This window comes from Aeromonas sp. 600724, assembly GCF_049175135.1.
Lineage (GTDB): Bacteria > Pseudomonadota > Gammaproteobacteria > Enterobacterales > Aeromonadaceae > Aeromonas > Aeromonas veronii_A.
Window position 1 is genome coordinate 1 of record NZ_JAAKUM010000026.1, and the last position, 45,985, is coordinate 45,985.

At 60.4% G+C, this 45,985-nt stretch carries 47 protein-coding genes, 1 tRNA gene and 1 pseudogene; 27 read left to right on the plus strand and 22 right to left on the minus strand.

The window, feature by feature from the left end:
* Positions 1-77: transfer RNA gene (locus tag G5168_RS19500), tRNA-Asp, on the plus strand.
* 265 nt (positions 78-342) lie between these two features.
* Here G5168_RS19500 and G5168_RS19505 read toward each other — a convergent pair.
* Together G5168_RS19505 and G5168_RS19510 are read right to left on the minus strand one after the other, a co-directional pair.
* On the minus strand, positions 343-2,925 hold the full coding sequence (locus tag G5168_RS19505; protein WP_421250006.1) for a GNAT family N-acetyltransferase: 2,583 nt from the start codon (positions 2,923-2,925) through the stop codon (positions 343-345).
* Positions 2,926-2,998: 73 nt separating this feature from the next.
* Positions 2,999-3,190 (minus strand): hypothetical protein, encoded by a 192-nt coding sequence (locus tag G5168_RS19510; protein WP_124930448.1) that lies wholly within the window; start codon positions 3,188-3,190, stop codon positions 2,999-3,001.
* 179 nt (positions 3,191-3,369) lie between these two features.
* Between G5168_RS19510 and G5168_RS19515 the strand changes: the two are divergent.
* Positions 3,370-4,227, plus strand: a pseudogene (locus G5168_RS19515) (hypothetical protein); the annotation flags it as partial.
* On the opposite strand, the gene ilvY reads toward G5168_RS19515, so the two are convergent.
* On the minus strand, positions 4,219-5,112 hold the full coding sequence (gene ilvY, locus G5168_RS19520) for an HTH-type transcriptional activator IlvY (protein WP_005342097.1): 894 nt from the start codon (positions 5,110-5,112) through the stop codon (positions 4,219-4,221). The pseudogene G5168_RS19515 and the gene ilvY overlap by 9 nt on opposite strands.
* 221 nt (positions 5,113-5,333) lie before the next feature.
* Here ilvY and ilvC point away from each other — a divergent pair, with 221 nt between their 5' ends.
* Positions 5,334-6,815: a ketol-acid reductoisomerase gene (gene ilvC / locus G5168_RS19525; RefSeq protein WP_421252604.1), complete on the plus strand. Its 1,482-nt coding sequence runs from the start codon at positions 5,334-5,336 to the stop codon at positions 6,813-6,815.
* Here ilvC and G5168_RS19530 read toward each other — a convergent pair.
* The 6 genes from G5168_RS19530 to coaBC all read right to left on the minus strand — a co-directional run bounded on the left by G5168_RS19530 (position 6,812) and on the right by coaBC (position 12,391).
* On the minus strand, positions 6,812-6,997 hold the full coding sequence (locus G5168_RS19530; protein ID WP_378006418.1) for a hypothetical protein: 186 nt from the start codon (positions 6,995-6,997) through the stop codon (positions 6,812-6,814). The genes ilvC and G5168_RS19530 overlap by 4 nt on opposite strands.
* The gene (pgi, locus tag G5168_RS19535) at positions 6,985-8,634 is read right to left on the minus strand and encodes a glucose-6-phosphate isomerase (protein WP_021231531.1); all 1,650 of its coding nucleotides are present in this window, start codon (positions 8,632-8,634) and stop codon (positions 6,985-6,987) included. The genes G5168_RS19530 and pgi overlap by 13 nt, the downstream gene beginning before the upstream one ends.
* Positions 8,635-8,981: 347 nt before the next feature.
* Complete coding sequence (locus tag G5168_RS19540; RefSeq protein WP_005339493.1) at positions 8,982-9,818, minus strand: mechanosensitive ion channel domain-containing protein; 837 nt, start codon at positions 9,816-9,818, stop codon at positions 8,982-8,984.
* A gap of 165 nt (positions 9,819-9,983) precedes the next feature.
* Positions 9,984-10,580, minus strand: a complete 597-nt coding sequence (slmA, locus tag G5168_RS19545; protein ID WP_421252605.1) for a nucleoid occlusion factor SlmA — start codon at positions 10,578-10,580, stop codon at positions 9,984-9,986.
* 69 nt (positions 10,581-10,649) lie between these two features.
* A complete protein-coding gene (gene dut / locus G5168_RS19550; protein WP_005339498.1) occupies positions 10,650-11,108 on the minus strand; it encodes a dUTP diphosphatase in 459 nt (152 codons plus the stop codon).
* 80 nt (positions 11,109-11,188) lie between these two features.
* Positions 11,189-12,391: a bifunctional phosphopantothenoylcysteine decarboxylase/phosphopantothenate--cysteine ligase CoaBC gene (gene coaBC / locus G5168_RS19555; RefSeq protein ID WP_005357385.1), complete on the minus strand. Its 1,203-nt coding sequence runs from the start codon at positions 12,389-12,391 to the stop codon at positions 11,189-11,191.
* Between the two features lie 148 nt (positions 12,392-12,539).
* On the opposite strand from coaBC, the gene radC reads away from it, so the two are divergent.
* From radC to G5168_RS19585, 6 genes are all read left to right on the plus strand, one after another.
* Positions 12,540-13,214 (plus strand): RadC family protein, encoded by a 675-nt coding sequence (gene radC, locus G5168_RS19560; protein ID WP_033113596.1) that lies wholly within the window; start codon positions 12,540-12,542, stop codon positions 13,212-13,214.
* 136 nt (positions 13,215-13,350) lie between these two features.
* Complete coding sequence (rpmB, locus tag G5168_RS19565; protein ID WP_005307492.1) at positions 13,351-13,587, plus strand: 50S ribosomal protein L28; 237 nt, start codon at positions 13,351-13,353, stop codon at positions 13,585-13,587.
* An 11-nt stretch (positions 13,588-13,598) separates the two neighbouring features.
* On the plus strand, positions 13,599-13,766 hold the full coding sequence (rpmG, locus tag G5168_RS19570; protein ID WP_005307500.1) for a 50S ribosomal protein L33: 168 nt from the start codon (positions 13,599-13,601) through the stop codon (positions 13,764-13,766).
* Between the two features lie 93 nt (positions 13,767-13,859).
* Entirely contained in the window at positions 13,860-14,315 is a 456-nt protein-coding gene (locus tag G5168_RS19575) for a hypothetical protein (RefSeq protein ID WP_216952392.1), read from the plus strand.
* A gap of 24 nt (positions 14,316-14,339) precedes the next feature.
* Positions 14,340-15,152: a bifunctional DNA-formamidopyrimidine glycosylase/DNA-(apurinic or apyrimidinic site) lyase gene (mutM, locus tag G5168_RS19580; RefSeq protein ID WP_005357390.1), complete on the plus strand. Its 813-nt coding sequence runs from the start codon at positions 14,340-14,342 to the stop codon at positions 15,150-15,152.
* Positions 15,153-15,329: 177 nt separating this feature from the next.
* On the plus strand, positions 15,330-16,202 hold the full coding sequence (locus G5168_RS19585) for a VirK/YbjX family protein (RefSeq protein ID WP_216952390.1): 873 nt from the start codon (positions 15,330-15,332) through the stop codon (positions 16,200-16,202).
* A 106-nt stretch (positions 16,203-16,308) separates the two neighbouring features.
* Here the strand turns inward: G5168_RS19585 and coaD are convergent, their stop codons facing one another.
* A complete protein-coding gene (coaD, locus tag G5168_RS19590) occupies positions 16,309-16,791 on the minus strand; it encodes a pantetheine-phosphate adenylyltransferase (RefSeq protein WP_040069411.1) in 483 nt (160 codons plus the stop codon).
* Between the two features lie 134 nt (positions 16,792-16,925).
* Between coaD and G5168_RS19595 the strand changes: the two genes are divergently transcribed.
* Positions 16,926-17,963, plus strand: a complete 1,038-nt coding sequence (locus tag G5168_RS19595) for a glycosyltransferase family 9 protein (RefSeq protein WP_227341724.1) — start codon at positions 16,926-16,928, stop codon at positions 17,961-17,963.
* A gap of 51 nt (positions 17,964-18,014) precedes the next feature.
* Here the strand turns inward: G5168_RS19595 and G5168_RS19600 are convergent, their stop codons facing one another.
* The gene (locus G5168_RS19600; protein ID WP_227341725.1) at positions 18,015-18,791 is read right to left on the minus strand and encodes a glycosyltransferase family 2 protein; all 777 of its coding nucleotides are present in this window, start codon (positions 18,789-18,791) and stop codon (positions 18,015-18,017) included.
* Positions 18,792-19,067: 276 nt separating this feature from the next.
* Here G5168_RS19600 and waaF point away from each other — a divergent pair, with 276 nt between their 5' ends.
* The gene (gene waaF / locus G5168_RS19605; protein ID WP_227341726.1) at positions 19,068-20,102 is read left to right on the plus strand and encodes a lipopolysaccharide heptosyltransferase II; all 1,035 of its coding nucleotides are present in this window, start codon (positions 19,068-19,070) and stop codon (positions 20,100-20,102) included.
* Position 20,103: 1 nt separating this feature from the next.
* The gene (gene waaA / locus G5168_RS19610; protein ID WP_227341727.1) at positions 20,104-21,369 is read left to right on the plus strand and encodes a lipid IV(A) 3-deoxy-D-manno-octulosonic acid transferase; all 1,266 of its coding nucleotides are present in this window, start codon (positions 20,104-20,106) and stop codon (positions 21,367-21,369) included.
* A 78-nt stretch (positions 21,370-21,447) separates the two neighbouring features.
* Here waaA and G5168_RS19615 read toward each other — a convergent pair whose 3' ends face one another.
* The 3 genes from G5168_RS19615 to G5168_RS19625 are packed head-to-tail and all read right to left on the minus strand — an operon-like array spanning position 21,448 to position 23,525.
* Positions 21,448-22,707: a PTS ascorbate transporter subunit IIC gene (locus G5168_RS19615; RefSeq protein ID WP_421252606.1), complete on the minus strand. Its 1,260-nt coding sequence runs from the start codon at positions 22,705-22,707 to the stop codon at positions 21,448-21,450.
* A gap of 51 nt (positions 22,708-22,758) precedes the next feature.
* Entirely contained in the window at positions 22,759-23,046 is a 288-nt protein-coding gene (locus G5168_RS19620) for a PTS sugar transporter subunit IIB (RefSeq protein ID WP_227341728.1), read from the minus strand.
* Between the two features lie 35 nt (positions 23,047-23,081).
* On the minus strand, positions 23,082-23,525 hold the full coding sequence (locus G5168_RS19625) for a PTS sugar transporter subunit IIA (RefSeq protein ID WP_005356016.1): 444 nt from the start codon (positions 23,523-23,525) through the stop codon (positions 23,082-23,084).
* 251 nt (positions 23,526-23,776) lie between these two features.
* Here G5168_RS19625 and G5168_RS19630 point away from each other — a divergent pair, with 251 nt between their 5' ends.
* The 4 genes from G5168_RS19630 to G5168_RS19645 all read left to right on the plus strand — a co-directional run bounded on the left by G5168_RS19630 (position 23,777) and on the right by G5168_RS19645 (position 26,494).
* The gene (locus tag G5168_RS19630) at positions 23,777-24,799 is read left to right on the plus strand and encodes a LacI family DNA-binding transcriptional regulator (protein WP_101531026.1); all 1,023 of its coding nucleotides are present in this window, start codon (positions 23,777-23,779) and stop codon (positions 24,797-24,799) included.
* A gap of 32 nt (positions 24,800-24,831) precedes the next feature.
* Positions 24,832-25,812, plus strand: coding sequence for an MDR family oxidoreductase (locus tag G5168_RS19635; RefSeq protein WP_216949851.1), 981 nt, complete (start codon positions 24,832-24,834; stop codon positions 25,810-25,812).
* Between the two features lie 74 nt (positions 25,813-25,886).
* Positions 25,887-26,024 carry a hypothetical protein gene (locus G5168_RS19640; protein WP_216952376.1) on the plus strand — a complete coding sequence of 46 codons (138 nt, stop codon included), beginning with the start codon at positions 25,887-25,889 and terminating at the stop codon, positions 26,022-26,024.
* Between the two features lie 137 nt (positions 26,025-26,161).
* Positions 26,162-26,494, plus strand: a complete 333-nt coding sequence (locus tag G5168_RS19645; protein WP_216952374.1) for a DUF2799 domain-containing protein — start codon at positions 26,162-26,164, stop codon at positions 26,492-26,494.
* An 18-nt stretch (positions 26,495-26,512) separates the two neighbouring features.
* Here G5168_RS19645 and G5168_RS19650 read toward each other — a convergent pair whose 3' ends face one another.
* Positions 26,513-26,677 carry a hypothetical protein gene (locus tag G5168_RS19650; protein WP_098971330.1) on the minus strand — a complete coding sequence of 55 codons (165 nt, stop codon included), beginning with the start codon at positions 26,675-26,677 and terminating at the stop codon, positions 26,513-26,515.
* Between the two features lie 112 nt (positions 26,678-26,789).
* Positions 26,790-27,230: a flagellar basal body-associated FliL family protein gene (locus G5168_RS19655; protein WP_216952370.1), complete on the minus strand. Its 441-nt coding sequence runs from the start codon at positions 27,228-27,230 to the stop codon at positions 26,790-26,792.
* 145 nt (positions 27,231-27,375) lie between these two features.
* Here G5168_RS19655 and G5168_RS19660 point away from each other — a divergent pair, with 145 nt between their 5' ends.
* Together G5168_RS19660 and ubiA are read left to right on the plus strand one after the other, a co-directional pair.
* Complete coding sequence (locus G5168_RS19660; RefSeq protein ID WP_005339534.1) at positions 27,376-27,912, plus strand: chorismate--pyruvate lyase family protein; 537 nt, start codon at positions 27,376-27,378, stop codon at positions 27,910-27,912.
* A complete protein-coding gene (gene ubiA, locus G5168_RS19665; RefSeq protein ID WP_216952367.1) occupies positions 27,909-28,778 on the plus strand; it encodes a 4-hydroxybenzoate octaprenyltransferase in 870 nt (289 codons plus the stop codon). The genes G5168_RS19660 and ubiA overlap by 4 nt, the downstream gene beginning before the upstream one ends.
* Positions 28,779-28,847: 69 nt before the next feature.
* Here ubiA and plsB read toward each other — a convergent pair whose 3' ends face one another.
* Positions 28,848-31,271 (minus strand): glycerol-3-phosphate 1-O-acyltransferase PlsB, encoded by a 2,424-nt coding sequence (gene plsB, locus G5168_RS19670; RefSeq protein ID WP_421223719.1) that lies wholly within the window; start codon positions 31,269-31,271, stop codon positions 28,848-28,850.
* 204 nt (positions 31,272-31,475) lie between these two features.
* Here plsB and lexA point away from each other — a divergent pair, with 204 nt between their 5' ends.
* From lexA to dinF, 4 genes are all read left to right on the plus strand, one after another.
* A complete protein-coding gene (lexA, locus tag G5168_RS19675; RefSeq protein WP_005339540.1) occupies positions 31,476-32,099 on the plus strand; it encodes a transcriptional repressor LexA in 624 nt (207 codons plus the stop codon).
* A gap of 484 nt (positions 32,100-32,583) precedes the next feature.
* Positions 32,584-32,799 carry a hypothetical protein gene (locus G5168_RS19680; RefSeq protein ID WP_019446524.1) on the plus strand — a complete coding sequence of 72 codons (216 nt, stop codon included), beginning with the start codon at positions 32,584-32,586 and terminating at the stop codon, positions 32,797-32,799.
* A gap of 210 nt (positions 32,800-33,009) precedes the next feature.
* Complete coding sequence (locus G5168_RS19685; protein ID WP_158114375.1) at positions 33,010-33,636, plus strand: SCO family protein; 627 nt, start codon at positions 33,010-33,012, stop codon at positions 33,634-33,636.
* A gap of 2 nt (positions 33,637-33,638) precedes the next feature.
* On the plus strand, positions 33,639-35,000 hold the full coding sequence (dinF, locus tag G5168_RS19690) for an MATE family efflux transporter DinF (protein ID WP_227341730.1): 1,362 nt from the start codon (positions 33,639-33,641) through the stop codon (positions 34,998-35,000).
* A gap of 13 nt (positions 35,001-35,013) precedes the next feature.
* On the opposite strand, the gene trmL is transcribed toward dinF, so the two are convergent.
* The 3 genes from trmL to G5168_RS19705 form a co-directional block, all read right to left on the minus strand.
* Positions 35,014-35,478: a tRNA (uridine(34)/cytosine(34)/5-carboxymethylaminomethyluridine(34)-2'-O)-methyltransferase TrmL gene (gene trmL, locus G5168_RS19695; RefSeq protein ID WP_181270096.1), complete on the minus strand. Its 465-nt coding sequence runs from the start codon at positions 35,476-35,478 to the stop codon at positions 35,014-35,016.
* A 74-nt stretch (positions 35,479-35,552) separates the two neighbouring features.
* Entirely contained in the window at positions 35,553-36,923 is a 1,371-nt protein-coding gene (locus tag G5168_RS19700; RefSeq protein ID WP_408082979.1) for an ATP-binding protein, read from the minus strand.
* On the minus strand, positions 36,905-37,600 hold the full coding sequence (locus tag G5168_RS19705; protein WP_227341731.1) for a response regulator: 696 nt from the start codon (positions 37,598-37,600) through the stop codon (positions 36,905-36,907). The genes G5168_RS19700 and G5168_RS19705 overlap by 19 nt, the downstream gene beginning before the upstream one ends.
* A gap of 85 nt (positions 37,601-37,685) precedes the next feature.
* Here G5168_RS19705 and G5168_RS19710 point away from each other — a divergent pair, with 85 nt between their 5' ends.
* From G5168_RS19710 to G5168_RS19725, 4 genes are all read left to right on the plus strand, one after another.
* Positions 37,686-38,597, plus strand: a complete 912-nt coding sequence (locus tag G5168_RS19710) for a cation diffusion facilitator family transporter (protein ID WP_227341732.1) — start codon at positions 37,686-37,688, stop codon at positions 38,595-38,597.
* A gap of 8 nt (positions 38,598-38,605) precedes the next feature.
* The gene (gene cysE, locus G5168_RS19715; RefSeq protein WP_005339552.1) at positions 38,606-39,385 is read left to right on the plus strand and encodes a serine O-acetyltransferase; all 780 of its coding nucleotides are present in this window, start codon (positions 38,606-38,608) and stop codon (positions 39,383-39,385) included.
* A gap of 20 nt (positions 39,386-39,405) precedes the next feature.
* Positions 39,406-40,686, plus strand: a complete 1,281-nt coding sequence (locus tag G5168_RS19720) for a hypothetical protein (protein ID WP_227341733.1) — start codon at positions 39,406-39,408, stop codon at positions 40,684-40,686.
* A 246-nt stretch (positions 40,687-40,932) separates the two neighbouring features.
* Complete coding sequence (locus G5168_RS19725; protein WP_005342050.1) at positions 40,933-41,142, plus strand: cell division protein ZapB; 210 nt, start codon at positions 40,933-40,935, stop codon at positions 41,140-41,142.
* 77 nt (positions 41,143-41,219) lie between these two features.
* Here G5168_RS19725 and elbB read toward each other — a convergent pair whose 3' ends face one another.
* Complete coding sequence (gene elbB / locus G5168_RS19730) at positions 41,220-41,870, minus strand: isoprenoid biosynthesis glyoxalase ElbB (RefSeq protein WP_227341734.1); 651 nt, start codon at positions 41,868-41,870, stop codon at positions 41,220-41,222.
* Positions 41,871-42,270: 400 nt separating this feature from the next.
* On the opposite strand from elbB, the gene polA reads away from it, so the two are divergent.
* On the plus strand, positions 42,271-45,036 hold the full coding sequence (gene polA / locus G5168_RS19735) for a DNA polymerase I (RefSeq protein ID WP_421173177.1): 2,766 nt from the start codon (positions 42,271-42,273) through the stop codon (positions 45,034-45,036).
* A 90-nt stretch (positions 45,037-45,126) separates the two neighbouring features.
* Here polA and G5168_RS19740 read toward each other — a convergent pair whose 3' ends face one another.
* On the minus strand, positions 45,127-45,666 hold the full coding sequence (locus tag G5168_RS19740) for a gamma carbonic anhydrase family protein (protein WP_227341736.1): 540 nt from the start codon (positions 45,664-45,666) through the stop codon (positions 45,127-45,129).
* Between the last annotated feature and the right edge of the window lie 319 nt (positions 45,667-45,985).

The following is a 45,985-nucleotide window of genomic DNA, read 5'->3' on the forward strand; positions in this document are numbered from 1 at the left end:
GGAGCGGTAGTTCAGTCGGTTAGAATACCGGCCTGTCACGCCGGGGGTCGCGGGTTCGAGTCCCGTCCGCTCCGCCAATAATTTGAAGGCCTTCCCGATTGGGAAGGCCTTTTTGCTATGGGCGATTTTGTCCATAAGACCCACAGATTTGCACACCAGAATCGACACAAAGCCCGGCTTCATAACCGGGGTTTTGTATTTTTAGCGTGTTAAACAGCCAACGTTTGGTTTTTACCTGCCAAAAGAGAGCCAGATAGCCGTTTATTTCCACCATTTTCTGGCTATATCTGAGCCTTATCAGTTTCATTCACAGCCATTTGAACAGCTCTACAGATGGTCAAATCAGCCTTCTGCTGCCTGCTGACTACAGGGAAGTTCCATATTGACCACCCCCTCTTCCATCTGCACGTCGATCTTGAAGCCAAGTCGCTTGGCGAGGTTGACCATGCCACGATTGCTGGGCATGGTCATGCCGGATAGCTGGCCAATCCCCTGTTCTTTGGCGTAGCGGATGATCTTCTCCATCATCAATTTGCCGAGCCCCACCCCTTTCAAGTCCGATCGCACCAGAATGGCAAACTCGGCATCGCTCTGGTCCGGGGTCGAAATAGCGCGTACCACGCCGAGGATTTGATCCTGCAGCTCGCCACCTTGCCCCACCGCTACGAAGGCCATCTCCCGGTCGTAATCGATCTGGGTCATGCGAGCCAGCTCTTCATGCCCCAGCTCGCCCACATCGGCAAAGAAGCGTTTGTATCTGTCTTCATCGGAGACCTGCAGCACGAACTGCTTGTGAGCCGGTTCATCTTCCGGCCGGATCGGGCGCAGCAGGATATGGCGCTGATCCTTAAGCCAGGCACCCTCCTCCAGTTCGGTAGGATAGGGACGGATCGCCAGTCGGTTGCTGGCCGGGAGGGTGGGGTCAGCCAGCATGAGGCTGGCATCCAGTACCACCATCTCGGTACCGCACGCTTGTAGCGGGTGCAGATCCAGCTCCTGAATTTCCGGAAAGGCGAGCAGCAGCTCGGAGAGTTGGCAGAGCACCTGACCGAGGGCATCGATATCCAGTCGTTCCGGCGTGGCTTGTTCGCGGATCTTACGGCTCTTGAGTGCGCCGATGATTTGGTAACGAGCCAGCGCCTGATTGAGCGGTGGCAAGGCAGCTACCATCTCCTGCGGCTCCGCACCAGATTCACCCAGCAGAATGACGGGGCCAAAGATGGCGTCTTGCTGGATACGTACCCGCAGCTCGAGGCCACCGCTGCGGCGAGCCATGCGTTGCACCAGCAAGCCTTCGATGCGAGCGCCCGGATCATGCTGTTTGACCCTGTCCAGAATGGCATCTGCGGCTTGCGCAACTTCGGCCGAGGTGCGCAGATTGAGCACTACCCCATGTACGGCAGACTTGTGCAGGATATCGGGCGAGCGCAGTTTTACCGCCACCGGATAGCCGATCTGCTCGGCGGTCAGGGTCGCCTCGATGGCATCGGTAACGATCCAGGTTGGTAGAGTCGAGAGACCGGCGGCTTGCAAAATCGGGTGTACCAGATGGGTATCCAGCCTCAGTTGCTTGCGCTCCTGCGCCTGGCGGATCAGCTGCTGGCAGAGCTCGATATTGAGCTGGTTGCCGTTCAGGGAGGCGGGGGTCTCCATCAGCTGTTTCTGGTTGCGGCGGTACTCCACCATATGCATGAAAGCGGCCATGGCGCTTTCCGGGGTACGGTAGGTCGGGATGCCCGCTTCGGTAAAGAGTTTGCGCCCCTCCTGCGCCGAGTACTCGCCTGCCCAGTTGGTGAGGATATTGAAACGGCGCGCTCTGGGATGCTGCTTCAGATGGGCGATAAGATGGCTGGCCAGCGGCGCGCTCGGTGCCGTGAGCGAGGGGGCGTGGATGATCAGGATGGCGTCGATGCCATCTTCCTGCAACACGTTGTCCAGCGCCTCCTGATAGGTGGTGATGGTGGCATCGCTGCCGATATCGAGCGGCGGACGAGCCAGCTTGCCGCCCCGCTCTAGCAGTACATCCACTGCCATATTAGCCAGCCCGCGACCGTTGGAGATGATGGCAAGCCGCTCCCCCTTGAGGGTCATGGAGTGGCTGAGGGTTTCCACCGCGGCAAACAGTTCGTGGGTATCCCGTACCCGCAGCATGCCAGCACGGCGGATGGCCGCATCATAGACATTGTCGAGACCGTGGGCCGGATCGTGGCGCCCGCTTTTCAGTACCAGGATCGGCTTGTTGCGCGAGGCTGCTCGCGCTGCCGAGAGAAAGTGGCGGGCGTCGTGCAACTTGTCCATGTAGATCAAAATGGCGCGGGTGACGCTATCGCGGGAGAGTTGATCCAGCAGCTGGCCGAAGTCGATGTCGCAGTGATCACCAAGGGAGATGAAGGCGGAAAAGCCCAGTTCATGCTGCTTGGCCCAATCCAGGATGGTGGTGCTGACGGCGGCGGATTGCGACAGAAAGGCGACCTGCCCCGGCTTGGCGGCAGTGGGGGAAAAGCTGGCGTTGATCCCCTGGCCGGGCAGCAGCATTCCCATGCTGTTGGGACCGAGCAGGCGAATTCCGTATTGTTGGCAGACCCGTTTCAGCTCCAGCCGCTCCTCGGGGGAAAAGTCGGCGGCCAGTATGATGGCTGCACCAGAGCCCTTCTGGCCGAGCGCTTCCAATAGTGGCAAGACTCGTTCCCGTCTGGTGCAGATGATGGCGAGATCCGGGATCAGCGGCAGGCTGGCAATATCGGGATAGGCCAGCACGCCGGCGATGGCCTTGTTGCGCGGAGTGACGGGTAGGATGGGCCCTTTGAATTGGCCCGCCAGCAGGTGACGCACAATCACATGACCCGCCTTGAGCGGGTCGGTCGAGGCGCCGATCACGGCGATTGAGTGGGGTTTGAACAGCCGATCCAGACCGCTTGCTTTCATGGGCACTCCCGACAAAAGGGGGAAGATACCAGTCTAATACGCCTTTGCTGCGGGTTCTGTGACCGGATCCTGATCACCGTTTGTTCAGGGCATTGGCACGCAGATAAAAGCGCAGTTCGCCCTGCACCCGGCGAATGGCTCCCAGGTGGCGTTCCTGAAGATAGATATCCTGCTCCCGATCTAGCGCCGTGCTGGGCACGCCCATGCTTTGCAGATACTCCTCAAACAGGGTTGAACCCTTGATCTCTACCAGATGCTGTTTCATGGCTCTCCTCCCTGCGCCTTGGCGTGTGTTGATGAACGCCCAGTCTGCGATGACCTGCCGGGTTTGCTATTGTCACTTTTGACACGAGAGCGCTCACACATCTTTCAGAGAGGGCGCCGTTGAGGCGCTGGCTGGCGTTATAGTATGGCGAGGAGCACGAGGCACGGATGGTGCACAGGATGATCAGAGTCTGGTGGTGGTGCATGGCACTGTGGACGGTTGGCGTATCGGCAGCCGAGCAGCCTATCCGCGCCTGGAATCTGCTGCTGGATCATCCCAACCCCGCCGTCGTCCAGTTGCTGCGCCTCTCCCTCGACCTTACCGTGCCCGAATATGGCCCCTACCAGCTGGTTTCCAGCCCGCAAATGGAGCAGGGGCGGGCGGTGAAGGAGCTGCGCAGCGGTGAGCTGGTTCAGGTCGGTGTCTTTGCCCCGGATGGTGAGCGAGAACGGGAGTTGCTGGCAATCCACATTCCGCTGGCCAAGGGGCTGCTGGGATGGCGGGTGTGTCTGGTTCGGCAGGGGGATGAGGGGCGTTTTGCCGCGATCAGATCGTTGGCGGACTGGCATCGCGCCGGGCTCTCCATCGGTCAGCACAGATCCTGGCCAGACACCCAGTTGCTGCGGGCTAACGGCCTCAAGGTGACGGTGGGCAATCTTTATGAGGCGCTCTTCAATATGCTGCGCAAGAAGCGCTTTGACTGCTTCCTGCGATCGGTCATCGAGGTCGAGGATGAGCTAAGGCAGCATCCGGATCTCGTCATCGAGCCCCGTCTGGTGTTTCGCTATCCGCTGGCGCTGCTCTTCTTTGTCTCGCCAAAATATCCGGAGCTGGCCCAGCGCATCGAGCTTGGCCTGCGGCGGGCGCGGCAGTCTGGTGCTTTTGACCGGGTCTTTGAAGAGGGATTTGGCAGCACCATTCGGCGGTTGAAACTGGATGAGCGGGTGCGTCTCGAGCTGCACAACCCCGACTTGCCGCTGCCTAGCCGCATCATGATGGCCGATCCGGCCCTTATCTATAAACCGGTGTCAGCGCAGAGAGCCCTGATTCTGCGCGGTATCCCAGAAGGCGCGGATCAGCGGCTCTTCCAGCCGCTTCTTGAGCACCCCAATCCCCACATCAAATGGCTTGAAGGCGGGTTTGAGGTCGATGATCCGCACCTTGTCGCCGAGCGGGCTGTGGTCGATCACTGCTGCCGGCACCAATCCTACGCCACAACCAAGTGCCACCATGGCGACAATTCCCTCGTTACCCGCCACTTCGGCATAGATGTTGGGCGCTATCCCCTTGTTGCGAAACCACTGATCGCTGCGTTTGCGGGCCAAGCCCTGCTCGGAGAGGATGACTGGCAGCTGCTCCCAGTCCGGCTCGCCCTGACGGAACCACTGGTTCAGCTGGGGGGCATTGCGCGGCGCGATAAAGACCAGCGGCACCAGCTGCAGGCTGGCGAATTCCAGCTTGGCGGGCAGAGCGTCGGGACGGGCGGCGATGGCGAGATCGGCTTCATCGGCCAGGATCTTGTCCACCGCCAGCGCCGGGTCGCCGGTCTCCAGCTTGATCTCCAGCTGGGGATAGCGGCGGCGAAAGCGCTCCAGCACCTCGGGCAGCAGAAAGTAACTGGCAGTGACCGAGCAGAATACCCGCAGCCGTCCCTGCAGCGGTTCATCGCTGCGTTTGAGCTCCTGCTTGAGCTGACGCCACTCCTGCAACAGGCCGCCGCCGAATTCGCGCAGCTTCTCGCCGGCGGGGGTGAGCCGTACCGAGCGGTTGTCCCGCTCGAACAGGATGCAGCCGGTCTCCTGTTCCAGTCGCTGGATGGCGCGGCTCAGGGTGGAGGGGCTGACCGCCATGGCATCGGCACTCTTGCCGAAATGAAGGGAGTCGGCGAGGTGGAGAAACAGCTCGAGATTGCGAAGGTCCATCTTTCAGCTCCTGGCGCGGCTTGTGTGCCCGATACCCAGCGGTTGGTGGCTTGTTTCTGCCATCTCGCGGTACATTCAGCAGGCAATTATGAAGGGTGAGTCTTTCAGTTATTGCAACGTACTGTTTCGAATATATCAGTTCAGGCAATAAGTGTCCCGCGCTATAGTGGTTCAGACAACGCCGCTATCCGGCATGGAATCAATCGAACGGAGCAATCACCATGGCTAACTATTTCAACACCTTGAACCTGCGTCAGCAGTTGGCCCAGCTGGGCAAGTGTCGTTTCATGCAGCGCGAAGAATTCGCGGACGGCTGCAACGTGCTGAAGGGCAAGAAGGTGGTGATTGTGGGCTGTGGTGCCCAGGGTCTGAACCAGGGTCTGAACATGCGTGACTCCGGGCTGGATATCTCCTACGCCCTGCGCAAGGCCGCCATCACCGAGAAGCGTGCCTCCTGGCAGAAAGCTACCGATAACGGCTTCGCGGTCGGCACCTATGAAGAGTTGATCCCGACCGCAGATCTGGTGCTGAACCTGACTCCGGACAAGCAGCACTCCGACGTGGTGAAAACCGTGATGCCGCTGATGAAGCAGGGCGCTGCGCTGGGTTACTCCCACGGCTTCAACGTGGTGGAAGAGGGTCAGCAGATCCGCTCCGACATCACGGTCGTGATGGTGGCGCCCAAGTGCCCGGGTACCGAAGTGCGTGAAGAGTACAAGCGCGGTTTCGGCGTACCGACCCTGATCGCCGTTCACCCGGAAAATGACCCGAAAGGCGAAGGCATGGCCATCGCCAAGGCGTGGGCCTCTGCCACCGGCGGTGACCGTGCCGGGGTGCTGGAGTCCTCCTTCGTGGCGGAAGTGAAATCTGACCTGATGGGCGAGCAGACCATCCTCTGCGGCATGCTGCAGGCCGGTTCCCTGCTCTGCTACGACAAGCTGGTTGCCGAAGGCTCCGACCCGGCCTACGCCGGCAAGCTGATCCAGTTCGGTTGGGAGACCATCACCGAAGCTCTGAAGCAGGGTGGTATCAGTCTGATGATGGACCGCCTCTCCAACCCGGCCAAGCTGCGCGCCTTCGAGCTTTCCGAGCAGCTCAAGACCCTGATGCGCCCGCTGTTCGAGAAGCATATGGACGACATCATCGCCGGTGAGTTCTCCCGCGGCATGATGGCCGACTGGGCCGAAGACGATGCCAAGCTGTTCGGCTGGCGCGAAGAGACCGGCAAATCTGCCTTCGAAAATGCGCCGGCGTTCGCAGGCAAGATTGCCGAGCAGGAGTACTTCGACAATGGCGTGGTGATGGTGGCCATGGTCAAGGCGGGTGTCGAGCTGGCGTTCGAGACCATGGTGGCCTCCGGTATCTACGAGGAGTCTGCCTACTACGAATCCCTGCACGAGCTGCCGCTGATCGCCAACACCGTTGCTCGCAAGCGTCTGTACGAGATGAACGTAGTTATTTCCGACACCGCCGAGTACGGTAACTACCTGTTCGCCAATGCTGCTGTGCCCTTGCTGCGCGAGCACTTCATGCCGACCCTGAAAGCGGGCGATCTGGGTGCCAGCAAGGCGGAAGGGCAGAGCGTGGATAACCTGGCGCTGCTGGCGGCCAACGAAGCGACTCGCAACCACCCGATCGAGAAAATCGGTCAGGTACTGCGTGGTTATATGAAGGACATGAAGCGCATCGCCGTTGGTGGTTAAGCCAGCATCGGGCTGGATGATGAAGGGGCGGAGATGACGATCCCCGTCGCCGGTCGGGCTGGACACCCGACCGGCCAGCCAGAAAAATCAGCCTGACAGTCATAAAAGATGGTCATAAAAAAGCCCCGCTCATCGAGCGGGGCTTTTGCATTCAGGAAGGCCGGATAAATCAGGCTTTCCACGCTTTCCAGGTGTTGATCAGACCGTTGGTGGAGCAGTCGTGGCTGGTGACAGCCTCGTTGTTGCCCAGCTCCGGCAGGATCTTGTTGGCCAGCTGTTTGCCCAGCTCCACACCCCACTGGTCGAAGGAGAAGATGTTCCAGATTGCGCCCTGTACGAAGATCTTGTGCTCGTACATGGCGATCAGGGCACCCAGGGTTTTCGGGGTCAGGCTCTTGAACAGGATGGAGTTGGTCGGGCGGTTGCCTTCGAACACCTTGAACGGCACCAGATCCTTGACCTGCTCCAGCGTTTTGCCAGCAGCCAGGAACTCGGCTTCGACCTCTTCCTTGCTCTTGCCGAAGGCCAGCGCCTCGGTCTGGGCGAAGAAGTTGGCCAGCAGTTTCGGGTGGTGGTCACCGATCGGGTTGTGGCTGATGGCCGGCGCCAGGAAGTCACAGGGGATCAGCTTGGTGCCCTGGTGGATCAGCTGGTAGAAGGCGTGCTGGCCGTTGGTGCCCGGCTCACCCCAGATGATGGGGCCAGTCTGGTAGTCAACCGGCTTGCCGTTGCGATCCACGTACTTGCCGTTGGACTCCATGTTGCCCTGCTGGAAGTAGGCAGGGAAGCGGTGCATGTACTGGTCGTACGGCAGGATGGCTTCGGATTCGGCACCGTAGAAGTTGTTGTACCACAGGCCAATCAGCGCCAGCAGCACCGGCACGTTCTGCTCATAGGAGGCAGTGGCGAAGTGCATGTCCATCTCGAAGGCGCCTTGCAGCAGGGCTTCGAAGTTCTCGAAACCGACAGACAGGGCGATGGGCATGCCGATGGCAGACCAAGAGGAGTAGCGGCCGCCAACCCAGTCCCAGAACTCGAACATGTTGTTGGTGTCGATGCCGAACTCGGCCACGGCCTTGCCGTTGGTGGAGAGCGCGGCGAAGTGCTTGGCAACGTGGGCCTTGTCACCGGCGATGTTGATGAACCAGTCGCGGGCGGTCAGGGCGTTGGTCATGGTCTCCTGGGTGGTGAAGGTCTTGGAGGCCACCAGGAACAGGGTGGTTTCCGGATCGATCTTCTTCAGGGTCTCGGCGATGTGGGTGCCATCGACGTTGGAGACGAAGTGCATCTGCAGGTGGTTTTTGTAGGGACGCAGTGCCTCGGTGATCATCACCGGGCCGAGATCGGAACCACCGATACCGATGTTGACCACGTGCTGGATCGCTTTGCCGGTGTAGCCTTTCCACTCGCCTCCGATTACCTTCTCGCAGAAGCCTTTCATCTTGGCCAGTACGGCGTTCACTTCCGGCATCACGTCCTTGCCGTCGCACTCGATGGGGCGGTCGGAGCGGTTGCGCAGGGCCACGTGCAGTACGGAGCGGCCTTCGGTCATGTTGATCTTGTCGCCATTGAACATGGCATCGATCGCGCTGCGAAGATCGGTCTCTTTGGCCAGATCAACCAGCAACTTGAGGGTTTCTTCGGTGATCAGGTTCTTCGAGTAATCAACCAGGATGTCGCCGCCGAAGGTGAGGGAAAACTTGTCAAAGCGCTTCGGGTCCTGCGCGAACAGATCCTTGAGTCGGGTCTCTTTGTTTGCTGCAAAGTGGGCTTCCAGTGCCTGCCAGGCCTGGGTTTGGGTTGGATTGATATTTTTCATAGGATTCCTGAAATGCCAAGTTGTGTTTGAACCTTGCAGGCAAGGTCCCGCCAAACCTTATTATCCGAGCATTATAGCGAGCCGATCGGGCGGCCCGTGTAACAGATTTTTACCGATTGTCTTTTACCGCAATGGGTCACTGTCGGGAGCATACAACCAGAACATTGGGATTATGTGTCACGAAAGCAAGGCGGATCTTGCGCTTGCTCATGATTGGGGCCACCCCGATAGCCTGAAATTGTTTTCATCCGGTTGGCGTGGTTATGCACCGACATGGCCATGGGCTGGGGCCAGAAACGACAATGCCAGCCCGAAGGCTGGCATTGTCTGTTGCAGCAGAACCGCGATCACGCCTGCGGTTTTTGCATGTGCATCACCATCTGCGGGAAGGGGATCTCGATGCCTTCGGCATCAAAGGTCAGTTTCACCTTCTCGTGGAAGTCGAACCAGACACCCCAGTAGTCAGCGGTTTTCACCCAGGGGCGCACCACGATATTGACCGAGGAGTCGGCCAGCGCGGCGACGGCGATGGTGGCTGCTGGATCTTTCAGGATGCGCGGCTCTTCGCTTACCAGACGCTCCAGGATCTGTTTGGCCTTGCGCAGGTCAGAACCGTAGCCGATGCCAAAGGTCATATCGACGCGGCGGGTATCCATACGCGAGTAGTTGACGATGGTGCCGTTGAGGATGGCGGAGTTCGGTACTACCACCATCTTGTTGTCACCTGAGGTGAGGGTAGTGGTAAAGAGCTGAACGGACTGCACCACACCCGCGGTGCCCGCCACTTCGATAAACTCGCCCGCCTTGATGGGGCGGAAGATGATCAGCAGGAAGCCGGCAGCGAAGTTGGAGAGCGAGCCCTGCAGCGCCAGACCGATGGCCAGACCGGCGGCACCGATAATGGCGACGAAGGAGGCTGTCTGCACGCCGACACGGCCCAGCGCGGCGATCACCACGAACACCAGAATGGCGTACTTGAGGATGCTGCCGACGAAGTGGGTGACTGTGGTGTCCAGCTTGCGGGCCTGCATCACCTTGACCACGCCACCGCTGATGAGGTTGGCGGCGATATAGCCGACCAGCAGGGTCAGCAGGGCGGCGGCGATATTGACGCCGTATTCGATCAGCAGTCCCTGATTATTGACCAGCCAGGTCTGCGCTTCGGTAATGATTTCGGGTTCCATAGGATGTCCTGTCAGGTTCTAAAAGGTTTATGGTGGATAAATCTAACACCGCAGCGCGACAGTACGGGTCGCATCTGGTACTTCTTTTCTGCCATAAAAACCTGCCATAAAAAAGAAGGGAGGCCAAAGCCTCCCTTCTTTTTGCTGAATGACGCGAAAAAACCATCAGCTCTGCAGCAGTTGGCTGCGGATAAATTGCCACTGATCTTCGAAACCGGCGGTCGGCTTGAGCTTGAACTCGGAACGGACAAACTGGCTGATACGGCCTTCGGTGTAGGCCAGCAGCAGATTGGCCAGCATGGTCTCGTCGAGCTGGAAGCCTTGACCCTCGCGCAGCCGCTTCTCGCGCAGCACCTGCTTGATCTGGGTCTCCAGCTTGTCAAACAGGATGCTGATGCGATCCCGCAGCCGGTCGTGCTCGCCCAACAGGGCATCGCCGTTGAGGATGCGGGTGATGCCGGGATTGCGCTCGGCGAACACCAGCAGCAGCTGCAGGATGTGGTGGCAGCGCGCCATGGTGTCTTTCTCTTCCGCCATGATCAGATTGACCCGTGACAGCAGGGAATCCTCGATAAAGTCGATCAGCCCCTCGAACATCCGCGCCTTGCTTGGAAAGTGTCGATAGAGGGCTGCTTCAGAGACGCCGACCTCGGCCGCCAGACGGGCCGTGGTGATGCGCTGACCCGGACTGGTTTCCAGCATATGGGCGAGCGCCTGCAGGATCTGATCGCGCCGACTCTGTTTGTGATTACTGCTTGCCATGGATTCCCCTAAAAAAAACAATGGCTTGATTCTGTTATTAGGCACCGCCCATCGGGCTGGTGTGGTCTGTTATTGGCGACCAGAAGAACCAAAACCGCCTTCACCCCGTTCGCTCTGATTGAACTCATCGACCAGTTGGAAGCTGGCCTGAACCACCGGCATGATCACCAGCTGGGCGATGCGCTCGCCGGGTTGCATGGTGAACTCATCCTTGCCACGGTTCCAGACCGAGACCATCAGCTGACCCTGGTAATCGGAATCGATCAGTCCGACCAGGTTGCCCAGCACGATGCCGTGCTTATGGCCGAGGCCGGAGCGGGGCAGAATGGTGGCACACAGACCCGGATCCTGGATGTGGATGGCCAGACCGGTCGGCACCAGAGTGGTATCGCCCGGAGCCAGAGTCAGCGGCGCATCCAGCAGGGCGCGCAGATCCATGCCGGCAGAGCCGGGAGTGGCGTAGGCGGGCAGCGGGTACTCGGTACCGATACGGGCATCCAGAATCTTCAGTTCAATTTGTGTAGTCATGAATCGCTTTTTCAGTTGGATCTTGTATTGGCGCCCCTCTTGGCAGGCGGGGCGCCGTGAGTCTTGTTCTTTCGGGACGCTCAGTGCCGGTAGTGGCGTGCAATCAGGGCGATCAGGTGACGGGCCAGCGTCAGCTTGTCGGCCAGCGGCAGCGGGGCCTGGCCCCCTTGCCAGAACACGGTCAGGGCGTTGTCATCGGCGTTGAAGCCTTGCCCCTCACGGGACACATCGTTGGCGGCGATCATGTCCAGCCGCTTACGCTGCAACTTGTCGAGGGCGTATTGTTCCACATCCACGGTTTCGGCGGCAAATCCGACGGTGAAGGGTTTGTCTGAAAGGGCACCAACGGCCGCGATGATGTCGGGATTTTTCACCAGCTTCACCACCATCTGGTCGTTGTCGCCGGTTTTCTTGATCTTCTGGCTGGCCACCTGCTCAGGACGATAGTCGGCTACCGCCGCGCAGCCGATGAAGAGGTCGCACTCGCCGACCCGGCTCATCACCGCCTGATGCATCTGCTCGGCGCTCTCGACATCGACGCGGGTAACACCTGCTGGCGTAGCCAGCGTCACCGGGCCGCTCACCAGCGTCACCTCTGCGCCTGCTTCACGGGCGGCGCGAGCGATGGCGTAGCCCATCTTGCCGGAGCTGTGGTTGCTGATGTAGCGCACCGGATCCAGCGCCTCGCGGGTTGGCCCTGCGGTCAGCAGCAGTTTGACGCCTGCCAGCAAGGGCTCGGCGGCCAGTTGCTGACAGCAGCGATCCACCAGTTCGAGGGGGTCCAGCATCCGCCCCGGGCCCACATCGCCACAGGCCTGGCTGCCGGCATCCGGCCCCCACAGCAGAATGCCGCGGCTGGCCAGGGTCTTGAGGTTGGCCTGGGTCGCTGCGTTGAGATACATCTGCTGGTTCATGGCGGGCGCCAGCGCGATGGGCGCCGGCGTGGCCAGACAGAGGGTGGTCAGCAGTTCGTCGGCCATGCCTGCAGCCATCCGCGCCATCAGGTTGGCGCTGGCGGGGGCGATCAGTACCAGATCGGCCCACTTGGCCAGCTCGATATGGCCCATGCCCGCTTCGGCAGAGGGGTCCAGCAGGCTGTAGGCCACCGGATGACCGGAGACCGCCTGCAGGGTCAGCGGGGTGATGAACTCCTTGGCGGAGCGGGTCATCACCACCCGCACCTCGGCACCCTGATCTTTCAGACGGCGTACCAGCTCGGCACTCTTGTAGGCGGCGATCCCGCCGCTGACACCCAACAGGATGCGTTTATCGGCCAATCTCATCTGCTGTTTCTCTATCCGGCTCACTTTGACTGGTCGGCTAAGATACCACAGGCAGGGGATGACGACAGGGGTTGGCATCAAGGGGTTGTGGCGGGGAACACGCAAATATTTGCTATGTTTTTCCTCAACAGGGAGAGAGGAGAGACAAATGAGCATCAAGGAGTGGCCGGAAGATGAACGCCCCAGAGAGAAGCTGCTGCGACAGGGGCCGACGGTGCTCAGCGATGCCGAGCTGCTCGCCATCTTCCTGCGCACCGGCGTCAATGGCCTGAGTGCGGTCGATCTCTCCCGTAACCTGTTGAATCAGTTCGGATCGCTGCGCAATCTGCTAGGCGCGGATCAGCGCGCTTTCTGCGAGGCACACGGTCTTGGCCCAGCCAAATATGCCCAGTTGCAGGCGGTGCTGGAGATGGCCAAACGCCATCTGGCGCAGCAGCTGCAGCGGGGCGATGCCCTCACCTCACCCCAGCTGACCCGCGACTATCTGCAGGCCCAGCTGCGGGATCGGCCGCGCGAAGTGTTTGCCCTGCTGCTGCTCGACAATCAGCACAGAGTCATTCAATTTGTTGAGCTTTTTTACGGCACAATCGATTCGGCGAGCGTCTGGCCAAGAGAAATCGTGCAGATCGCGCTCAAACATAATGCAGCCGCGGTGATTCTGGCGCATAATCACCCGTCCGGCGTCGCCGAGCCCAGTAGGGCCGACCGCCAGATCACGGATCGGATCACGGCCGCTTTGGCCCTGATCGATATCAGAGTGCTGGATCACTTGGTGATCGGTGACGGCATCACGGTTTCTTTTGCCGAGCGCGGTTGGCTATAACTGTGCTCTGGCACCGTATTAGTTGATCTTTGATCACGGATGCTGTATAAAATGCCGCCTTCTGTTTGCCCCGCAATCGAAGGCCAGCGGGGCAGATATTTGCTCGAGCAATGAAGTAAGATTTGGAGAGACTGACATGTCTAGAGTATGCCAAGTAACCGGCAAGCGCCCGGCAGTTGGTAACAACCGTTCGCACGCTAACAACGCTACCAAGCGTCGTTTCCTGCCGAACCTGCACACTCACCGTTTCTGGGTTGAGAGTGAAAAACGCTTCGTAAGCCTGCGCGTATCCGCAAAAGGCATGCGTATCATCGACAAGCGTGGCGTTGAAGTGGTTCTGGCTGAACTGCGCGCCAGCGGTGTTAAGGTATAAGGAATTAGATCATGGCTAAAGGTATTCGCGAGAAAATTCGCCTGAACTCCAGCGCCGGTACTGGTCACTTCTATACCACTACCAAAAACAAGCGCACCATGCCCGAAAAAATGGAGATCAAAAAGTTTGATCCCGTTGTTCGTCAGCATGTGATCTACAAGGAAGGCAAAATCAAGTAATTACTTGATGCTGCATTCCCAAAAACCCGGCTTCGTGCCGGGTTTTTTTATGCGTCGAATTCAGTACACTGCCGGTTCAAAGGGAGACTTGCCATGTTCAAATTGAGCCGCAAAGGCTGGAATAACGTGATCATCGTGGTGGTGCTGATCGTGATCACCCTGTTGCATCGTATGGAGTTGGCCCAGCAGGAGAATAGCGCCAAGCGGGCTCGCCCCTTGCTGCCTGATGCGGCTGTGGTGCTCACCTGGCAGGGGCCGAGCTGGCAGATTGAGCGGATCGGTCAGGGCTGGCGCAGCGGGCCGGATCTGGGGCTCGACAGCGCGCAGCTGGATGCCCGTCTGGCACGTTGGCAGGGCTGGTTGTTACCCCCCGGTGAAGCGGTACGCGGTGCGCCGGTGACCATCAAGGTGTGGATTGCCGGCCAGAACGATCCGGTCGAGATCGGCCTCTATCAGAATAGCGGTCAGTATGGTGCCCAGCTGCCCTCCGGTCTCTGGCTCGCCCTCACAGCCGAGCAGTATCGCGATCTGCTGCGCCCTGCCCCCTGAGTTCCTTTTCCTTGTGAGGTACCCATGCCTGAATTGCCAGAAGTTGAAGTCAGCCGTCAGGGGATCTCCCCCTGGCTTACCGGTATCAAGGTGACGCGCGTGGTGGTGCGGGATGGCCGCCTGCGCTGGCCGATCCCCGGTGAGATTCAGGAGCTGGTGGACCTCACCATCCATCGGGTGCGCCGCCGTGCCAAATACCTGCTGCTGGAGACCGATTTCGGCACCGCCATCCTCCATCTGGGGATGTCCGGCAGCCTGCGGGTACTGGATATCGGCACCCCGGCCGAGAAGCACGACCATGTGGATATCGAGCTGGAGAATGGCAAGCTGCTGCGGCTAAACGATCCGCGCCGCTTCGGCGCCCTGCTCTGGACCAGGGAACCGGCCGAAGCCCACGCGCTGCTCGCCAAGCTGGGGCCCGAGCCGCTCACCGATGCCTTCAGTGCTGATTACCTGCAGGGGCGTGCCAAGGGGCGCAGCACTGCCATCAAGCAGTTCCTGATGGACAATCAGGTGGTGGTCGGGGTAGGCAACATCTACGCCAACGAGGCGCTCTATGCCGCCGGCATTCACCCCAAACGGGCGGCGGGCAATATCAGCGCCGAGCGGCTGGGAACCCTGGTGGCCGAGATCAAGCGGGTGTTGGCCGAAGCCATCCGGCAGGGCGGCACCACCCTCAAGGATTTCACCAGTGCCGATGGCAAGCCAGGCTATTTCGTGCAGCAGTTGCAGGTCTACGGCCGTGGCGGTCAGCCCTGTTTCCACTGTCACACCCTGCTGACCGAGACAAGAATGGGGCAGCGTACCACGGTTTTTTGCAGTCATTGCCAGCGCTGAGCGTACTTTTTTCCCCGATCCGGGGGAAGTTGTAACAGCATATTTCCAGGCTGTTGAATATTTGCGCAGTCATTACTAGTATCAGCGGCCGTTCAGGCGGTTTGAGAACTAGAAATGACTTTAAAATCAATAGACTGGGAATATTTATCCCGGCAGGAGCGCTATTGCGCAAAATCCATGGCCCGCTTCCTCTACCCCGAGGGATGTGACCGGAAAACCTTCAATCGCGGCAAGTTCGTGCTGCGCAGCCTGCTCTATCGCAAGTCGCTGAGCCGGGTCTTCAGCCTGTTTCAGTGCGACTCGCTCAAGGCACTGCCAGCGGTCTATCCCGAGCTGCTCGACAAGCCTATGCGACCCTATCGCTTCGCCTGTGCCAGCGCCCGTGAGCGGGCCGAGATGCTGGAAAATCACTACCGGTTGCTGCTGGAGTGCTACCCGCAGCTGATCGACCCCCTCTATCTGGGCGAGGGGATCGCGCTGGGGCACTATCCCCAGAGTGGCTGCCGCATTCTGCTGCGCCACGATGGCACCTTCCGCCGCGAGGCCGAGCTGGCGCTCTCCATCGTCAACGGCGAGGGGCAGCGCCTCTACAGCTGCGCCTTTTCGCTGGCGGGTAGCGTGGATCGTTTGATTCTGATGATCGGCTCCATGCAGGGGCCGGAGCCTGCGGTCGACAATGCTCAGGATCGGGTGCGCGAGCTGACCAAAGAGGGACACGGCCTGCGGCCCAAATCCCTGCTGGTGCAGCTGGTGCTGCAACTGGCGCAGAGCATGGGGGCGGCGGAGGTGCTGGCGGTGCGCAAGCGTGCCCACGTGTTTCAGGCTAGGCGCTACAGCAGCAAGCAAAAAGCCAACCTGCAGGCCGATTATGACGAGCTGTGGCAGGAATTCGGCGCCCGGGATGTGGATGCCAACTTCGTCGCCCTGCAAGCCCAGCCGCGCAAGCCGCTGGAGGAGATCGCCTCCAAGAAGCGGGCCATGTACCGGCGCCGCTACGAGTGGCTCGATCTGCTGGTGCAGGAGATGAATGAGCGGTTTGCCCGTCAGTAACCGGCAAGCATGCTGACCTCTCTATAACGAGAAAGATACAACAAGGGCTACCCGTGGGTAGCCCTTGTTCGTTGTTGCCGTCGGGAATGGCCAGTGTGGAAGGGAATCACCCTTTCTGTTTGGCGGCGATGGCTTGGGCCACCACGGGGTCGACAAACTGGCGGATGTCGCCACCGTGCAGCGCCACCTCTTTCACCAGGGTGGAGGAGATAAAGGAGTTCTCCTCGGCCGGGGTGAGGAAGACGCTTTCCAGCTCAGGCATCAGGCGGCGGTTCATATTGGCCAGCTGAAACTCGTACTCGAAGTCGGAGACGGCGCGCAGGCCGCGGATCAGCACGTTGGCCTGATGCTCTTTGGCGAAATCGACCAGCAGACCGGAGAAGCCCACCACCTTGACGTTGGGAAGCGTGCTGGTCACTTGCTGGACAAGCTGGACACGTTCTGCCAGATCGAACAGAGGTCGCTTGCTCGGGCTGTTGGCGACACCGACCACCACCTCGTCAAACAGCTTGGCGGCGCGGCCGATGAGATCGGCGTGGCCATTGGTAACGGGATCAAACGTCCCGGGATAGATCACCCTGGTAGTCATCTTTGCGGTCCTGCAACCTGGAAATTTGGTCGCATTATAAGGTCGTCGCTTGAGAATAGCAGTGCATCAGGCAAGAATACGCCATCGCGCATCAAGCCTCCCTGCATTGGTGACAGGGAGCAAAGGGATTTTTTATGAAACGTATTCTGGTCGTTCGCAATGACAAGATTGGTGACTTCATGCTGGCGTGGCCGAGTTTCGCCATGCTCAAAGGCTCCATGGAGTGTCATGTGACTGCCCTGGTTCCGGCCTACACGGCCCCGCTGGCCCGGCTCTGCCCCTGGATTGACGAGGTGATCATCGATCCGGGCGTGCGGGCCGACAAGGAGCAACAGCGAGCGCTGCTGGCGCGGATCAAGGCGGCGGCGTTCGACGCGTCCATCTGCCTCTTCTCCAACTCCCGCAACGCCATGCTGGTGTGGAAGGCACACATCCCTTATCGGCTGGCGCCGGCGACCAAGCTGGCGCAGGTGCTCTACAACCAGCGACTGGTGCAGCGTCGCTCCCGTTCCCAGAAGCCGGAGTCCGAGTACAATCTGGAGCTGATCCGTCGCTTCCTGACCGATCATCAGGTCGCCGTGGTGGAGCCCAAGACCCCCTTCCTGCAGTTCGATGAGGAGACTCTGCGGCAGGTGCGCGAGCAGCTGGCGCTCAAGCTCAAGCTCGATACCAGTCGCCCCTGGCTGATGGTACATGCCGGTAGCGGCGGTTCGGCCAACAACCTCTCCATCGAGCAGTATGCTCGCATCATCATCAAGCTCAATCAGGCCTGCCCCGAACTGCAGTGTGTGCTGACCGCAGGCCCGGGCGAGGAGAAGATGGCCGAACAGCTGGCGGCCGAGTTGCTGGCCCACGGTGGCAATGGCTGGATCTACCGCTCCAGCGATGGTCTGCCGATGTTCTGTCAGGTGCTGGCCAACGCAGCCCTGTTTATCGCTGGCAGTACCGGCCCGCTCCATATCGCCGGTGCGCTCGATGTGCCGACTATCGGTTTCTTCCCGATGCGCCGCTCCGCGACTCCGCTGCGCTGGAAGCCCCTCAACAGCGAAGGGCGTCACCTTGCCTTCAGCCCGCCGGAGGATAGCGACCATCCTGAGGATATGAGCCAGCTCGATCCCAAGACCATGGTGCCGGTGATGGCCCGCTGGGCGGCGCCTTTCTGGCGCAAATAACGTATGCAGCAATGTAAACAGGGCCCCGTGGTGCCCTGTTTCGTATGACGGTTATTCCGGCTGCTGCGGTTGCTGGCGCACCCAGAGGTCGGCGTATTTGACGAAGGTGGAGTGGGCGGAGAGGATCGCCAGCAGCAACCCCTGCTTGCCATCGAGGAAGCCAGCCTTGAGCAGGTACATCTTGATGAAGCAGCCGACGGCATGCATCAGCCCCTGACTGAGGGAGCCCTTCTTGCCGCGAGCGGTGCGCTGATCGGCCCAGGCGCGGGCATAACCGGCCGATTTGACCAGATAGTGCTCCAGATCCCGATAGGTGAAGTGGTGCAGGTCGCCGTAGAGGTTGACGATCTTCATGTTGGCGCGCACCTCCACCTTCTCGTGCACCAGCGCCTCGTTGTAGCTGGTGAGTGCCTTGGGATAGAGGCGCAGCACCCGATCCGGATACCAGCCACTGTGGCGAATAAAGCGGCCAAACACCCAGGAGAGGCGCGGGATCGAGTAGATGGTATCGCTGGCCGGATTGGTCATCACGTTGGCTATGGCGGTTTTCAGCTCGGGGGTGAGCCGCTCGTCGGCATCCAGCCACAGCACCCAGTCGGATTGCACGTGGGACTGGGCCAGTCGGCGCTGTTTGCCAAAGCCGGGCCACTTGGCGTTGACGAAGAAGCGGGCCCCAAATTCGGCGGCAATGGCCGGGGTCTCGTCCTGGCTGCCGGAGTCCAGAATGACGATCTCGTCCACCAGTCCGTCGAGGGAGGCGAGGCACTTGCGCAGGTTGTCGGCTTCATTCTTGACGATCAGAACGGCAGCCAGAGTCGGTTTTTTCACGAAATGGGGCTCACGGTTATTGCCCGGCTGGCGGGTCGAATGCGTATTGATGGGCCATTCTAACGGAAAAATGGGCCAAAGAGAGAGCCGCCATTGCCCGTTTCTATCAGCTGTTTGCCTGTCTCGTCTCGTCCGGTTGGAAGAGGGGCACCGCTGGAAAAATGGGGTGACGGCAGCGTCTGCCAAGGATCTTCTGTTATTTATCCGACCATTCTTGGGGCATAATCTCGCCCAGTGATGATTAACAGCCGGGCCAGTCCCGAGAGAAGACGCGTGATGAAAATATTGGTGATCGGCCCCTCTTGGGTCGGCGATATGGTGATGTCCCAGAGCCTCTACAAGGCGATCAAGGCCAACCATCCGGAGTGCGAACTGCACGTGATGGCCCCCGCCTGGTGCTGTGCCCTGCTGGAGCGGATGCCGGAGGTGGACAAGGCGATCACCATGCCCCTTGGCCACGGTGACTTCAAACTGGTGGCGCGCCGCCGCCTCGGCAAGCAGCTGGCAGCCGAGAAGTACGATCAGGCCATCGTCCAGCCCAACTCCATGAAGTCGGCGCTGATCCCCTGGTTTGCTCGCATTCCGGTGCGTACCGGCTGGAAGGGTGAGAGCCGCTATGGCCTGCTCAACGACCTGCGCAGCAACAAGTCCGCCTTCCCGCTGATGGTGGAGGGCTATCTGGCGCTCGCTTATCCCAAAGCGCAGATGAAGAGTCGGGCCGATATCCCGACCATTCCGTATCCGGCGCTCCATGTCGATCTGATAAACCAGAGCAAGGCGCTGGAGCGGCTGGGGCTGGATCGCGCCCGCCCGGTGCTGGTGCTCTGTCCCGGCGCCGAGTTCGGCCCGGCCAAGCGCTGGCCTGAAGGGCACTACGCCGTGGTAGCCCAGCAGCATCTGGACGAGGGGTGGCAGGTGTGGATCTTCGGTTCCAACAAGGATGTGCCGGTGGCCAATACCATCCGGGATCGGGTCAATCTGCTGACGCGCCCCAACTGCCACGTGCTGGCGGGCAAGACCAGCCTGCACGAGGCGATCGATCTGATGGCGCTGGCCAGCCGGGTCATCTCCAACGACTCCGGCCTGATGCACATCGCCGCCGCCCTCAACCGGCCGCTGGTGGGCGTCTATGGCTCCACCTCGCCACTCTACACCCCGCCGCTGGCGGATCGGGTCGAGATCGTTCACACCGACATCGAGTGTCGCCCCTGCTTCAAGCGCACCTGCAAGTTCGGCCATCTCAAGTGCCTGATCGACCTGGCGCCGGAGCAGGTGGTCGATGCCTGCAAGAAGCTGGAGCAGAGTCAGTAAGATGCCCTACCGCCTGCTCTACAACCTGCTGATCCATCTGGGATTGCCGCTGGCGCTGCTGGCCCTCTACAAGCCTAAGAAAGGCAAGCCCGGCTTTGGCAAGCGCTGGGCCGAGCATCTCGGGCGGCTGCCCGCCACCGGACAGGAGGCGCCGCTCTGGATCCATGCGGTGAGCGTGGGGGAGACGCTGGCCATCACGCCGCTCATTCGCGCCCTCAAGGCGGAGCGGCCCGATCTGCCGATCCTGCTCACCACCACCACCCGCACCGGCGCCGATCAGGCTGCCAAGCTGGGGGATCTGGTGATCCATCGCTACGCGCCACTCGACTACCCCTGGGCCATTGCCGCCTTTCTTGACACCTTCAAGCCGCGCGCGCTCTGGGTGATGGAGACCGAGCTGTGGCCGAACTGGCTGGCCGCCTGCGAGGCGCGCCACCTGCCGGTGACCATCATCAATGCCCGCCTCTCCGAGCGATCCTGCCAGCGTTATGCCCGCTTCCACGGTGCTTTCGACGCCCTGAGCCGGCCGCTGACCCATCTGCTCTGCCAGCATCAGGATGATGCCGACCGCTTCGCCCGCCTCGGCATCGATCGTTCGCGGCTGGCGGTGACCGGCTCCATCAAGTTCGACATCCAGTTTGGTGACGAGGTGCAGGCCAAAGGGCGCTCTCTGCGCCAGCTGCTGGGCGCCGAGCGGCCGGTCTGGATCGCCGCCAGCACCCATCTGGGTGAGGACGAGCAGGTGCTGGCCGCCTTCGATCTGCTGCTCAAACGCCATCCCGACGCGCTGCTCATTCTGGTGCCGCGCCACCCCGAGCGGTTCGATCGGGTGGCCGAGCAGTGTGCCCCTTATGGCTGCGTGCGGCGCACTGATGGTGCTGCGGTGAGTGCGGAGGATAAGGTCTATCTCGGCGATACCATGGGCGAGCTGCCGCTGATGCTGGCTGCGGCCGATGTGGCCTTCGTTGGCGGCAGTCTGGTGAAGATCGGCGGTCACAACCTGCTGGAGCCGGCGGCCCTCGGCAAGCCCTGCCTGACCGGTCCCGCCTACTTCAACTTCAGCGACATCACCCGCCAGCTGGTGGCTCAGGGGGGCGCCGCCATTGTGGCCGATGCCGCCGAGCTGGGCGAGCGGGTGAGCCAGCTGTTTGCCGACGGCAACGCCCGCCGCGAGATGGGGGAGCAGGCTCGCGCCGTTGTGCTGCGCAATCAGGGAGCGCTGGCGCGTACCCTCTCGCACTGCCTCACTGCGTTGGAGAACGACTGAGTGTCAGCCTTTCATACATCTCAGCCATAAAAAAACGGAGCGCGATACGCTCCGTTTTGTTTTTGGCGGTGACCGGAATTAGCGAACGATCAGCCCCAGCAGGATGCCGACCACACCGAAGTCGGAGTCGCTGAAGGTGGTGTTGGCGAAACCGAGGTCGCCCAGCACCGGCAGCAGGAACACCGGCAGAATGGTGAGCAGCAGCAGGCCGTTGGCGAAGGCACCCAGAATGGCGCCGCGACGACCACCGGTGGCGTTGCCGAATACCCCGGCAGCGGCGCCGACGAAGAAGTGCGGTACCACGCCCGGGATGATGACGGTCAGGCCCATGGCGTAGAGCAGCGCCATCCCCACCAGACCGGCGGCAAAGCTCGACAGGAAGCCGATCAGCACGGCGTTGGGGGCGTAAGGGAAGACGATGGGGCAGTCGAGCGCCGGTTTGGCGTTCGGCACCAGCTTGTCGGAGATCCCTTTGAAGGCCGGTACGATCTCGGCGATGACCATCCGCACACCCTGCAGGATGACGTAGACACCGGCGGCGAAGGTGATGGACTGCATCAGGGAGAACATGAACCAGTGCTTGCCCTTGGCGATGCTGGAGACAAACTCGGTGCTGGCGAAGGCGGAGGTCACCAGGAAGATGATGCCCATGGTGAAGGAGATGGCCACCGGGGTATCGCGCAGGAACAGCAGGCTTTTGGGTACCTGTACATCTTCGCAGCTGTGTGCCTTGTTGCCGAACTTGGCGCCGATCAGGGCGGAGAGCACGTAGGAGCAGGTGGAGAAGTGGCCCAGCGCCACGTCATCGGAGCCGGTGATCTGCTTCATGAAGGGGTGGGCGATGGCCGGGAAGAAGACCATGGCGACACCGACCACCAGACTGCCCACCGCGATCAGCGGCACGCCGCTCATGCCGCCGGCAGAGAGGATCACCGCCACCATCATCGACATGAACAGGGTGTGGTGACCGGTCAGGAAGATGAATTTCCACGGGGTCAGACGGGCGATCAGGATGTTCACCAGCATGGCGAAGAACATTATCATCGCCATCTCCTTGCCAAACGAGGTCTGGGCGATGGAGACGATGGCTTCGTTGTTGGGCACGACCCCCTTGATGCCGAAGGCGTGCTGGAAGATGACGGCAAAGTCACCCAGCGAGTTGATCACCAGGGTGGCACCGGCCCCCAGAATGACGAAACCCATAATGGTCTTGACCGTGCCCTTGATGCACTCGGTCACCGGTTTCTTCTGGGCAATCAGGCCGATAAGCGCGATCAGGCCGACCAGCACGGCGGGCTCGGACAGCACGTCAAACATCAGAAAGTTGAAAAATTCCATGGTCAGCTCCTGGCAATGGAAGATGCGGCCCGCAGGCCGCATGGAGGATCCTTAGAGGGCGCCCAGTTCGCGCAGGGCGGTGGCGAGCTTCTCTTTCATCGCGGCCTTGTCGACCATGTTGTCGAGGGCCACCAGACGGCTGTTGACCCCCATGGATTGGAGCTGCTCGGCGATGTCACGGGTGGCGACAAAGATCTCGGCAGTTTCGCTGCCGGCGGAGGCCAGATCGCGATGATCCACTTCGGCGGTGACTGCCAGCTCTTTCAGGATGCTCTTGATGCTCATCTCCATCATCAGGCTGGTGCCCAGACCGTGACCGCATACAACCAGAATTTTCATTGTCTCTTCCTCTGTCAGGTGCGCCTTGGCGCAGATTAGTAGCGCGCCAGAATGCGCAAGATGTCGTCTTTGGTGTCGGCCGCAATGATGGCCGCCACGTCCTCTTCATTCATAAACAGCTCGGCCAGCTGGGCGATGGTCTCCACGTGGGAGTTGCTGTCGCTGGCGGCCAGGGTGATCAGCAGCCGGATCGGGTCGTTGCCCTCGGAGTCGAAGTTGACCCCCTGCTTGATGACGGTCAGCCCCAGACCCAACCGGTTGACGCCGTCTTCGGGACGAGCGTGGGGCATAGCCAGACCGGGGCCCAGCACGTAGTAGGGGCCGAGCTCTTCATGGGAGCGAAACAGCGCCGCCACGTAGGAGGGTTCGATGGTGCCATTGGCCAGCAGGGGCGCCGTCGCCAGCTCGATGGCGTGACGCCAGTCGCGGGCTGCGGGTTCGATGCGGATGACATCCTCGGTCAGCAGTTGAGTCAGCATGGTGGTGATCCGGCTAGTTAAGATGGCGCCAATCTATCGATCTTGCGGTGGTGAAACTGTGAGGGTGATCGCGAAAGTTAGCGCTATCAGATAGCGCTAACATCAAACTGTGATAGCGCTATCACTTCACCCATTAACGGGAGTCATCTTGCCCCCGTGATCCGGGAAAGAGGGTAGAATCGGCCCTGAGCAAATGGTCAGTGGCGCTCTTTTGCCTTAAAGTGAGCAGCCGCAAGTCGAGGATGGGATGGATGTCAGAAGCAAAGAAGCGCCGTAGCACGGGTCGGGTGACCCTCAACGATGTGGCCCAGCTGGCCGGTGTGGGGGCCATGACGGTTTCCCGTGCCCTGCGCACGCCGGAGATGGTCTCCGACAGGATGCGCGAGCGCATCGAAGCTGCGGTGGAAGAGCTCGGCTATATCCCCAATCGGGCCGCCGGGGCGCTGGCCTCTGCGACTTCCCAGACTATCGTAGTGATCGTCCCGAGTCTGGCGGAAGCTGGCTGTGGCGAGATGATCGCGGGCCTGCAACAGACCCTGCTCGAGGAGGGTTACCAGATCATGCTGGGGGATGCCCAGCATCTGAAACAGCAGGAAGAGAGCCTGCTGACCAGCTTTTTGCAGCACAATCCGGCGGCGGTTGTGCTGTTTGGTGGCGATCCCGGCGAGACGATCCGTACCCGCCTGAAAGCCTCCCGCCTGCCGGTGGTGGAAGTGGGTGCTATGGCCCGCAGCCCCATCGACATGAATGTGGGAGTCTCCAACTTCGATGCCGGTTATCAGCTCACCCACCACCTGATCGAGCGGGGCTACCGCAATATCGGTTTTCTCTGTGCCCGTCAGGAGCAGTGGATGCTGCAACAGCGGATGCAGGGCTGGCAGAAGGCGCTGCTCGACAACTACCTCTCCCCCGATGCCATCATCAACACCTCTGAGCGGCCCAGTTTCAGCACCGGCGCCACCATGCTGGGTGAATTTCTGCTGCGCTGGCCCGAGCTGGACGCGCTGATCTGCGTCAACGATGAACTGGCGGCCGGGGTGCTGTTCGAGTGCCAGCGCCGCCATTTGAATGTGCCGGGCAAACTCGCCATCGCCGGATTTGACGATCTGGATGTGGCGCGCGCCTGTTATCCGACCCTTACTTCGGTCAGGATCCCCTATCGCAAAATGGGGCAGGAGGCTGCCGAGCTGATCCTGCGCCAACTGGCCGGGGAGCCCGTGATGGGCACTGCGCTGGCTCTCGATTTTCAACTGCAAAAGCGTCAAAGCAGCTGATCCCCGTTTCACACGTCATCAAAGAGGCAACCATGTTCAAGGCTCTGTTACTGGAAAACCAAGACGGCAAGACTGTACCGACTCTGACCCGGCTGGCCGAGAGCCAGTTGCCGGAAGGTGAAGTGCGGGTAGCGGTCGCTTACAGCTCCATCAACTACAAGGACGGGCTGGCCATTACCGGCAAGGGCAAGATAGTGCGCCAGTGGCCGCTGGTGCCCGGTATCGACTTCGCCGGTACCGTGCTCGAATCTGCCGACAGCCGCTATCAGCCCGGCGACAAGGTGGTGCTGACCGGTTGGGGTGTGGGCGAAGGCCACTGGGGCGGCATGGCCGAACAGGCGCGGGTCAAGGGGGACTGGCTGGTGCCGTTGCCCGCCGGGCTGGATGAACGGCAGGCCATGTGCATCGGTACCGCCGGTCTCACCGCCATGCTCTGCGTGCTGGCACTGGAAGAGGCGGGTATTACTCCGGAAAGCGGCGAGGTGCTGGTCACCGGCGCAGCAGGCGGCGTGGGGGCCACCTCGGTCGCCCTGCTGGCGGCCCTTGGCTATCAGGTGGCGGCGCTGACCGGTCGTCCCGAAGAGCAGGGCGCCATGCTCACTGCGCTGGGTGCCAGCCGCATCGTGCCGCGTAGCGAGCTGCTGGTGCCCGCCAAACCGCTGGAGAAGCAGCTGTGGGCCGGTGCCATCGATACCGTCGGCAGTCAGGTGCTGGCCAAGCTGCTGGCTCAGATGAACTATGGCGGCGCCGTGGCGGCCTGCGGGCTGGCGGGTGGCTTCGATCTGCCTACCAGTGTGATGCCCTTCATCCTGCGCAACGTGCGGTTGCAGGGGGTCGATTCGGTGATGTGCCCGTTTGAACGTCGTCAACTGGCATGGCAGCGACTGGCACGGGATCTTCCCGCCAGCTTCTTTGAACAGGCGGTTACCGAGATTGGGCTGGAGCAGGTAGTGGAGGCCGCCGAGGCCATTACGCAAGGCCAGATCGCCGGTCGCACTCTGGTCAAACTTTGAACTCTCTCTGACTGGCGAGCCCGACAATTCCGGATAAAATTGGAGTGCGGGTGAACTATCCAAGGAGAGTGAAGATGGGTGGACACAAGCCGGATTACGACTCCTCTGATGATGATTGGGAGCCGGATTCCTGGGAAGAAGAGCTGGATCAGTGGGAAGAAGAAGGCTGGCAGGACGATGATCCCTTCGATGACCCCTTCAACAACCCGTGATCCATAGCATTGAATGAACAGGCGGGCATTGTGCCCGCCTGATTTTTTTGGTGCGCTCACAGGGTGGATGCAAGTTGCTTGTGGTCATCCCCTGGCTGGTCAAGAATGAACAGCTCAAACGACACTCAAGGATGACTATGCGACTTTCCATCATATTGCTGGCGGCCCTGCTGGGGGGCTGTGTCTCCAACGATGACCCTTGCGAGAAGGTGTGGAGCGAAGTGGGGGAGGCTGACGGCAAGCTGGGCTTCACCACCGAACGGGTTGAGTTCCATCAGGGCCAGTGTGGCAAGAAGGTGGATACCGAGCTGTGGAAGCAGGGACATCAGAAGGGATTGGCATGGTATTGCCGCCCCGAGCATCTCTATCTGGCTGGCCGCTCAGGCGAGGAGTATCGCGGTGTCTGCCCGAACGATACCCAGGCGCGCAGATTGTTCGAGCAGGGACGACAGGGTTGGACCGATCAATAGTGCACTGACCGTGAGGGGTTACTCCTCTTTCAAGCGGAGTGGCTGGCAGAGGTAACCCTTGTCATTGGCGCTGCGGGCGCACTTGCCGCAGACGAATTTCGGCTTGCGAACAATTTTGCGCAACGCTTTGAGATCAGTGGGGATCTCGTGGCGACGCCACTCACACAGGGTCTTGCTGCCCATAACGACTACCTCTAAGACTCGACGGCCGTATTGTAATCGATTTTCATTTCGAGTGAATCGGTAAAGCTCGCTTATTGGCCGTTATGCCAATAAGCGATTGTTTCGGGAGGGATTACTGGTAAAGGAACTTGGTGAAGATAAGCTCGCGCACCGCTTTCTTGCCAGTCTCTTTGACCAGCAGTTCGTTGACCTTGGTTTCGCACTCCTTGCGCAACTCTTCACGGCTGACCAGGGATTTGATCTGCTCGGCGCTCTTGCTGCCCATCAAACGAATGATGGTATCTCGGATGAGCGGGTCATGCTGCTCCAGCAGCTTGAGGTCGGCTTCGTTTTCCGCCATTAGCTCCACCGTGACTCGGACATAACCGAGGGTTTTGCCGTTGCTCAGGTAGTTGGTGATGATGTCGGGGTCGAGCGCGTGGTAGGAAAAGCCCGGCTTGGCGGCTGCGGCTGCTTCTTCTCCCTCTGCGGGCGGCTCTTCTTCGGATGAGGCTTGTACATGCAGCGCACCACAGCTCAGTAACAACACCAGCAGAATTTTGAAGATCTTCATATAGATGGCTCATCAGCAAGAGATAACCCATTTTTGATGTTGCCATCGGGGCCGTCAAGCACGGATGTTCTTACATTTCGCTATTGATTTACGGATAATAAACCGGATTTTAACCTGAACACGGAAATCTCTGGATGGTGAAGCTGTGAAGTCCGAGTTGACTGTTCCTCTCACGCCGTTAAGCGGGTGGCTGGCCCCCGAATGTTGTGAATTGCCCGCCAGCTTGCGCCCCTGGCTGCTGGAGCCCGGCTCCATGACCCGGCGGCTGCGTCAGCACAATCGCCACTTTTCGGTGGAGTGGCTGGGCAATCACCCGGTCGCCCTTACTGCCGATGAGCAGTGGCTGGTGGATTCGGCCTCTCCGGCCGGTACCTGCCGCGAGGTGATCCTGCACGGGGATCGTGGGCCCGCCGTGCTGGGCTGGACCCTGTTTGCCGATGACGCATTGCAAGGGAGCGGCATTGCCGAGCTTGGCGAGCAGCCGCTGGGTGAGCGGGTATTTGGCCATGAGCCTGCCCGCCGCGATCATCTGCAGTTGGCCCGTTTCGATATTGCCGCCAATCCCCGTTGCCCGGCCGCCACTGTCTGGGGGCGTCGTTCCCGTCTGTTTCTGGGGCAGTGGCCACTGCTGGTGCACGAGCTGTTTCTGCCCTCTCTCGTCTGTGACAAGGAGCTGGAGTGAATCTGTTAACCAAGGAGCGGGGACTTGCCTACATGCAGTTGGCCCGCGTCGACAAACCCATAGGCACTCTGCTGCTGCTGTGGCCAACCCTGTGGGCGCTCTGGCTGGCCGCTGGTGGCCTGCCCAATCTCTGGGTGCTGGCCGTGTTTGTGGTCGGCGTCTTTCTGATGCGCTCGGCAGGGTGCGTGATCAACGATTATGCGGATCGCAACTTCGATGGCCACGTCAAGCGCACCGCCGGTCGCCCCTTGCCCACGGGCAGAGTCAAACCGTGGGAAGTGCTGGCGCTCTTCTTCGTGCTGGCGCTTATTTCGTTTGGTCTGGTGCTGACCATGAATCCGCTCACCATCGGTCTGTCGTTTGTCGCCCTGCTGCTGGCGGTGAGCTACCCCTTCATGAAGCGCTTTATCTCCAATCCCCAGCTGGTGCTCGGGATGGCCTTCTCCTGGTCGATCCCGATGGCCTATGCGGCGCAGGCGGATGCCCTGCCGCTGGTGGCCTGGTTGCTCTTCTTCGCCAACCTGCTCTGGACCGTGGCTTACGACACCCAGTATGCCATGGTGGATCGGGATGACGACCTCAAGATCGGCCTCAAATCCAGCGCCATCCTGTTTGGTCGTTACGACAAACGGATCATCGGCGCATTGCAACTCTCGACTCTGCTGCTGCTGCTGGCGGTCGGGCAGCTGATGACGCTGGGGGGCTGGTATTACTGGGGATTGCTGGGGGCGGCGGTGCTGTTTGTCTATCAGCAGCGGCTTATTCGCGAGCGGCAGCGGGAAGCCTGCTTCCAGGCGTTTCTCAACAACAACTATGTGGGGGCGCTGGTGTTTGCCGGTCTGGTGCTCGATTACCTGCTGGCGTGACATGTTCCCACGCAGACTCCGATAAAAATGAAGGCCGCATCATGCGGCCTTCTTTGTTTGCGTTGCAGATTAGAGCTGATTGCCTGCCTGAATGGTGCGGCGGATCTTGTTGCTCAGCAGCGGCACTATGTTGTCGGCCAGCGCCTGGAAGCGGCCGAGATCCGGCTTGCACTCGGGAGAGAGGTAGCCCTCCTTGCGCAGTGTGTGGATCAGGGTGCTGAACAGCTTCTGGTCGAAGAACTCGGGGGCGTTGATGCCGTGCAGGGTGCCGAGGCGCTCTGCCATCATCAGGCCGTCCGCCTCCAGCTGCTCCGCCTCGATATGGGGTTGGGCCAGCACCCGGGTCAGCACGATGGCGTAGCGTTGCAGGGTCTCCTGAATGCTCTCCGCCAGCAGCAGCAGGCGCATCTGGTTGGCCGGATTGACCCAGTAGCCGTCATCGCGGGTCTCGATCAGTTGCTGGGTCTGCAGGGCGTCTAGCAGGCTGTCAACCAGCGCCGGCAGATCCTCCTCTTCATAACGCAGGAACAGCTCGGTCTTGAGCAGCGGATAGATGTCGATGCAACGGGCCATGATCTCGCTGCGGGAGATCCCTTCGCACCGTTCGATCAATGCCGCCACCAGAGAGGGCATGGCGAACAGGTGGAGGATGTTGTTGCGGTAGTAGGTCAGCAGGATCGCCTGATAGCGGTCGAGACTGATGATCTGCCCCAGCTTGTCCTCGCTCACCTCGAACTTGTTGAGCTCCATCGCCTGATCCAGCAGGGTCTTGGCATCCTCATCCGGAATGGTGCTCTGCGGGCTGTAGGGCACCGCCTTGAGCAGATCCAGATAGGTGTTGAGCTGGGCCTGCAATTCGTCGCGGGTCAGGGCGTGGCGCTCGGCGGCCAGCAGCGCCAGCGCACTCAGGGTCAGGCCGTTGACCGCGGCAGCGCCGTTGATGCGGGTCATCAGCAGTTCGGCCAGATTGTTGACGGTGCCCGCCATCCACTCCGGACGCTCCTCTTCCCCTATGTGCTTTTTCCAGTCGGGGATGTGTTCGCTCAGGTAGCTGTTGAGGGTCAGCGGCTCGCCGAAGTTGACGAAACCACGGCCGTAGTTGCGCAGCTTGCGCAGGATGCCGAGCACCTGCAGGAAGCTCTCTTTCTCCTTGCGGCTGCCCTTGAGCTCGTTGTGGTAGGTGTTCACCTCCATCACGTGCTCGTAGCCCAGATAGACCGGCACCAGAGTGACCGGCCTGTCCAGCCCGCGCATCATTGCCTGCAGGGTCATCGCCAGCATGCCGGTCTTGGGCGGTAGCAGACGGCCGGTACGGGAGCGACCACCCTCGGTGAAGAATTCCACCGAGTACCCCTTGGCAAACAGCAGGTTGAGGTATTCACGAAATACCGTGCTGTAGAGCGGGTTGCCCTTGAAGGTGCGGCGAATGAAGAAGGCGCCGCCGTGGCGGAAGATGGGGCCCGCCGGCCAGAAGTTGAGGTTGATGCCTGCCGCGATATGGGGTGGCACCATCCCCTGGTGGTAGATGACGTAGGAGAGCAGCAGGTAGTCCATGTGGCTGCGGTGGCAGGGAACGTAGACGATCTCGTGCCCTTCCTGCGCCAGCTGGCGTACCTTCTCGGCGCCATTGACCGACAAACCGCGGTAGAGCTTGTTCCACAGCCAGCCGAGGAAGCTCTCACCCAGGCGGATCAGCCGGTAAGAGAAGTTGGAGGCGATTTCGTCCATGTAGCCATGGGCACGCTTTTGCGCCTTCTCGAGGCTGATCCCCTCGCGCTGGGCCTCCTCTTCAATCGCCTGCTGGATCACCGCGGAGTCGAGCAACTGCTTGAACAGCAGGTTGCGGTTCGGCAGTTTCGGGCCGGTGGCAGCCAGCTGCTGACGGCTGAAGTGGGTACGGGCCACTCGCGCCAGCTTGTGGGCGATCGCCTCGTCGGTGCCGTGCTTGTTGGCCATGTAGCGCAGGGAGAGCGGCGGCGAGAAGCGCACCAGATTTTCGCGACCCTTGAGGATCACGATGAGCGCCTTCTTCAGCCGGTTCGGCGCCAGGCTGCTGATGATGTTGAGGCCGGAGGCTTCTTCGCCTTCCCGACCCGGAGCTCGGCCCCAGAACAGGGTGACGGGCACCACCTGGATATCCAGCTCGGGATCCTGCTTGTGCAGATCCAGCAGCTGGTGGAACTCCTGCAGGAAGGGGAGCGGTTTGCTGCGTTTGCCAAACAGGGGAGGCGGACGATCCAGACAGACATAGCGCGGCAGCAGCTGGCCGTTAAGTTCCAGCGGCGTGAAGGGGCCGGGCAGACCGAGATCCTCGCAGCACTGCTGCAGGGTCATCAGGTCGGTGATCGAACTGGTTTTCAGGGCATAGACGATGGGTCTGGCCGGATCCAGATTGAGTTCTGTGATGGGATTTTCCGGCAGGCTCTTGTGATTGACCAAGCCGCTGACCGGCCATTGCAAGATGGCTCTGGAAATCTTCTGTCCTAGGGACATGTGCGTCTGCTCTCCAAAAAAATGCGGCGTGAGCATAGCAAATCGACAGCCCCTTGTCGCCGAGAGGTACGATGAGTCGGCTGCGCAGGATCAAAACAGCAGTAAATGAGGGGTTGGTTGCGACAAATGTCAGCTGCGCCTTGCCTTGGCCACTGCACTGTATATACTGCCAGTGTGCTGTATAAAAAGACAGGTGCCAATTCTATGAAACCCCTTACCCCCCGCCAGGCCGAAGTGCTGGAGCTGATCAAGGTGAACATGAGTGAGACCGGTATGCCGCCGACTCGTGCCGAGATTGCCCAGAAGCTTGGTTTCAAGTCGGCCAATGCGGCCGAAGAACATCTGAAGGCCCTGGCCAAAAAAGGGGTCATCGAGATCATGCCGGGCACGTCCCGCGGCATTCGCCTGTTGCTCGAAGAGGAAGAGGTGCTGGAAGAGAGCGGCTTGCCGCTCATCGGCAAGGTGGCCGCCGGTGAACCCATCCTGGCTCAGGAGCATATCGAGAGCCACTATCAGGTTGATCCCGCCCTGTTCCATCCGCGCGCAGATTTTCTGCTGCGGGTACAGGGGATGAGCATGAAGAACATCGGTATTCTGGATGGCGATCTGCTGGCGGTGCACAAGACCCAGGAGGTGCGCAACGGTCAGGTGGTAGTGGCCCGTCTCGATGAGGATGTCACCGTCAAGCGCTTCCAGCGCAAGGGCAGTCAGGTATGGCTGCTACCGGAAAATGAAGAGCTCTCCCCCATCGAGGTGGACCTCTCCTGCCAGCAGCTCACCATCGAAGGGCTGGCGGTCGGGGTGATCCGCAACGCCGACTGGATGTAATCCTCCCCGCCAACTGCGTTTGCCACACGGCCTCCTTCGGGAGGCCGTGCTGTTTCTGGCGCACTTTCCCTGTCATATCAAACAGATCATCGGCGGCGGCATTTTTGTCCTGCGCGACCGGCTACCAATCATCCATTTCAGATATATGCTCAGATCAGTGCCCTGTCGCCGAGACAGGGCTTGGCACCTCCCTCTGACCATCACAATGCATCGGTACGGAAGGGCCGGTAACAACGAGAATAGGGCAGTACACCTTCACGGGATATGAAGGGGGAGTGGGGAGATCCCGAGCCTTGTCGGGCAAAGGGAACCACTCGTAATGGTTGCAGATAGTCGTGACGGGCCTGTTCCCAGTTCAGGCCGACGAAGCAACATGACCTGTCGGTCAAGGAGGACTGGTATGGCATCAAGATCGCCATGGGATTCAGAGGCTGGGGCTGCGCCAGCGGAATCGTCAATCACCCGTTTCGTCAAAGGTAGCCGGATGACCTGGTTTTACGGTCTCTGGCTGCACCATCGTGGTTCGCACTGGACGCTCTGGCTGGGATGTCCGAAAGAGAAGGTGGTACGTCTGGTGTTGCTGTTCAAGCGTGGTCACGGTGATCGCCAGGGGGAAGAGGGCTGGCTGGCCCCCGTGATTCCCATCGGCGTGCGGGCCATCGGCAAGATGTTGCAGCAGGGGCGTAACGCTCGCCCCTGAGCAGAAGAGACAAACAAATCCATCCATAACCGGCACCCGAGGGGGCCGGTTTTTTTATGGCCGCAACTGGCGATTAATTATGCCAAATGGTCGACTCCTGACAGGGCATTGCACAAGGTTGAACCACCTTGGCGGCTCGCTGGGGTACAATGCCCCTCTCTTGTCCGGTCACTGCTGGCCATCTGCCTCGAACTGAAAGGGTCTCTTGTTATGATGAAGCTCCGCTATCCCCTGCTCTTTCTGCTGCTGACAGCCTGCCTGATCCTGGTGTTCTACGCCACGCAGCCAGAGCAGCCGGAACAGGCCGACTACTATCCGGCGGGGCGGGACATCAACGATTTTGTCTTTACCGATGCGGACAACCAGCCGTTCACCCCTGCCAACTTGAAGGGGCACTGGACTTTCCTGTTCGTCGGCTACACCTTCTGCCCCGATATCTGCCCCACCACCCTGGCAGATATGCGCTCCGTCTATGACCAGCTGAAGAAGATGGCGCCCGACAGTCAGGTGGTGTTTATCTCGGCGGATCCCCAGCGTGACGACATTCCCCGTCTCAAGACCTATACCGCCTTCTTTAATCCCGAATTCAAGGCGGCCACTGCCCCCCACGACAAGCTGTTCCCGTTCGTGCGCAATCTGGGGCTGATCTACTCCATCGCCAATCAGGGGGAGAAGGATTACCTGATCGATCACTCCGCCTCCATCGTGCTCATCAATCCCAAGGGCAAGCTGCAGGCGGTATTCCGCCCGCAGGTGGCGCCGGGTCAGGTGCCCCGGGTGCAGATGGCCACCATGCTCTCTGACTTCGCCCGCATTCTGAAGCTGGCAGGCCACTGAGCGTGACCCCAGCTGTTGCCCCCTGGTGGCGAGATCCCTCTCGCCACCGCGCCGTCTTTGCGCTCGCACTGCCCATGGTTTTCTCCAATATCACCACCCCCTTGCTGGGGCTGGTGGACACCTGGGTGATCGGTCATCTCGGTCAGGCCTGGTTTCTGGGGGGCGTTTCGGTCGGTGCAACCCTGATCAACCTCATTTTCTGGCTGCTCGGCTTTTTGCGGATGTCGACCACCGGCCTGACGGCGCAGGCGCACGGCGCCGCCGATGGTCGTGCCCAGCTCGATACCCTGCTGCGGGCGCTGGGGCTGGCCATTGCTCTCGGTCTGGCGCTGCTGTTGTTGCTCTTCCCCCTGTTGCCACGACTGATCGCCCTGAGTGGCGGCTCGCCCGAGGTGCAGCTTTATGCGGGCCAATATGTGGCGGTGCGGATCTGGAGCGCCCCGGCGGCGCTCTGCAATCTGGTGGTCATGGGCTGGCTGTTGGGGATGCAGGATGCCCGCAGCCCCATGGTAATGTTGATCCTCACCAATCTGGTCAATATGGCGCTCGATGCTCTGTTTGTGCTGGGGCTCGGCTGGCAGGTGCGGGGTGTGGCGGCGGCCTCGGTCATGGCGGACTACTGCGCGCTGGCGGTCGGGATCTGGCTGGTACGCCGTCAGCTGCGGCAACTGGCGCCGACGGTGTGGCAGGATGGCTGGCAGCGCTGGCGGCAGCTTGCGCCCATGGTGCGGTTGCTCGGCCTCAACCGCGATATCTTTCTGCGCTCCCTCTGTTTGCAGCTCTGTTTCGCCTTCATGACTCTGCAAGGGGCACGACTGGGGGATGTGGCGGTGGCCGCCAATGCGGTGCTGCTCAACTTCCTGATGCTTATCTCCTACGGACTCGATGGTTTTGCCTATGCGGTGGAGGCCATGGTAGGACGAGCCATCGGTCAGCGGGATCGGCAGAAACTGCGGGAGGCCATCGTGCTCAATCTGGGCTGGGCCGCCCTCATTGCCAGTGGTTTTACCCTGGTGTTTGCCCTCTTTGGTAGCCACCTTATCGGCTATATCACCGACATTCCGGCCGTGGTGGCGGAGGCAAATCGTCAGCTTCCCTGGCTGATCGCCATGCCCTTGCTGGCGGTCTGGTGCTTCCTGCTGGATGGCGTATTTATCGGGGCGACCCGGGCGCGGGAGATGCGCAACAGCATGTTGCTGGCCGCGTTTGGCGGCTTCTTCCCGATCTGGTGGCTCTGTCAGTCGTGGGGCGTGGCCGCGTTATGGGCGGCGATGGCGGCGCTGATGGTGGGGCGCGGTCTGTCGCTGGGGGTCACTTGCTGGCGGCTGGAGCGCAGCGGGCATCTGCTCGACGCCCGCCACTGATCATCGGTGGCGCTTACATGGTACCGTCGTAGCCGAGCTGGCGCCAGCTCTCGTAGACAAAGACAGACACCGCGTTGGAGAGGTTCATGCTGCGGCTCTGGGGCACCATAGGGATGCGCAGCCGCTGCTCGAATGGCAGACTCTCGATGATCTCGATGGGCAGGCCGCGACTCTCCGGGCCAAACAGCAGGGCGTCGCCAAGGGCATATTGTGCTGCCGAGTGCGCGGTGCGCCCCTTGGTGGTGCAGGCAAATACCCGCTTGGGCGCCACGGCGGCCAGAAAGGCCTCATAGCTCGGCCAGCGCTTCACCTCGGCAAACTCGTGATAGTCGAGTCCCGCCCGCTTTACCCGCTTGTCATCCCACTCAAATCCCAGCGGCTCGATCAGATGGAGCCGGTAACCGGTATTGGCGCAGAGCCGGATGATATTGCCGGTGTTGGGCGGAATTTCCGGCTGGTAGAGGACGATATCGAGCATGACGAGCTCCTGCAAAGAGATGTAAAGCCAAGAAGGGGCGCCAGCATACCCAGCGCCCGTCCGGATGAAAAGGATCAGGCGATGGGCAAGCGGATGGTGATGGTTAGCCCAGTCGGGTGATTGTTGCTGGCCGCAATGGTGCCGCCGTGGCGCTGGATCGCCTCCGAGGCGATGGCCAGCCCCAGCCCGGTGCCGCCAGTCTTGGCGTTGCGGGCGTCATCGACCCGGAAGAAGGGCTGGAACAGCAGCGCCTGCTGCTCGTCTGGCACCCCTGGGCCGTCATCCCGAATGGTCATCACCCACTCCAGTCCCTCCCGATACCAGTCCACCTTGATGAACTCGCGGGCATATTTGAGGGCGTTGCGCAGGGGGTTCTCCACGGCCCGGGCCAGCAGCTCGGGCCACATCTGGATCGACTCTGCGGGCAGCGGCGGCAGTCTGAGCTGTTTGCCACTCTGATTCGCTTCGAACATGGCATCTTCGAGGATGGGTTCCAGCAGGTCGGCCAGCGGATGTACCACCGGCGCCTCCACATGCTGCTGCACTCGCGACAGATCCAGCAGATCGCCGATCAGCTTGTCCAGCCGTCCGATCTCCGATTCGATCCGCGCCAGCTCGGCGCTGTCACCCTGCTTGCGGCGGATCAGCGCCTGCGCCAGTTGCATCCGGGTGAGGGGGCTGCGCAGCTCGTGGGAGATATCGGAAAGCAGCTGTTTCTGCTTCTGGATCATGCTCTTGAGTGTCTCCACCATGCGGCTGACGTTATCCGCCAGCTGACCGATCTCGTCGCCCCGTCCCAGGTTGGGGATCTGTACCTCCAGATTGCCAGCCGCCAGTTGGGAGACCGACTTCTGCAACTGCAGGATGGGGCGGGTCAGCCGCCAGGCGAGCAGCAGGCAGAGCGGGGTGCTGACCAGCATTGATATGCCCAGAATGCGGATCGGGTGATCCAGCACCTGTATGAACAGGAACAGGTAGGGGTTCTCGGCATTGAGGCCGAAATAGACGTGATAGCGATGGCCGCGGTGCTCCATCAGGAAGGGACCAGCGATCGCCTTGCGATCCTCGTTGCCCAGCATGGGGTTGGCCGGGTCATCGGCGTCCACCATAAAGCGCACCACAAACTTGCGCGGATGGGTGGTGGACTGGATCTGCCCCCTCTCGTCGCGCAGGTAGACATTGTCCACCGGGAGCATGGCGATCTTGTCCATCGTTTTGGCCAGATCGAAATCCTGATTCGGATCGGCAGCGTTGAGCAGGGCCTGCACATTTTTCTGCATTCGCACCGCCTCATGGGTCGGCAGCGGGATCTGGTTGCGAGGATCCAGAGTGGGCAGGCTGATCACGGCGGCCAGCATCACCAGCAGCATGAACCAGAACCAGAGGAAGATGTGGGTCGATATGCCGTTGAGGGAGCTGGTACTCTTTATTCTTGCTCTAGCCACAGGTAACCGCGCCCCCGTACGGTTTTGAAGCGGGGCTGGCCATCACTGCGGTCCGGCAGCTTCTTGCGCAGGTTGCTCAGGTGCATGTCGATGGCCCGATCGAAGGGCTCCAGCTTCTTGCCAAGCACCTGTTCGGAGAGGTGGCTCTTGCTGACAATCTGGCCGGGATTGCGCAGCAGGCACTCCAGCAGCCCGAATTCGGTGGCGGTCAGCTCCAGCAGTTGTACGCCGCAGCGGGCCTGCTGCAGGCCGGGTTGCAGCACGATATCCATGAAGTGCACTTCGTCGGAGGAGCTGCCACGCTGGGGCGGGGCACTCTGGGTACGACGCAGGATGGCGCGAACCCGGGCCAGCAGCTCCCGATCGTCGAACGGCTTGGCCAGATAGTCGTCGGCACCCGCTTCCAGACCGTTAACCCGATCCTGGCTGTCGCCACGAGCGGTCAACATCAGCACCGGGGTTTCATGGGTCTTGCGCAGCTTGGTCAGCATGGCAAAGCCGTTGAGCTTGGGCATCATCACATCCAGCAACACCAGATCGAAGCTCTGCTCCGCCAGCCGTTGCAGCCCCTCTTCACCATCCTCGGCGACCGTGACCTGAAATCCCTCCAGGGTCAGAATTTCGGTGAGCAGCTGGGTCAATTCAAGATCGTCGTCGACCAGGAGTATTCTGTTCATCGGGTGTTATTCCGCAGATTTTCGCGCCAAACTGACGCCGGGGTCAGGGTATAATAAGTTTTTCATCGCCAGAGGAAAGCCGGTTTTGAGCCATCAACAATATTCCCGTTGGGTTACCTTTGCCAGCATGGCGGCGGTTACCACTGCAACCTTGCTGATCACCGGCAAGCTGATCGCCTGGCTGATGACAGACTCGTCGACCCTGCTGGCGTCGCTCACCGACTCCTTCATGGATGTGAGTGCCTCCATCATCAACCTGCTGGCCATTCGCTATGCGCTGGCCCCCGCCGATGATGAACACCGCTTCGGTCACGGCAAGGCGGAGTCTCTGGCGGGGCTGATCCAGTCGGCCTTTATCTCCGGTTCCGCATTGCTGCTGGTGATGCACGGCATCTCCTCCCTGCTCAAACAGGCACCTATTGAACGGTTAGAGGCGGGTCTCTGGGTTAGTGGCGGTTCCATTGTGCTGACCCTGCTGCTGGTCAGTTTCCAGAGTTTCGTTATTCGCAAGACCAACAGCGTGGCCATCAAGGCGGACATGTTGCACTACCGCTCCGATCTGCTGCTCAACGCCGGTGTCTTGCTGGCGCTGGTGCTGGCGGGGCAGGGGTGGTACTGGGCTGACGGCCTGTTTGCCATCCTGATCGGGTTGTTCCTGTTGTGGGGGGCGGGACATATCGGCTACGAGTCGGTGCAGGCCCTGCTCGATCGTCAGTTGCCAGCGGAAGAACAAGCGAGAATAATGGCCCTCTGCTGCGCCGTCGAAGGGGTACACGGCGTACATGACCTGCGCACCCGTCAATCCGGGCCGACCCGATTCGTACAGTTGCATCTGGAACTGGATGATCAGATCCCCCTGGTCAAGGCCCATCAGATCGCCGATGAAGCCGAGCTGGCGGTTCGCCAGGCATTCGAGCGGATGGATGTCATCATCCACATGGACCCCATCTCGGTGCTGACAAAAGAACAACAGAGCCCTCACCCAGAACAACAGTAGGCTGCAACATGGATGAACTGGTTGCCAAAACTTGGCACAAAATTCAGCAAGAAGCGGAGTGCATGGCGGCCCAGGAGCCGATGCTGGCCAGCTTCTTCCACTCCACCATTCTCAATCACAAGAATCTGCGTTCGGCGCTGAGCTTCCAGCTGGCCAACAAACTCGACAGCGCCACCATGCCCGCCATCGCCCTGCGCGAGGTGATCGAGCTGGCCCTGCGCAGCGAGCCCGAGCTGCTGACGGTAGTGGCGGCCGACATCTGCGCCGTGCAGGAGCGCGATCCTGCGGTCGACCTCTTCTCCACCCCGCTGCTCTACCTCAAGGGGTTCCATGCCCTGCAGGGGTATCGGGTCGCCAACTGGCTGTGGCGTCAGGGGCGCCGCTCGCTGGCTCTTTATCTGCAGAACCAGATCTCGGTGGTGTTCGGGGTGGATGTGCACCCGGCCGCCCGCATCGGCAAGGGCATCATGTTTGACCATGCCACCGGCATAGTGGTCGGCGAGACGGCGGTGATTGAAGATGATGTCTCCATCCTGCAGAGCGTTACCCTCGGTGGTACCGGCAAGGAGAGCGGCGATCGCCACCCCAAGATCCGCGAAGGGGTGATGATAGGGGCGGGCGCCAAGGTGCTCGGCAATATCGAAGTGGGCGTGGGTGCCAAAATCGGCGCCGGCAGCGTGGTGATCAACCCGGTGCCACCTCATACCACGGTTGCTGGCGTACCCGCCAAGATCGTCGGCCGTCCGGAGTGCGACAAGCCTTCACTGGATATGGATCAGTGTCTCTGATCTCCTGACCGGAGGCGTCGATGGCCAAACGCTGGTCGGGTTATCTGATTTTGGGGATGTGGCTGCTCAACCTGCTTCATCTCTATCTGGGTCTCTCCCCCTGGCCCGCGGCCATTGCAGCCTGGGGGGCGTCACTGCTCACCTGGCCCTGGCTGGTAGGGGCCGCCAGGCGGCAGGCGCTGGCCCTGTATAGTGCCGCCCTGCTGCTGTTGATCTTCTCCTGGTGGCAGGGCGCGACCCTCATTGCCGGTGACTGGCTGCTGCCCAATATCAATATGCTCACCATGTTTGCCGCGGTGAGCACCCTCAACCTTGCCACTTCCGGCTTGCTGACCGGCACCACCTCCTGGACCGGGCGCAAGGGGCTGTGGAGCACCATGGCCAGCCTCAATCTGCTGGGGGCGGTCATCAATCTCTCGGTGCTCTTTATCATCGGCGATCGGCTGGAGCGTAATGGCACCCTGGAGCGGCGTCAGGTGATGGTGCTGAGCCGGATCTTCTGTGCCGCCGCCTTCTGGTCACCCTTCTTTGTCGCCATGGCGGTGGCGCTCACCTATGCGCCGGGCTTGCAGCTCTCCCATATTCTGCCGTTCGGGATCCTCGCCGCCTTGCTGGCGATGGGGCTGACTGCCTGGCAGGTGGAGAGGATCGGAGTGGCCGACTTTGCCGGTTATCCGCTGCGGTTGCAGACACTGGGGTTGCCAGTCACGCTGGCGTTGCTGGTACTGCTCATCAAGCAGATCTGGCCCCAGCTCGGCATTCTGGCGGTGATCGCACTGGTGGCCCCGCTGCTGGCGCTGCTCTTTATGCCGAGGACAGGGCGCAAGGCGGCCCTCAAGCGGCAGGTGGTGGAGCGTTTCCCCGCCATCGGCGGTCAGCTGGTGCTGTTTCTGGGGGCCGGTTTGTTGGCGGCAGGCATCAACAGTGCGCTGTCGGTCATCGATTTCGGTGCCGGTCACGGCCTGCCGCTGTTCAATCACTTTGGCTGGCTGGAGGCATCCCTCACTCTGCTGCTGATCCTGCTGGTGGCCATCGTCGGGGTGCATCCGCTCATCAGTATCTCCGGGCTGGCGCCACTGCTCTGGCCGCTGGCGCCGGATCCCAGCCTGCTCGGTATGTGTTTCCTGCTGGGATGGGGGCTTGCCACCGGCACCAGTCCGCTCTCCGGATCCAATCTGGCGCTGGCCTCCCGTTACAACCTCAGTGCCGGGCTGATCCTGCGCTGGAACCTGCTTTACGGCCTGCTGATGTATGTGGTCGCCTGTCTGTTGCTGGGGGCTTATATCGCCTTGCATGGATAGCGACCGTGCCATCAGGATGGCATCAATGATGCGTTGGTAGCGGCGCTTTTTAGGTACGGTTTAGAGTGTTGTCGCGGCTCTGGCGCAGGATGCGAGAAAAATAGACGCATATTTAGACAATACATCTATGGAAGGCGCATTTTACAGCGCACTGGCTTGTTTGTGCCGATAGGCTCGGGGTATGCTGGCTCCACGCGCTTGAATCGCCCTCTGTGGGGCATCGCAATTGAACAAACAGGTATGCATATGTCACTAGAAGTCCTTGAGCAACTCGAATCCAAAGTACAATCCGCTGTCGACAACATCTCCCTGCTGAAGATGGAGCTGGACGAGCTGAAAGAACAGAACAGCAAGCTGCAAGACGAGAACCATCAGCTGCGTAACGAGCACGCTGCATGGCAGGAGCGTCTGCGTGCCCTGCTGGGTAAAATGGATCAGATGGGCGAAACCATCTAATTCATCGCCTTCAGGCAGAATTGAAAACGGGCCGCTCTATGAGCGGCCCGTCTATTTTTGTTTTGGCGGGATGGGAATTACAGCGCCAGCAGTTGTTTGACTGTCTTCTCGATGCCGTCCGCGGCTTCGACTATGTTGTTGGCCAGCATGTAGGCGGGGGTGGAGATCACCTTGCGCTCCTGATCCACCACAAACTCGTTGACCGGGCAGTTGAGATGGCTGCCACCCATCTCCTCGATGGCGTTGGCGGTACCCTCGTCATGGCCGATGGTCGCCAGCGTTCCAGCACCATATATCAGCGGGATCATGGCGGGCGCGATGCAGATATAGGCGGCCGGTTTATTGGCTTTGGCAAAGCTCTGGCACGCTTTCAGCACATCGGGCTGGATCTGGCATTCGGCGCCCCTGATTGCGAAGTCGCACAGGTTTTTGGCAGCGCCAAAGCCACCGGGCACCAGCAGGGCGTCATAATCTACCGCATCCAGCTCGGCCACATCCTTGATCTGGCCACGGCAGATGCGGGCCGCTTCGACCAACACGTTGCGGCTCTCTCCCTTGCTCACTTCACCGGTCAGGTGGTTGATGACATGGAGCTGCGCCACGTTCGGGGCGAAGCACTGGACGGCGGCTCCCTGACGGGCCAGCGCCAGCAGGCTGATGACGGCCTCATGGATTTCGGCTCCGTCAAAGACACCGCAGCCACTCAAAATCACGGCCACTTTTTTCATGGCAAACTCCTCGTTGTTGAAAATGTGAGCCAAGATGGATTGTTGTACTTTTGTATGGTTATCGCTCGCCATCTGCTGGTCAAGTCATCTTGCTGTGCTAGGATTGTTTCGTTTTGGATCCTGCCGTACCTACTCCCTTAAATCTTTTTCCACATTGATCGAGATCATTCTAACTGTCTTGCGATCGGTTTTTGCGATCTCAATATATTGTTTTTAATGGTTTTTTATATTCTTATGCACAGCTTTGTCACTGTGCACTCTGATGCACTCCATTTTTGAACACAGAGTTATCCACAGGCTGAGTCCATTTATCAGGCGTTGTGTACTGTTGCTACGCCCCTTGGTGTGAGGGGGGGCCTGTGGCATCCTAGCGGCTGTTTATCTCTGGCAGGACGATTTCATGGCCCCTAGCAACCCCCTTATTCTGGTCGACGGCTCCTCTTATCTTTACCGCGCCTTCTTCGCCTCCCAGCAGGCCGATCTGCGCACATCGACCGGTTTGCCAAGCGGCGCCGTCCGTGTCATGGCCAACATGATGCGCAGCCTGCGCAAGCAATATCCTGACTGTCATGTGGCCGTGGTGTTTGATGCCAAGGGCAAGACCTTCCGCGATGACATCTATCCCGAGTACAAGGCGACCCGTGCCAGCATGCCGGACGATCTGCGCAGCCAGGTCGCGCCTATCCACCAGATGATCAAGGCGATGGGCTTCCCCTTCCTGATGGTGGAGGGGGTGGAGGCTGACGACGTGATCGGCACCCTGGCCCGCCAGGCGACCGAGAAGCAGCTGCCGGTACTGATCAGCACAGGTGACAAGGATATGGCACAGCTGGTCTCCGACCATGTCACCCTGATCGACACCATGAAAGATGTGAAGACCGATAGGGAAGGGGTGATCGAGAAGTTTGGCGTACCGCCCGAGCTCATCATCGACTATCTGGCTCTGATGGGGGACAAGGTCGACAACATTCCCGGCATGACCGGCGTCGGTGAAAAGACTGCACTGGCCCTGTTGCAGGGGATTGGCAGCATCGACGAGATTGCCGCCAACCTCGACAAGGTAGCTGCGCTCGGCTTCCGTGGCTCCAAGGCGTTCGCCGACAAGTTTCGCGAGCAGGAGGAGCAGGTTCGCCTCTCCTATCGACTGGCGACCATCAAGACCGATGTCGAGCTGGAACAGAGTCTGGAAGAGCTGTTGCTCAAGCCGGTCGACAAGGAGTCCCTGCTGGCGGTCTATCGCGAATACGAGCTGCGCAACCTGATCAAGGAGCTGGAATCCGGTGGTGAAGAGGGCAGCGAGAGCGCCGGACAAGACGAGGCTGGCGATGAGAGCGCCGCTCCGGTTGCCGCCATCGAAACCGACTACCGCTGCATTCTGGACGAAGCCGAGTTTGACGGCTGGCTGGAACAGCTGAAAGCGGCACCGTTGTTTGCCTTTGATACCGAAACCACCAGTCTCGACTATATGGAGGCGCGGATCGTCGGCGTCTCCTTCGCGGTTGAGCCGGGCAAGGCTGCTTATGTGCCGTTTGGCCATGACTATCTGGGGGCACCGTTACAGCTGAGCGAGGCTGTGGTGTTGGGCAAGCTCAAACCGCTGCTGGAAGATCCGACCCGTCTCAAGGTGGGGCAGAATCTCAAGTACGATCGCAACGTGCTGCTCAACCACGACATCGACCTGCAGGGCATTGCCTACGACACCATGCTCGAATCCTATGTGCTCAACTCCACCGCCAGTCGTCACGATATGGATTCGCTGGCCAAGCGTTACCTCGGGGTCGAGACCACCTCGTTTGAAGATATCGCCGGCAAGGGAGTGAAACAGCTCACCTTTAACCAGATCGAGCTGGAGCAGGCCGCTCCCTATGCGGCGGAAGATGCCGATATCACCCTGCGTCTACACCAGACCCTGTGGGGTCAGCTGGAGGCCGTGCCGGGTCTCGCCAAGGTATTCAGCGAGATCGAGCTGCCGCTGTTACCTGTACTGGCGCGGATGGAGTTGCTCGGTACCACCATCGATCCCAAGCTGCTGCACCAGCAGAGCCAGGAGATCGAAGTGCGTCTGGCGGAGCTGGAGAAGCAGGCCCACGAGCTGGCCGAACAGGAGTTCAACCTCTCCTCACCCAAGCAGCTTGGGGAGATCCTCTTCACCAAGCTGGGGCTGCCGATCATCAAAAAGACCCCCAAGGGGGCGCCATCCACTGCGGAAGAGGTGCTGGCCGAGCTGGCGGAGACCTATGAGCTGCCGCGCCTCCTGATGGAGCACCGTGGGTTGGCCAAACTGAAGTCCACCTACACCGACAAGCTGCCGCTGATGATCAAGCCGCAGACCGGACGGGTACACACCTCCTATCATCAGGCGGTGGCGGCGACCGGTCGGCTCTCCTCCACCGATCCCAACCTGCAGAACATCCCGGTACGCAACGAACAGGGGCGCCGCATCCGGCAGGCCTTCATCCCGTGCGCCGGTTATAAGCTGGTGGCGGCGGACTACTCCCAGATCGAGCTGCGTATCATGGCGCACCTCTCCGGTGACAAGGGGCTGCTGACCGCCTTTGCCGAGGGCAAGGATATCCACAAGGCGACTGCCGCCGAGGTGTTTGGTGTAGCGCTTGATGCGGTGACCAGTGACATGCGCCGCAGTGCCAAGGCGATCAACTTCGGTCTCATCTACGGCATGAGTGCCTTTGGTCTGGCCAAGCAGTTGGGTATCGGCCGTGCCGAGGCGCAGAAGTACATGGATCTCTACTTCGAGCGCTATCCGGGCGTACTGGAGTATATGGAGCGCACCCGTCAGCAGGCGGAGGCCCAGGGTTATGTCGAAACCCTGTTTGGCCGTCGTTTATATCTACCGGATATCAAGTCCCGCAACGCCGGTCTGCGCAAGGCTGCCGAACGGGCAGCCATCAACGCGCCCATGCAGGGTACGGCTGCCGATATCATCAAGCGCGCCATGATCAACGTGGACAGCTGGATCCGCGGGATAGAAGATGAGTCGATCCGCATGCTGATGCAGGTACACGATGAACTGGTGTTCGAGATCCGCGAAGAGAAGCTGGAGGAGTACATCGCCATCATCAAGGAGAAGATGTCAGCCGCAGCCGAACTGGATGTGCCGCTGGTGGTGGAAGCGGGCACCGGCGACAACTGGGATCAGGCCCACTGATTTCCAGCCAGCCTTTCTGAGCTGCTATATAGCTATATAAGAAGCGAAGCCCGGCATCATGCCGGGCTTCTTGTTTATGGTGGCGGGGTGTCAGGCTTCTTGCAGATACTCGTCCTTGAGCAGCACATAATTGTCGGCCGAGGTTTTGAGGAAGGCGATCTCGGCAGGTTTAAGTGGGCGAGCCTGTTTGACGGGATTACCTATATATAGAAAGCCTGACTCGAGTCGCTTGCCCGGCGGCACCAGACTGCCAGCTCCGATCATCACATCATCTTCAACCACGACGCCATCAAGCAGAATGGCTCCCATACCGACCAATACCCGGTTGCCGATGGTACAGCCGTGCAGCATCGCCTTATGGCCGACCGTGACATCTTCACCGATCAGCAGTGGATAGCCGGTCGGATTGCTGGCGCTCTTGCGGGTCAGGTGCAGCACAGTGCCGTCCTGAATGTTGCTGCGGGCACCGATACAGATATGATTCACATCCCCCCGTGCCGCCACCATGGGCCAGATACTGGTATCGTCACCCAGCTCGATATCGCCCACCAGGGTGGCGCAGGGGTCTACATATACCCGTTTGCCCAATTGCGGGCGTTGTCCTTTGTAGGGTCTCAGTCGCAAGTCCATCTTTGCCTCCTTGTTTTCGGCCATTCTAACAACCTGGAGACTGTTTCTGTGGATAAGTTTGTATAAAAGCTGTGGTTGGAGATGAATAACTAAAAAAGTGCCCTTTTTTGCAATTTTATTGCAGGAGAGGGGTTGCCAGAACGAATTCACTCCCTATAATGCGCCTCCATCGACAGGGCAAGCGGCAACGCAGAAAGCCAAGTCGATAACCTCGAAAAGCCTTTGAAAATAAGGCTTGACTCGAGAAGGCGGTTGAGTAGAATTCCACTCCCGCAGCAACACACTGTTGCGTCGCTCTTTAACAATTTGAATCAAGCAA

What these genes read in the sequence shown, in the direction of transcription:
- G5168_RS19505 (WP_421250006.1), bottom strand. Translation starts at nt 2,925, where the DNA reads ATGAAAGCAAGCGGTCTGGATCGGCTGTTCAAACCCCACTCAATCGCC.
- G5168_RS19510 (WP_124930448.1), bottom strand. Translation starts at nt 3,190, where the DNA reads ATGAAACAGCATCTGGTAGAGATCAAGGGTTCAACCCTGTTTGAGGAG.
- ilvY (WP_005342097.1), bottom strand. Translation starts at nt 5,112, where the DNA reads ATGGACCTTCGCAATCTCGAGCTGTTTCTCCACCTCGCCGACTCCCTT.
- ilvC (WP_421252604.1), top strand. Translation starts at nt 5,334, where the DNA reads ATGGCTAACTATTTCAACACCTTGAACCTGCGTCAGCAGTTGGCCCAG.
- pgi (WP_021231531.1), bottom strand. Translation starts at nt 8,634, where the DNA reads ATGAAAAATATCAATCCAACCCAAACCCAGGCCTGGCAGGCACTGGAA.
- G5168_RS19540 (WP_005339493.1), bottom strand. Translation starts at nt 9,818, where the DNA reads ATGGAACCCGAAATCATTACCGAAGCGCAGACCTGGCTGGTCAATAAT.
- slmA (WP_421252605.1), bottom strand. Translation starts at nt 10,580, where the DNA reads ATGGCAAGCAGTAATCACAAACAGAGTCGGCGCGATCAGATCCTGCAG.
- dut (WP_005339498.1), bottom strand. Translation starts at nt 11,108, where the DNA reads ATGACTACACAAATTGAACTGAAGATTCTGGATGCCCGTATCGGTACC.
- coaBC (WP_005357385.1), bottom strand. Translation starts at nt 12,391, where the DNA reads ATGAGATTGGCCGATAAACGCATCCTGTTGGGTGTCAGCGGCGGGATC.
- radC (WP_033113596.1), top strand. Translation starts at nt 12,540, where the DNA reads ATGAGCATCAAGGAGTGGCCGGAAGATGAACGCCCCAGAGAGAAGCTG.
- rpmB (WP_005307492.1), top strand. Translation starts at nt 13,351, where the DNA reads ATGTCTAGAGTATGCCAAGTAACCGGCAAGCGCCCGGCAGTTGGTAAC.
- rpmG (WP_005307500.1), top strand. Translation starts at nt 13,599, where the DNA reads ATGGCTAAAGGTATTCGCGAGAAAATTCGCCTGAACTCCAGCGCCGGT.
- G5168_RS19575 (WP_216952392.1), top strand. Translation starts at nt 13,860, where the DNA reads ATGTTCAAATTGAGCCGCAAAGGCTGGAATAACGTGATCATCGTGGTG.
- mutM (WP_005357390.1), top strand. Translation starts at nt 14,340, where the DNA reads ATGCCTGAATTGCCAGAAGTTGAAGTCAGCCGTCAGGGGATCTCCCCC.
- G5168_RS19585 (WP_216952390.1), top strand. Translation starts at nt 15,330, where the DNA reads ATGGCCCGCTTCCTCTACCCCGAGGGATGTGACCGGAAAACCTTCAAT.
- coaD (WP_040069411.1), bottom strand. Translation starts at nt 16,791, where the DNA reads ATGACTACCAGGGTGATCTATCCCGGGACGTTTGATCCCGTTACCAAT.
- G5168_RS19595 (WP_227341724.1), top strand. Translation starts at nt 16,926, where the DNA reads ATGAAACGTATTCTGGTCGTTCGCAATGACAAGATTGGTGACTTCATG.
- waaF (WP_227341726.1), top strand. Translation starts at nt 19,068, where the DNA reads ATGAAAATATTGGTGATCGGCCCCTCTTGGGTCGGCGATATGGTGATG.
- waaA (WP_227341727.1), top strand. Translation starts at nt 20,104, where the DNA reads ATGCCCTACCGCCTGCTCTACAACCTGCTGATCCATCTGGGATTGCCG.
- G5168_RS19615 (WP_421252606.1), bottom strand. Translation starts at nt 22,707, where the DNA reads ATGGAATTTTTCAACTTTCTGATGTTTGACGTGCTGTCCGAGCCCGCC.
- G5168_RS19620 (WP_227341728.1), bottom strand. Translation starts at nt 23,046, where the DNA reads ATGAAAATTCTGGTTGTATGCGGTCACGGTCTGGGCACCAGCCTGATG.
- G5168_RS19625 (WP_005356016.1), bottom strand. Translation starts at nt 23,525, where the DNA reads ATGCTGACTCAACTGCTGACCGAGGATGTCATCCGCATCGAACCCGCA.
- G5168_RS19630 (WP_101531026.1), top strand. Translation starts at nt 23,777, where the DNA reads ATGTCAGAAGCAAAGAAGCGCCGTAGCACGGGTCGGGTGACCCTCAAC.
- G5168_RS19635 (WP_216949851.1), top strand. Translation starts at nt 24,832, where the DNA reads ATGTTCAAGGCTCTGTTACTGGAAAACCAAGACGGCAAGACTGTACCG.
- G5168_RS19640 (WP_216952376.1), top strand. Translation starts at nt 25,887, where the DNA reads ATGGGTGGACACAAGCCGGATTACGACTCCTCTGATGATGATTGGGAG.
- G5168_RS19645 (WP_216952374.1), top strand. Translation starts at nt 26,162, where the DNA reads ATGCGACTTTCCATCATATTGCTGGCGGCCCTGCTGGGGGGCTGTGTC.
- G5168_RS19650 (WP_098971330.1), bottom strand. Translation starts at nt 26,677, where the DNA reads ATGGGCAGCAAGACCCTGTGTGAGTGGCGTCGCCACGAGATCCCCACT.
- G5168_RS19655 (WP_216952370.1), bottom strand. Translation starts at nt 27,230, where the DNA reads ATGAAGATCTTCAAAATTCTGCTGGTGTTGTTACTGAGCTGTGGTGCG.
- plsB (WP_421223719.1), bottom strand. Translation starts at nt 31,271, where the DNA reads ATGTCCCTAGGACAGAAGATTTCCAGAGCCATCTTGCAATGGCCGGTC.
- lexA (WP_005339540.1), top strand. Translation starts at nt 31,476, where the DNA reads ATGAAACCCCTTACCCCCCGCCAGGCCGAAGTGCTGGAGCTGATCAAG.
- G5168_RS19680 (WP_019446524.1), top strand. Translation starts at nt 32,584, where the DNA reads ATGACCTGGTTTTACGGTCTCTGGCTGCACCATCGTGGTTCGCACTGG.
- G5168_RS19685 (WP_158114375.1), top strand. Translation starts at nt 33,010, where the DNA reads ATGATGAAGCTCCGCTATCCCCTGCTCTTTCTGCTGCTGACAGCCTGC.
- trmL (WP_181270096.1), bottom strand. Translation starts at nt 35,478, where the DNA reads ATGCTCGATATCGTCCTCTACCAGCCGGAAATTCCGCCCAACACCGGC.
- G5168_RS19705 (WP_227341731.1), bottom strand. Translation starts at nt 37,600, where the DNA reads ATGAACAGAATACTCCTGGTCGACGACGATCTTGAATTGACCCAGCTG.
- cysE (WP_005339552.1), top strand. Translation starts at nt 38,606, where the DNA reads ATGGATGAACTGGTTGCCAAAACTTGGCACAAAATTCAGCAAGAAGCG.
- G5168_RS19720 (WP_227341733.1), top strand. Translation starts at nt 39,406, where the DNA reads ATGGCCAAACGCTGGTCGGGTTATCTGATTTTGGGGATGTGGCTGCTC.
- G5168_RS19725 (WP_005342050.1), top strand. Translation starts at nt 40,933, where the DNA reads ATGTCACTAGAAGTCCTTGAGCAACTCGAATCCAAAGTACAATCCGCT.
- elbB (WP_227341734.1), bottom strand. Translation starts at nt 41,870, where the DNA reads ATGAAAAAAGTGGCCGTGATTTTGAGTGGCTGCGGTGTCTTTGACGGA.
- polA (WP_421173177.1), top strand. Translation starts at nt 42,271, where the DNA reads ATGGCCCCTAGCAACCCCCTTATTCTGGTCGACGGCTCCTCTTATCTT.
- G5168_RS19740 (WP_227341736.1), bottom strand. Translation starts at nt 45,666, where the DNA reads ATGGACTTGCGACTGAGACCCTACAAAGGACAACGCCCGCAATTGGGC.